We start from the raw sequence: 57,671 nt of genomic DNA on the forward strand, positions 1-57,671 counted from the left end.
TGAAATGGGGCATTGGCGCTGGTCGCATAAGTAAATAATCCCGTCATCAATGGAGGTCCGATGATTGATGTCACGCTGATCAGGCTGGTCAGAGCGCCTTGCAGCTCACCCTGCGCATTGGGCGGAACCTGGCTGGTAATGATGGACTGCAATGCTGGTCCGGCAATACCTCCCAGACAATAAGGTAATAAGAAAGCATACATCATCCAACTCTGGAAGGCAAAGCCAAAAAGCGCCAGACCCAGTGCATAAAGCAGTAGACCCACGTAGGAGCTTCTGGTATCCCCGAGGATCGGATTGATCACCCGGATCAGTCCACCTTGAACTGCGCCTACCAACAAACCGACCAGGGCCAATGAAAGACCTACCATGCCTTCCGACCAGTTGAACCGGTACATGGTGTAATAACTCCAGTTGCTTTGTACAGCATGAGCACCGATGTAGACCAGGGCAAAGGAGATGAAAAGTCCGCTGATGGACGGATATTTGCGTAAATGAGCGATCGCACCGAATGGATTGGCGCGCTTCCAGTCAAATTCTCTCCGGTTTTCCGTACCGAGTGATTCAGGCAATACAAAGTAGCCGTACATCCAGTTGACCAGGGTCAGTCCGGCGGCTGCAAAGAAGGGCACCCGCGTGCCTATTTCTCCCAACCAGCCACCCAATGCAGGACCCAGGATAAAGCCCAGGCCGAAGGCTGCGCCGATCATGCCAAAATTATTAGCACGGTTTTCTTTGGTGCTGATATCGGCAATGTAGGCGGCTGCAGTCGTGAAGCTGGCACCAGTGATGCCGGCTAAGGTGCGGCCAACAAACAGCCAATAAAAACTGGGTGCAAAACCCAGGATGAGGTAATCCAGAAAGAAGCCAAACAAAGAGATCAACAGAACAGGCCGGCGGCCATATTTATCGCTGAGATTGCCCAGAATCGGGGCGAAGATAAACTGCATGATGGCGTACATGGCGGTAAGCATACCACCGTAACGGCTGGCTTCATTGACCGGAATATCCAGCATGGAAGAAATCAGGGATGGCAGAACAGGTATGATAATGCCAAATCCGATCACATCAATCAGAAGCGTAACGAAGATAAAGCCGATAGCAGCCTTGCGGTTTTTCATAGCAAGGACAAATGTAATCCAAATGCCTTAACAAAACAGCAGAAGAAGTACAGGTAATGTTCCGTGAAACAAGCTATTTAATCCGGATAGACTACATCAGGCGGTCCGGGTTATCCTTGATAAACTGACCCCATCCGGAGCCCTTTGCCCCTCGTTTAACCGGGCTGTTTTGTTTAAAGTGATGGCAGACTGCTGTGGCTAACGCATCGGAAGCATCGAGTTTTTGTGATTCCAGGTTTACGGCCAGCAGATGTTCCAGCATCGCTGCCACCTGCTCTTTGGTGGCATTGCCATTACCGGTGACCGACTGCTTGATCATTTTCGGAGAATACTCTTCAATATGCAGCCCCATGGTGATGGCTGCTGCAATCGAGACACCCTGGGCCCGGCCTAGTTTCAGCATCGACTGTACATTTTTGCCAAAAAAAGGCGATTCAATGGCCATTATTTCCGGCCGGAAACATTCGATCACATCCTGGAGCTGCAGGTAGATCTCCTTGAGCTTGGTCTGGTGGTCTTTCCATTTGGTCAGACTGATGACACCCATCTGGATCAATTGCAGATGATCACCCCAGGTGTCCAGCACCGCATAACCCAGGATGTTGGTTCCGGGGTCTACACCAAGAATGCGCCGGCGTTCCGGTTTTTGCTTCATAGGTGCAAGATAGAACAATCGGAATAGTTATTGCATTATTTCCTTATATGTAATCAGAGCGATAAACACACAGGTAATGCAGCTGGATCGTTTATTTGAATGGTGCTGCAGGGTAAAAATATCAATCGGATGACCCGCGGTATTGTACCTTCGTTGAACTTTTTAAGCAGAAGCATACTTATAGACATAAATACTAAACCAGTGATCCCGTCGTTCCTGAAAAGGTTGAAAATGGTTGGGATTTACTAAACCGGGAACAGAATTATATGCCAAAAATATTTTCCATTGCATTGATCCTTTTTCTGTTTTCCGGCAGAGAACATCCGCAGCGGAAAGTGGAATCACCCGTGGAAGCATCGACCATTGATCTGTGCGAAGTGGGCAATTCGGCATTCCAGGATGGTGAAACCATTACCTATAAACTATATTACAACTGGAACTTCATCTGGCTTGCAGCCGGCGAAGTGGAATTTAAGGTAAAGACCTATCCGGACTTTATCAAAGTCTCCGCCCGGGGAAAGACTTATCCCTCCTACGAATGGTTTTTTAAGGTAGACGATTATTTCGAAGCTCATCTGGACAAGGAGACTTTGCTTCCTACCCTATCCATTCGGGATGTCCACGAAGGAAGCTATACACGATACGATAAAGTGATCCTGGATCAGAAGAATCATCAGGCTACCTATTACTGGGGCCCCGACAAGTCCAATACCCAGAGTGCCCAGAAAGCCGTCAACGGCTGTATGCACGACATTCTGTCTGTCATCTACACGTTGCGTAACGTCAATGTAGGATCCTGGCAGGTCAACCAGCAATTGCCGGTCTCCATCTTTCTCGATAAGGAAGCCTGGAATGTAGGAGTCACCCTGGTGGATAAATACGAAGAAAAGCGGATCAAGGGACAGGGTAAGGCACAGACCCATCACCTCGAACCCCAACTGATCACCGGTAATGTATTTAAAGAAGGGGATCAAATGCAGATCTGGGTATCCGCTGATGCAAATCACATCCCACTGATGATCGAATCTCCGGTTTCTGTGGGTTCGGTTAAGGCCGTGATCAAGAGTTGGTCCCGGTTAAAATACCCTTTCGAACTGGACAATCCCTGACCCTATGGCCTTGCGTAAATCCTCATTTCCCTGGCGATTGTTTCTACTGGTTGTTTTGGCTGGCATTTTGCTGACCACCGTTTATGTCCTGCGTTCCGGATGGATGCAGGCACTGCAGAAAAAGGAAGCGGTAACCTCAACTGTCCTTCTGGAACGCATCCAGAAAGTGGCTAAACTCATCACGGTTGAAGGCCATTTCAGTGAGATCTACGATTATAAGGACTATTACTGGGCGGACTTCAGCCCATTTCGTAAAAAAGCGCTGTTGCGTATCAAAGCAAAGGTGTCGATGGGTTACGATTTTAGTCAGTTTCATGCGGAAGCCGATCCGAAAAAGCTCACCATCACCATTGACCCGCTGGGTGAACCGGAGATCCTGTCCATTGATCACGACATCGATTATTACGACATTTCCGAAGGAACATTTAATGGATTCACCTCTACCGACTATACCAGACTTTCCGAAGAAGCGAAGAACTTCATCCGGCATCAGGCTGAAAACTCGGACCTCAGGCAACAAGCCGCCGAACAGGGCAAGGATCTGATGGACCTGGTAACCATGATGGTGGAGCAGGCAGGCTGGAAGCTGGAGATAAGGCAGGGGAAAGCGTTATTGAAATAGTCACCGGGCACGAGAGTGTCTGCAGATTCTGACAATTAAAGGCTGCGAACATTTTTCCTGAGTGCCAGACAGCGACAATCCTTCAATCTGGCTACATTTAGGCTATGCATCACGAAAGTATTTCCGTACTGGATATCTTTAAGATTGGGGTAGGACCTTCGAGTTCACATACCCTGGGCCCGTGGCGGGCAGCACTGGCTTTTCTCCATTGGCTGGAGGAGCAGGATCACTTCAATGATCTGATGCGGCTCCAGGTGCATTTGTTTGGATCGTTGGCCAAGACCGGTCATGGCCATGGCACCGATATCGCGGTGCAACTGGGGTTGCAGGGTGAGGATCCGGTGACGTTCGACACAACCAGGATTGAAGCTGCCATTCAGAACATCGCTTTTAATCAGTCACTTCTGCTTGGTGGCAGGCGATACCTTCCGTTTGATCCGGCAACCGACCTGGTTTTCTTTACAGATATCACCCTCGATTACCATCCCAATGCACTGACCTTTGTCGCAGAGCTTGAGAACGGCGAGACCTTGGCCAAGACATACTATTCGATCGGAGGAGGATTTATCCAGCAGCACGAGCAGAGTCACGTCTCCACGCTGGAACCTGTGGTCCTAAGGTATCCCATTGAGACCGCCGAGGAATTGGTGCAATACTGTTTGAAAAATGCCTGTTCCATCTCGGAAGTGGTCTGGGAAAATGAAAAGGCGTGGCGTCCTTCCCGCGATACGGGAGCAGCGTTATGGCAGATCTGGGAGACCATGCGGGATTGCATCTACCGGGGATGTCATTCGCCGGGGCAGTTGCCCGGAGGATTGCATGTACGGCGGCGGGCGCCCGATTTTAATAAGAAGATGCTGAAAAACTTCCCTTATACGGACTACGACAACTGGATCGAGGCCATCCGGCAGAGCGCCCAACAGGATTTTCAGAAGATCCTGGTCTGGGTAAGCTGTTTTGCCCTGTCCGTCAATGAGGAGAACGCATCCTTCGGACGGGTAGTCACGGCCCCGACCAATGGCGCTGCCGGGGTTATCCCGGCCGTATTGCAATACTACATCACCTTCCTGGGCGGGAATCAGCGCAGTAAAATCATTCGCTTCCTGCTCGTAGCCGGTGAGCTGGGGAGCATCTTCAAGAAGGGATCCACCATCTCGGCAGCCATGGGTGGCTGTCAGGCAGAGATCGGCGTATCTTCAGCCATGGCGGCGGGAGCACTGACCGATTGTCTGGGTGGCAGTATCCGCCAGGTCCTGATGGCTGCGGAAATCGCTATGGAGCACCACCTGGGACTTACCTGCGACCCGGTGGGTGGTCTGGTCCAGATCCCCTGCATCGAGCGCAATACCATGGGTGCCATCAAGGCCATCACCGCAAGCCAGATTGCCCTGCAATCCAATCCCGAACACGCCCGTGTCCACCTGGATGCGGTTATCAAGACCATGTGGGAGACGGCTCAGGATATGAGCCACAAATACAAGGAGACTTCGGAAGGAGGGCTGGCCGTGCAGGTAGGGTTATCGGAATGTTGAATGTTGAATGTTGAAGGTTGAGTCCACTTCGGAAAGTCAATTGCAATAAGCCTCTCCGCTCGACGCTTTAAGGCGTCTCGGTCGACCTGCCTGTCCGTTTAGGCGGGGATGACATCGGGTTTTTGGCTTTTCCGAAGTACACTCAAGATTGAATGAGGTGTCTCGTCCTGGAAACTATTGACGGATTCAGTGATTAAGACGCCGGCCTAATTAAACGATTGCCTGAATTCAAGCGGACTTTGTTTGGTCTTGATTTTAAACAGCTTGCTAAAGGATTGTGATTGCCCAAAACCCAAAGCATAGGCAATTTCACTCACGGTGAGATCCGTGGTTGATAATTTTTGTTTTGCTTCTGCTATCAGTTTTTCATGTATGTGCTGCTGGGTGGTCTGCCCGGTAAGTTCTTTCAATAATGCACTTAAATACCCCGGAGACAGATTCAGATTTTCAGCCAGGTATTGCACCGTTGGCAATCCCTGCAGAGTAAGCTCATCGCTGTGGAAATAGTCGTCAAGCAATTTCTCCATGCGATCCAGGATTCGGTGATTTGAAATTTTTCGGGTAATGAATTGTCGCTTGTAAAACCGGTCAGAATAATTCAGCAAGGTCTCTACCAGGGAGACAATGATCTGCTGGCTAAACTGGTCGGTATTGGTATTGATCTCCTTCCGGATGTTCCCGATAATTGAATTGAGCGTTCGTTCTTCCTCATCCGATAAAAAAAGTGCTTCGTTTACTTCATAGTCAAAATAGTTGTATTTCCTGATGTTTGTCGCGAGGGGAGTTCCCCATAACAGATCGGGATGGATGAGTAACATCCACCCGGATCGTTGTTCCTGCTGTTGTGGCGAAGTCTCGACGCCAAATACCTGATTGGGTCCAATAAAAAACATCACGCCTTCGTCAAAATCGTATTGCTGTTGCCCGTATTTGTATTTGGCACCGATACCTCTTTTTACGGCTATGTTGTAAAAATCAAACACCAGACTGGATGGCTCGTTTTCCTCCCTGCACCTGGTTTCTCCATAATTGACAATGCTGATCAGCGGATGCCGGGGAGCCGGTAAGCCTTTGTATTTGTGAAATTCAGCGATTGTATGGACCCGATGGATACTGTTGCCGGTCATAATTCAAATTTAGTCTTGTTGACTGTAAACAAGGGCAAAATCTTTGGCAAATTCAGCGAACTTAACCTTTCCCGGAAGCGGTTTGTTGCGATAATAATCTTCATAGAGAGAACCATTCCGCTGAGCTGCCTGCATCTCAATAAATCCGGATGCAATGGTTTTATTCATCCCGAGTGACAGCATGCCGTATAACAAAGTTTCGTCCGGAATAACCATCCATTTCAGATCAGATTTGCCAATCGCTTCACCAAGTTGTTTGGCGATTTCAGTGGCGGAGATTTCTTCGCTGGTAATGTAGCGAACCGTTCTGCCATCGAAGGGCTTATCGATTTCGTCAGCGATGGTGTGGGCGATGTCCAGGGGTGAAACCCACGGCTCGGGAGTATCGCTACCGAAGTTTTGTACGATCGCATTCTGGGACCGGATGGTTGGTATGGACCGGTAGAGGTTGGTATAAAAGCCGACGGGGCGCATGAATTTGATGGAGATCATGACCGGAAGGGTATGCAAGACCTGCTCTACAAGGTGGTGATAAGCAAGGACGCCATTACCTTTATTGGTGTGGGCGCCAATGGTGCTCAGATAAATGACTTTTTTGATGCCGGTTTCGAGAATAGCCTGTTTGTAAGTGTTGGCCAACCGGTTAAATCCTGCCTCAAAGTCCACGTTGGCATCAAACAGACTGCCAATGGCTTCCCAGATCCCCATCAGATAGACCACATCAGCACCCCGGAAGATCCTGGTCAGAAATTCAACATCGGTAACCATTCCGATGGCTGCTTTAGCTCCCAATGCTTCGATAGCTCGTCGCCTCTCGTCGTGACTGCTGATGACGGTAACTGAATGACCATCGTGAACCAATTGCCGGGTAAGCGGCTTGCCTATATTGCCAAGTGAACCGGTGAGGATAATTTTCATGCTGCTGTTTTTTTACTGAAGCAAAATTCCGGCGCAATCAAATAGCAGCTGTGTTCAAATCAACGGATGTTGTGTCAGAAAGGCCGTTAATTACGGACTGCTCTCTGGATGAATCACCATTTTACTGGACTGTATCAGAGGATACCCATGATTAGTTCTGTTTCGAGTTTGCTTTCATCCGCTGACCAGTGTCCGTAAATTTCGATGGATGGGCTGGTCGCATGATAGCCCAGCATGTTGAGTTCAAGGGCCATTCTTTCCCAGGCTTCTTTTAGGTGATGATAGGGGCCGGTATGCATAAAGGAGGCATGCTTATCAAGCGTCAGGGTCATTTTTTCCAGTCCGACATCGACACGGGGAGTATCAATGAGTTCAACTCCGGTAAATACAGTACCGGAATTACCATAAACCCAGATGTTTTTTCCTCTGTTTTCCAGACCCTTTGCTTTAACGACATTCCACATCTTATTGCTTAAAGCAAATGCGGTTGCCGAATAATTTTTATCCGGAGCTTTAGCACCAAATCCATAAATGGTAAGATGCAATTTATCAAGTATTATTTCCATGTTTTGCGAGAGTGTCAATTAGCATCACAACCCATTTTGGAGAACATGCATCAGTACCTACCAGTGCATTTCAGGGACAAAGGCAAGTTCTTGTTGCGGGCATTTAAACCAGATGATTGATTTTGGCATATTGCAGCAGGATGATCGTTTTTGCATCCTTAATCTCTCCCGTATGGATCAAATGATAGGCATCCTCAAAATCCAACTCCAGGACTTCAATATTTTCTTGTTCTTCCATTAAACCGCCTCCCTCACTAACTTTCATTTCCTGGTCGTATTCGGCGACAAAAAAATACAGAACTTCAGTCACGGAGCCTGGTGACATGTAAGACTCAAATATCTTCGTCACTTTACTTATGCGGTACCCCGTCTCTTCTTCTGTTTCTTTTCGAATGCAATCTTCCGGATTGTCTTTATCCAATAATCCGGCACAGGCTTCAATTAACAACCCATTATCGTTTCCATTTATGTAAGTAGGCAACCGGAATTGCCGGGTAAGAATTACCGTTTTTTTAAGCCGGTTGTAGAGCAGTATGGTGGCTCCATTGCCCCGGTCATATGCCTCCCTGGTTTGCGACTCCCATTCTCCATTCTTTTTCTGATAGTCGTAGGTCACTTTATTCAGGACATACCAATTATCGGAGAGGATTTCCTTTTTTTGGATCTTTACCCTATCGTTCTGCATTCACTTGTTCTTTTTTCAGATGCTTGATGGCATGAAAAATTACAACAAAATGATCTATTGCAGGTTTTGGGTTAAATCAGGAATTACCCAGCAGTTTAAATGCAAAATAATTTAACAGACCTTCCAGCGGTTCCATGTTGCCGGCGATCAGGGTGATGTCAGTAAGCGCCGGGATGTGCTGGGCAAAGTAAGTATAGTGATTGGCCATCTCCAGCAGGTTGCTGGACAGCGCCTGGGGGTAGGGGAATTTGGGGTTGACTTCTTTGATGATCTCTGCGATCTCCTGGCACAGGTGCTTATACGTCTCAAAGTGGCCTTTCTGGTTTTCTTCATCGACCGCCTTGCTGTGATAAGCCTTGGTGCCTTCGGTGATCACAATGCGGTGAAGGGCTTCCCGGTCGATGTAGTCCGGTGGCAGGGCCATCTGAATGGTATCGGTGATGGTCTTGATGACGATCTTCAGTTTTTGCCCGGCCTCCTTGATGTTCATCGTGTTGTAGCTGAGGCGGTGTCGCAGCCATTCCCAGTACCAGGAGACCAGATAGACCAGCAGGGCATGCTTATTTTCAAAATAACGGTATACGGAAGCTTCTGTACAACCGATCTGTTCCGCTAACTTCTTGAAGGTAAACGACTCCAGACCCAGTTCATCTATCATACTGATGCTATGCCGGATGATGTTGCGACCCAATTTCGTATCCTGCGGATCTCGCAAAAAAACGGGAGCATCAATCTCCACCTTGATGGAAACGCTCATGCCTCATTTATTTAGTGCGAAAATAGTAATACTATCCAAAACAGTTGTTTTTATGGCATCCCCGGAGCTCCTTTTGTTTGTCAAAGGTAGCCGCTTTGTCCCGTGATCGACAATTCGATCGAAACCTGTCCGGACAGATCCATAGCTCTCAATCTATTGCAAATATAGTAATACTATTATTAATGGGAGTATATTTATCTTTTTGATTTCTGCGATGCCCGGTCCTGAGATAGGGTGCTCGTGAATTTTTATCCGTGAGATAGAGCGAATCCTTAATTTCACGCGCTTAACATTGCTATGCACGACACATGGACATTCAGCGCTGAAAGCCCCCTATGGGATCAGCTTGGCGGTGATGGTTACAGCCTCATCGATGCCTTTCTTTCAGCAGAAGAAGTGGAGCGATCTCTTGACCTGATCCACCGGCGGGAAGAAGAAGACCGCTTTCAATCTGCCGGTATAGGTACGCTGGGAGACTACCAGAAGAACCGGGTCATCCGGAATGACTACATCTGCTGGCTGGATCCTTCCCTGCCGGACCATCCACTCCAATTTTTCTTTGACCGCATCCGGGAGCTTATTCAGGGGCTGAACCGGTACTGCTACCTTGGTCTGCAGGATTTTGAATTTCATCTGGCTTATTATCCGGCCGGATCCTATTACCGCAAGCACCTGGATTCTTTTCGGGGGCGTCATAACCGCATCATAACGGTAGTCTGTTATTTGAATCAGCACTGGACGCGGGGTGACGGTGGAGAATTGGTGATCTATCCGGAGCAGGGCGACAGCATCATGGTAGAGCCCATTGCCGGGAGGGCAGCCGTTTTTTTGAGTGAAACGATACCGCATGAGGTGCTGGAAGCCCACCAGCCACGCTTCAGCATCACCGGATGGTTAACCAAGACCCCGCTGGGAACAGGATTCCTTCACCAGCAGTCGCTCTGAAATAACTCACAGCCAAGCCTTTAAGCAAATCTTAAGCCGTGTCTGCTGCATACTACCTGAAAATGAGCGAATTTAGCGGCATGCGGATTCTGATTGTGGAAGATGAAAAGGGTATATCCCAATTCCTCCAGCAAGGATTGGAAGAAGAAGCTTACCAGGTCACGGTGGCCCAGGATGGTCATGAAGGGCTTTTACGGGGGAAGGATACGGATTTGGACCTTATCTTACTGGACTGGATGCTTCCCGGCATAAGCGGGCTGGAGGTGTGCCGGCAATTACGGGCTGAAGACATTCATACACCCATCATTTTTCTTACAGCAAAGGATACCGTCCCGGAGACCATCGCAGGACTGGAAGCAGGAGCGAATGACTACATCAAGAAGCCTTTCCACTTTGAAGAATTGCTTGCCCGCATCCGGGTGCAATTACGCCCGGCTCAGGAGGTCCACGATCACCTTACCCTGGGAGATATAGTTTTGGATGCCACCGCACACCGTGTATTCCGGGGGGATCAGGAGATTGCACTGACACAGAAAGAGTTTGCATTGCTGAAATACCTGCTCGAGCACAAAGGCATGGTTTGTGAGCGTACCCAGATCATCCGCGACGTGTGGGACATTCATTTTGATTACAATACCAGTATCATTGAAGTTTACATCAATGCGTTGAGAAAAAAACTGGAATTACACAAAGAGGAGGATGTGATCCAGACCATCCGCGGAATCGGTTACATTGCCAGAGAAACGAGCCTATGACATTAAAAAACCGCATCGCTCTAAATTATATGGTGGCAACAGCTTTTGTGGTGGCTCTTGTTTTTGCCATCATATATCTCATTGTACATACCACAGTATATTACAATCTGGACCGGTTCCTGACCTACGAAGCAGAAAAGCACCTGGGAGAAATCGTTAATGCACATGATAGTATTCTTTTCATCAACAAAGCCGAATGGGCCGAACGGGAACACCGGGAAGTACAGGTCCAGCCGGTATTTATCCAGTTAACGGATCCCCAGGGTCATGTTATGGACAGATCACCCAATCTGAAACTGGACACCCTGTTCCTGGATCAGACAAGAACCAATGAAGAGCGGTTTAACACCCAATTGAACCATCAGGCTATCCGGCAGATCCAGGTGCCTTACCGGCCGTTGGGTACCTTAAAAGGTTACATTGTGGCTGCCGCCTCACGGGAGGATGCACTCTTCCTGCTAAGAAATTTGAGAAACATCCTCCTGATCCTCTTTCCGGTGGTCCTCATCGGCTTGTTTATCATCACCCGGATCATTGCCGGTCGGTCCATCAGGCCGATCCAGGTTATCACTACCACCGCTGACCGCATCACCAGAAATAACCTGAACGAACGCATCACTCCACCAAAAAATAAAGACGAATTGTACACGCTGACCGCATCCATCAACGAACTGCTTCAGCGTATGGAGGATGCCCTTGAACGGGAGAAACAATTTACTTCCGATGCCTCCCACGAACTGCGTACACCACTGTCGGTCCTGAAAGGCACGCTGGAGGTACTCAACAGGAAATGGCGTACACCAGAGGAGTACCGGGAGAAGATCCAGTACAGCATTCAGGAGATCGATCGTATGTCGCGTATTGTAGATCAATTATTAATGCTGGCCCGGTTTGAGAAAGAACACAACACCCTGCGACTGCAACCTTTATCCCTGCCAGCGATCCTGGATGAGGTCATCAGCCGGAATGCCGCTTCCATCGAGGAAAAAAAATTACGGGTGGCCCTGGATCATCCGGGTGATGTGGAAATCATATCGGATCCGTATTACATGGATATGATCATAGAGAATCTGCTATCCAATGCCATTAAGTACTCGCCGGAAGGAGCCCAGATCCTTATTCATCTGGAGCAGAATGCCGGTCGGGTCAAATGTGTGATCAAAGACCATGGTATCGGCATAAAAGCGGAGGATATTCCTTTGTTATTTAATCCTTTTTACCGCTCTGAAGCGCTCAAACATCATCACATCAGCGGTAATGGGCTAGGATTATCCATTGTCAAAAAAGCATGCCAGATTGCAAATGTCAAGATCCACCTCAACTCCATGGCAAATCAGGGTACTGAAGTGGAGCTGGTATTCAACGGGTAGGGCATCAGGGTTTCTCCAGGCTAAACTCACCTGGCTTTTTAAGCCAATCTTAAGGGACAAATCCGGTCATGGAGGTTGTAACCGACCTAATTTTGAAGTTTAAACAGAGAATTCCCAATGCTGGAAAAAATCATTAATTACAGCATCCACCATAAGCTGATTGTTCTTCTTTTTACGCTGGGTATTATTGGATTTGGCATTTATTCATTGTCCCTGATACCCATCGGAGCGGTACCGGATGTAACCAACAATCAGGTTCAGGTGATCACCACTTCCCGTAACCTCTCAACCCAGGATGTCGAAAAATTCCTGACCTACCCGGTAGAGCTGGAAATGGCAAACCTGCCGGGGGTTAAAGAAATCCGGTCGGTGTCAAAATTCGGGCTGTCCGTGGTGACGATCGTGTTTGAAGATAACATCGGAACCTATCTGCCGCGGCAGTTGATCGCCGAGAAACTCAAGACTGCCGTTGAAAAAATTCCCAGTGGATTTGGTAGCCCGTTTATGGGTCCGGTGTCCACAGGTCTGGGAGAGATTTACCAGTATGTGCTGGATGTGGATTCTGCCTATGCCGACCAATACACCATTACAGATTTGCGTACCATCCAGGACTGGATTGTGAAAAGGGCACTCTCCGGTATTCCCGGAGTGGTTGAAGTCAACACCTGGGGTGGTTATCTGAAGCAATATGAAGTGGCTATTGACCCGGAGCGTTTACGTGCGATGGGGATTTCACTCACTGAAGTTTACGATGCCCTCGAGGCAAACAATAATGTAGCCGGTGGCGGTTACATCGAGCGGACCAACGAGAGCTACTTCATCCGCGGAGAAGGGCTGGTCAAATCGCTGGAAGACATCCGTCAGATCGTGGTTACCAACCGGGAGGGTCTGCCTGTGTTCATCAGAGACCTTGCCACGGTAGGCTTTGGACATGCCACCCGGTTTGGAGCCATCACGGCAAATGGTGAGGGGGAGAAAGTACTTGGTCAGGTTATGATGCTCAAAGATGCCAACTCCAAAGCGGTGATCGGGCGCGTCAAGGACCGTGTGGTAAAAATTCAGAAATCACTACCTCCCGGAGTGCGCATCAATGCCTTTCTGGAGCGAAGTGAACTCATCGGGAAGACGACTCATACGATAGCCGAAAACCTGATCCTGGGGTGTCTGATCGTCATCTTTGTCGTGGTCCTGCTGCTGGGAAATCTGCGCTCAGGTCTGGTGGTTGCCTCTCTGATCCCGTTGAGTCTGTTATTTGCGTTATCGTTGATGTACTTGTTTGGCGTCGATGCCAACCTGATGAGCCTTGGTGCCATTGACTTTGGGATTATCATAGACGGGGCTGTGATCATCGTTGAATACATCGCCTTCCGCATAACCCAGGATCGTAAAAAACTGCTGGCTGCCGGTGCCCATGAAAAACAGAACCTGATCGACAAAATAACTTTCCAGGGAGCTACGAAAATGATGAACTCTGCCGTATTTGGTCAGCTGATCATCATCATCGTATTTATTCCCATTCTTTCATTGGCCAATGTAGAAGGTAAAATGTTCCGTCCAATGGCGTTGGTGTTCAGTTTTGCTCTGATTGGCGCCATGGTTTTATGCTTCACCTATATTCCGGTCGTTTCATCACTATTTCTGAAACCTTCGGATCCCGATAAAAAGAACGTGTCCAATCGACTAATCGGGTTATTGCAGGGTTGGTATACACCCAGCATCATCTGGGCGCTCCGCAACAAAGCTGTGGTTCTCGGCATTGCCATCAGTTTCATGATCGGGGCATTTTTCCTGTTCTCCCGAATGGGAGGAGAATTTGTACCTACCCTTGATGAAGGTGATTTTGTCATCCAGCCGGTATTAAAAACCGGTACTTCGCTCAGTAAGACCATAGAGACCATTACCCAGATGGAAAAAGTGATCAAATCTTTTCCGGAGGTCAATCAGGTGGTGACCAGGATTGGTGCGGCAGAAGTGCCTACCGACCCGATGTCGATGGAAGAAAGCGATGTTATCATTACCCTTAAAGACAAGAGTACCTGGACGACAGCCAGTTCGAAAGATGCCCTGGCAGATTCATTAAAAGCAGCACTGAGTGTATTGCCCGGCATCGAATACGAGTTCACGCAACCGATCGAGATGCGCTTCAATGAATTGATCACCGGGGTACGGGCCGACCTGGCTATAAAAGTATTCGGAGAGGATCTGGACCAATTGTACTCAATCGGGACAAAGATCAAAACCGCCATCGAAAACGTACCGGGCGCCTCCGACATTACCCTGGAGAAGATTGCAGGATTACCCCAGATGAGCGTGGTCTACGATCGTCAGAAAATCGCGAAATACGGACTCAATGTAGCCGATCTCAATAAGGTCATCAGCATGGGGTTTGCCGGACTGCCTGCCGGGACGATCTTTGAAGGCGAAAAACAATTTGATCTGGTCCTACGCTACGATGAGGCTAATCGTAAGGACATACAAAATATCCGGGATGCCAGCCTAACCTTACCCAATGGACAGCAACACCCGCTGCGCGAATTCGCGCAAATTACCTATACCTCTGGCCCGGCTAAAATATCCCGGGATAATACCCGTCGGCGGATTGTCGTAGGCGTAAATGTTCGTAACCGGGACCTGGAATCTGTCGTGGAGGATGTCCAGCAAATCATTGACAAGGAAGTCAAATTACCGGCAGGATATTCCATCGATTACGGCGGCCAGTTTGAAAATTTGCGCAGCGCCAAATCCCGTCTGATGGTTGCTGTGCCAATTGCACTGGTGCTCATCTTTATCTTATTGTATTTCGCGTTCAGTTCGGTGCGGGATGCTTTGATGATCTACAGTGCCATTCCGCTGGCGTCAGTGGGAGGCATCCTGTTACTCTACCTGCGGGGCATGCCTTTCAGCATATCTGCAGGAGTGGGTTTCATTGCCTTATTTGGTATAGCGGTGCTGAATGGTATTGTGCTGATAGAGCACTTCAAGGAGTTAAAGGCACACGGGATGAGCAACATCAATCAGCGGATCATCGTCGGAACCAAGGAGCGCCTGCGTCCGGTCCTGCTCACGGCAGGGGCGGCAGCGCTCGGCTTTTTGCCGATGGCGATCTCCAATTCCGCCGGTGCGGAGGTCCAGCGACCACTGGCCACGGTGGTCATCGGAGGATTGATCTCGGCCACCTTGTTAACCATGATCGTTCTGCCGGTGCTTTACGCCATATTTGATCGCCGGAAGACCCAATCCATCAAGCCGAAAAATATGTTATGGGTTGGGATATTATTGATCATCGGCACTGCTGGGTTTGGACAGACGCCGGTAAGCCTGGAGCAGGCAATCTCGAAGGCAGAAGCCAATAATGCCGGACTTCAGGCCACTCAACTGGGCATATTACATGCACAAAAGCTGGTCGGTACTGCTTATAACATCGACAAGACCATGGTTTATTATGGTTACGATATGGCTAATATTGCTGAAAATGGCAAGCCACTGCATGTTCTTGGACTGAACCAGGTTATGCATTATCCTTCCGTCTACCGGGCACAGCAACAGGTCCTGGAAGCCCAGGTCGGATTACAGGAGCGCCAATACGACATTGAAACCAGGGTCATCCGTCGTGCCGTATCTCTGGCCTATAACGATGCCATCTACTGGCAGCAGGTGAGTGATCATTATGCTTACCTGGACAGCCTTTATAGCGCTTTTGCTACCGCTGCAGCACGCCGGTATGAAGTCGGTGAAACCAATTACCTGGAAAAAATCACCGCAGAAACCAAACAGCAGGACCTGGATCTGCAATGGCGACAAGCTCAATCACAAAACCTGCGTGCCCGGCAAATGCTCCTCCAATGGATCCAGTCCGGCGATTCCCTGGTCCTAACCGACACATTGCCTCTTCTTCAGCCACAACCCTTTGATGCCTCCGCCCATCCTTCGTTACGGTATTTCCAACAGGCCATGGTTGCCAGTGAGAAGCGGGTAGAACTGGCCCGGGAGCAGCTGAAACCGGATCTGCATATGGACCTGTTTCAAGGGATCAATGGCGGGCCATCGGCTAGGTCATATCTCGGATTCACGGCGGGGGTAGGGATTCCATTGTGGCGTAAAGCACAAAAAGCAACCATCGAGGCAGCCGGGATGGAAGGCGATATTTTGGCAAAATCAGCCTATAATGAAGAATACAAACTCTCATCAAGATACCTGCAGCTGGCAACCGATCTGCAGCGCTATCAGGAAGGGATGCACTTCTACAACCAGAATGGCCGTATCCTGGCTGAAGCGCTCATACAAAATGGCAATAAGGCCTTTATGAATGGAGAAATTGACTTCCTTCAGTATGTTCAATTGCTTGAACAAGCCAAACAACTTGAATTAAACTACCTGGAAAACCGGCATCTCTACAATCAGACCGTGATTGAAATGAATCATTTATTAAACGACTAATTGCGACGGCACTATGTATAAATTATTTGTAGTCCCATTTCTTGTATTCGCTGCGCTTTATGGTATTGGCTGTACCTCCACTCCGGAGAATGCACCAGCCGCTGCGGAGATGACCCAGGAAGGAAACCAGGAGGAAGATTTCAACATTCACATTAACGCTGATCAGTTCAGTGCAGCTGCCATGAAATTGGGTAAGATGGAGGATCATGCCTTTTCTTCGTCGATCCGTGCATATGGCACTGTGGATGTGCCTCCCCAGTTCATGGCCAGCGTCAGCATTTATTACGGCGGATACATCCGCAATCTTAACCTGTTGCCCGGCCAATATGTCCGGAAGGGTCAGTTACTGTTTGTCCTTGAGAATCCGGATTTTATTCAGATGCAGCAGGACTACCTGGAGGCTCAGGGTCAACTGCTATTCCTGAAGGGTGATTATGAACGGCAAAAGACCCTGGCGAACGAGAACATTGCCTCACAGAAAAATTACCTGAAAGCAGAATCGGATTATCAGGTCACGCTGGCCCGCCATGAAGCATTGAAGAAAAAGATCGGTTTGCTGGGACTGGATCCGGCTCAGGTTACAGAGAGCAATTTACAGACTTCAGTTCCTGTGATGGCACCAATTGCTGGTTACATTACCACCATCCATGCCATCCAGGGTGCTTATGTACATCCTGCCGATATTGTCGTGACCATCACCAATACCGAGCATATCCATCTGGAGCTGGATGTTTACGAAAAAGATATGTACAAGATCAAAACTGAGCAAGATATCCTGTTCCGTCTTCCGGACAGCAATGGCCCGGACTATGCGGCGGAAGTCCACTTGATCGGAAAAGAGGTCGATACGGAGAAAAGAACCATCAGCATCCACGGACATTTGAAGGACGATAAACTATCTACCTTGTTTGTGCCTGGAATGTATGTCGAAGCGGATATCATTACCGATCAGGTCCCGTGCAGGTCACTGCCGGAAACTGCAGTGGTGAAAGCAGAAGACACGTATTATGTTCTGGTCCAGCAACCTTCCGGGCAAGGCGATTATAATTTTATGCGATACCGGGTTCAGATTGGTAAAATAGAAGGTGGTTACGCGGAAATCCTTAATGCCGGTGATTTTGACCCGGATGCAGTCATTTTGATCAATGGAGCATTCAATCTGATCCAATAACCAGTCGGAAATTGATAGGTAGTAGTGGCCGATCAACGTATTCCATTTCATGTTAGAAGGCAGGCTTCCGGCCTGACTTGTGATGGGACTTGATAATCATGCGATTGACCTATTCGCGTTTAATATAATTCTGCTATCCGCCTTCATTTGAGGATAGATTCCTTAATTTGAGATTGCAATTACTTCATCATTTTGAACCATAAGCAATCCGAAGCGCATGAAACCACATACCAGAAGATCATTTATAAAAACGACGGCAACCGGTGGAGTGACTATTCTGGCCGGAGGGATCCTGCCTGGGATGCAGGCTTCCAGTTATCGCCGCATCCTCGGAGCCAATGATCGTATTAACGCGGCCATCATGGGCGTCAACTCCCGTGGTACTGCGCTGGCTACCAATTTTGCCCGGCAGGCGGATTGTACCCTCACTCATATTTGTGATGTAGATTCACGAGCTATCACTGCCTGTACGGCAGAAGTTATCAAACGTCAGGATTCGACGCCGAAAGGGGAAGGAGACTTCCGACGGGTCCTTGAAAATCCGGACGTCGATGTCATGATCATCGCGGCCCCGGATCACTGGCATGCTCCTGCTGCATTGCTTGCCATGCAGGCTGGAAAGAATGTCTACGTCGAGAAACCGTGCAGTCACAATCCGGCAGAAGGAGAAATGCTGGTAAAGGCAGCTTCGATGTACAAGAAGGTGGTCCAGATGGGTAATCAGCGGCGCTCCTGGCCCAACGTGATGGCCGGGATCAAAGCACTTCATGATGGTGAGATTGGCAGGCCTTATCTGGGGAAAGGTTGGTATACCAACAACCGGGGACCGATCGGTGTAGGTCAGGAAACCGCTGTACCGGAATGGCTTAACTGGGAGCTGTGGCAGGGACCTGCACCCCGTAAAGCATTTAAAGACAACTATGTTCACTACAACTGGCACTGGTTCTGGCACTGGGGTACCGGCGAGGCGCTGAATAACGGTACCCACATGATCGATTTGCTGCGTTGGGGATTTCAGGTCGAATTTCCGGTACGTGTCAGTTCCAACGGAGGGCGGTTCCGCTACCAGGATGACTGGCAGACACCCGATACCCAGATCATCTCACTGGATTTTCCGGAAGGCCTTACCATGACCTGGGAAGGGCGCAGTTGCAATGGCAAATTTGTGGAAGGCAGCTCAGTCGGGGTTCAATTCTATGCGGAAGGTGGCACACTGCTTATCCCAGGTGGCAACAGTTATACATTGTTTGACCTGGACAATAATATCATCCGGGAAGTAAAAGACACAGGTTCCATCAATCCTCTCGATAAAGCCAATCCGGCAGAACAACTGGATGCATTGCACATCCGTAATTTCTTCGATGCTATCCGTGACGGGAAACAGCTGGCTTCCGATATCGACTCCGGCCATAAAAGCACTTTACTGGTCCAGCTGGGAAATATCGCACAGCGGGTGGGACATTCCCTGGACATCGATCCGGCATCCGGCCGGATCCTGAACAGTCCGGAGGCGATGCAGTACTGGTCTCGGGAATACGAACCCGGATGGGAAATGAAGGTTTAGCCTCATTTCGGAAAAAAGTTTTCGGGAACCAGTGACTACACAGCACACCTGGTGTTTTTTCAATAGACCAGCTGCGAAGAAAAATGGTTTCCAATAGTCAAAAAGAAAAAGCCGAACAGTTCTTGAAATGGCACCATGATGAGCACATTTTGGTGTTGCTTAACTCCTGGGACATAGCAAGTTCTAAAGTAGTGGAAGGTTGCGGTTATAAAGCGATCGCAACAACCAGCATGGGGATTGCCGCCTCACTGGGCTATCCGGATTGCCAGATCATTTCGCTACCGGAAATGCTCGGGGTGATCCGGGGTATTGTTCATGCCGTTAAGGTTCCTGTGTCCGTTGATATCGAAGCAGGCTATGGAAATAATTTGCGTGAAATCCTTGAGTCGGTCAAAAAATTCATCGATACCGGGATCGTTGGAATCAACCTGGAAGACAGCCTGGATCTTAGCCCTGTTTTGATCGATACCCAGGAATTTTGTGAGCGTATCTCTGCCATCCGGGAGCTATCGGATTCACTGGGATTCCATCTGGTCATCAATGCCAGAACCGACTCCTTTTATACATCTTCAGGTACCATGAAAGAAAAACTGGCGGAATCGATAAAGCGCGGCAATAAATACCGGGAAGCCGGTGCCGACTGCATCTTTGTCCAACCTGTTTGGGAAAAAGATACCATTGCTACCCTAGTGCGGGAGATTAATGCCCCTGTCAATATTCTTGCCAACCCATCCATCGGGGCCGCATTACCTCCTGTTGTGCGGGAATTGCAGGATTTGGGTGTCGCTCGTTTAAGTTTAGGATCGAGTCTGATGAAAGCGGTCCTGGCACTGATTAAAAAAGTCGCAGACGAACTATCAGGGCAGGGTTCTTACCATCAATTGATGGATACGCTTACGCCATCCTCCGATGCGGTCATGGCATATAAATTGGCGATTGGCGATTAATATTCCAGCAGTTTTTTACGATCCACTTTTCCGGCATCATTCAGCGGAAGGACATCGATAAATCGAAATTCTTTGGGGATTTTGAACCTCGCAAGATTGGCTCTGCAAAACTCCAGCAGGACGCCGGCATCGGGTGTGGCCCCGGCTTGTGGTACGATGAACGCAATCCCGGATTCACCCCATTTGGGGTCGGGTACACGGATCACGGCCGCATCAGCTACGTCCTGATGATGGCGCAGTAAGCGTTCTGTTTCCGCCGGATACACATTTTCACCGCCGGAAATGTACATGTTCTTGATCCGGTCTACCACATAGAGATCGCCCTCATCATCCTGCCGAACCAGGTCTCCGGTACGCAGCCAGTCACCAGAGATGGCCTGCTGGAATGCCTCGGGCTGTTCCCAATATCCCGGGGTCACCACGGGACCCCTGATCCATAATTCTCCGGTATCACCCACTGGTACCTCCTGCCCGGACTCTCCGCTGATACGTATTTGAACGTAAAAGTTAGGCTTGCCAATGGATCCGGCTTTACGCAGTGCATCCAGGTGATGCAATGATGTGAGATTGGGCCCGGCCTCGGTCATGCCGTAGCCCTGCCGTACCAGCACCTGATGGTCGTGCCAGCGCTCGATCAGGGGGATGGGCATCGGTTCTCCGCCTACGATGAGGTATAACAGGGAAGTCAGATCAGTAGCGTCAAATGCCGGTACATCCGCCATCATACGCAGCATGGTCGGAACGCCCATAAACAGGGTGATCCTTTCTTCTTCGAGCCAGGTGAGGGTTGAGGCGGCATCAAATCTCCGGGATAAACACACCATACCCCCGTGATGGAGTACGGGAGTTACGAGGACATTCCATCCGCCAGTATGGAATAAAGGCATCACATTAAGGATCCGGCTTTCTGCATTGACAGTCAATGCCAGGGAGGTATTGATGCTGTTCCACAACAACATGCGCTGGGTGTAGAGAACGCCCTTGGGCAGCCCGGTGGTGCCGGAGGTATACAAAATAAAAAGAGGGTCGTCATCTCCGGCAGGGACAATATGCGTCAATGCGGACTCGCCGGCTACCTGCAGGATTGTCATGAGGTCTTCGGGATCTATTACCCCTTCCAGATATTTGTCCTGAAGCAACGATATCCACTGTTTCCCGGCTACAATAACCTGTGGTCTGGTCAGGTCCAGGATCTTATGGATTTCTGCCGGAGCCAGCCGGTAATTCAAAGGTACCAGGATCAAACCGGACTTTTGTGCGGCGCCAAAGAAGATGAGGTGTTCTATGGAGTTCTCGGCCAGGATAGCTACACGATCGCCCCGTTGACAGCTATACTTTGTAAATAGCAACGCTACCAGCCGGTTACAGCACACATTGAGTTCTCCATAGGTCAAGGTGACCCCCGATTCCATTTGCTTTGCAGCGATCCGTTGCGGGGTCCGGAATGCCCAGTTTCCGATCCAGTCTGAAGGTGATGATTTCATGTGCCGGTGGATAAGAACTGTAGGATGATCTCATTGACTGTGGCTGCTTGTTCCCATTGCACAAAATGACCGGCCCGGGGTATCAGGTAAAAGCGGCTGTCCGGTATGGCCTGGTTGCCAGCGGCAGCTATATGGTAAGTTGTTTGTTGAGGATGCAGCAACGGGTTGGGGATCATGCGGTCCTGTTCTCCAAAGAGGATCAGCACCGGCAGATGCAATTGGGACAATCGGTCGAAAACGGGTTCGTTGAGCATGCTCATGATGTTGGTTGATATCATGGCGGTATAGCGGCTGTAGTCCTCAGAGCGGTACAATCGCAAACGTTCTTCCCGCATTGGTAGCGTATCGGGGCCCAGGTCAAAAAAGTTTTGTTCCATATTGCGAACGAACTGATCAAGGGGAACCAAGCGCAGCAGTTCAGGTTGGTAAAACTGGGCGAACCAGGCTTTTTCCTGTGGTGAGAACGTTTCAAATCCGGCAGGAGCTATGAGAACCAGTTTGTCAGCAGCTTGCGGATAACGGAGCAGAGCCTGTATAGCTATTTGGGCTCCCATCGAATGCCCGGCCAGTACGACCTTTGATAATCCGAGTTTTTCGATAAATGCTTTAATGCATTGGGCGTAAAAAGCCAGTGAGTAGGTATAATCTGCTTTACTGGATTCCCCATATCCGGGCAGGTCCGGGGCGATGCATCGGAAATGGGATTGTAATCCGGCGATATTCTTCAGCCAGCATTGCCGGTCACTGCCCAAACCATGAATAAAAATGATCGTTTCCGGTCCGGCGCCGGTATCGGTATATGCAATGAACAAGTCTTCTGACAGCTCCGCGCGTTGTGCCTCCATCGTTGCAAAATAACCATTCACATCCATTCCTGTCCGGATAAAAAAAGAACCGGATCGCCGTGAAGTGGTCCGGTTCTTTTACAGGATCGCCTGTTTTACTCAGTCACCATCACGGGCGATCAGCCACTGGGCTATGGCCGGAGTTAATAATTTTTGCGACCTGCTTCCTACGAATACTCCGATATGGCCACCCGGAAATTCCAGGAGCTCCTTGTCCTTGGAACTGATGGCTTCATGGATCGGAATGGTCGATGCCGGGGGTACGATGTGATCGTCCTTGGCATAGACCGTCAGTACCGGCATATTGATTTTACTCAATGATACTGGATGGCCGCCCAGGTTAAATTCACCATGGATCAATTTATTGTGCTGATAGAAGTCCTTGATAAAACGACGGTACGTTTCACCTGCCTGAGCAGGGCTGTCGGCTACCCATTTTTCCATCCGCAGAAAGTTCATCAGCTTATCCTTGTTCTGGGCTACCTGAGGAAGATTGGCAAATTTCCTCGCTTTATTCATTGGTTTCAGCAAGTCAAAACCACTATTCAGGAAGTCTCCGGGCACCACACCGCCGAATCCATCCACGACCGCATCCACATCCATGTATTTTGCCCATAAGAAAAGCAAACCATTTTCTTCGCGGAAGTCCACCGGAGTTACGGTGGTGATGAGGTTTTTGACCTTGTCCGGGAAAAGGGCGGCATAGATCAGGCTAAATGTGCCGCCCTGACAAACTCCCAGCAGGTTAATTTTCTCCAGATTGTGCTCACGGCAGATGAATTCTACGCATTCGTGAATATCGCCCAGGATGTAATCCTCCATGGTCTTATAGCGATCAATACCACTGGCATATCCCCAGTCGATCAGATAGACATCCAGCCCCTCTTCCAGGAGTTTACGGATGAAACTCAGGTTAGGTTGGAGGTCCATCATTTCCCACCGATTAACCAGCGCATAGGATACCAGCACCGGTGTCTTTGCTACCGGAGGGGTTTCCCGGATAAAATGGTAAAGCTGGACCTTGCCATCTTCCCAGACGGTCTCGCGAGGCGCCGTAGCAATGTCTACTTCATCGATTTCACTGATTTGCCGGATGGCCTCCGTGGCGGTGTTCACATATTCTACAAATTCGTTTGCCATAGTTATTTCCTTTTAGTCTCATTTCACAAATTTCTTGGCTTGCTCGGCCCACTGATCCCGTTTTGCCCGGCCCTGGAAGTTTTCCATCAACTGGTCCATCAGGTCATAATTTTGCTCGGTAAGCCGGGCCAGTTGCCGGAACGATTGAATGCCCAGCGTATTCAGCATCTCCTCCATTTTTGGACCGATGCCGTTAATTTGTTTCAGGTCATCTTTATGGCCATTGGACTCGGTTCCGGTGGTAGCAAGCAATTCAGCTTTCAGATCATCCTTTTTTTTTTCGGCAACCGGATGGTCTACCTGGGATAACCGCATTTCAAGATCACGGATACGCTTGCGGAGAGCGGCCATTTCTTTGGCAACCTCATTCGAGAATGATTTCATCAGGAAGGGCGTATCGGTAAATGCCAGTTCGTAAAGGTGATCCATTTTCCCCTTCAGGATAGCTGCCAGTTTGGACAGGTCGCCTTGCAGGCTGGCATATTCTTTTCCCTTCATCAATTCCAGCAGGGTTATTTCCAGTTGGTTGACATATTCGTTAAAGAAGGTGTGGTAATCCGGCATGACTTTATCTTTTTGATAGCCATGATACAGTTTGTCCATCGCCTGGGTCAGGGCCGGTTGGCTAGCTTCATACACCTTGGTTTGAATTTCAATGCCGCGGATGATAAAGGCCAGGAAGGTAAACTGGATGTCTTTCAGTTCACGGGCCATTTCGACTTCGCGACCCTGTCCGGCCATATTGTAGAAGCGGTCAAAAGCATCCTTGATATGGAGGTTGATATCCTGTAATCCCTGGAATGGGTGGATCGGTTTTCCTTCCCGGTAAGCAGAACTCAGTTGGGTCCAGAGGTTATTCCAATCATCCGTCATGCTGGTTTCACGGAATATTTCTGTATACTTTTCAAAGATCTCGTTGGATTGCTTGATCCATTCCTCGACATCTTTCACCGGCTTAAAGCCCATGAATTTGCCGATCAGTTCCCGATAGGATTCAGGAGTAATGATTCGTCCTACGGCGTTCCACTCGGTCATTCCGAATTCAATCATTTTATGGAGATAGTCCCAGTAATGACTCATGGATTCGTAGAGATCTTTGAAATTGCGAAGATGATACTGCTGACTGAAAGGCATGTTATTCATGATGTTACGCTGAACCCAGTCGCTGTTTTGCTCCATCCAATTCTGCCAGGATTTGACGGCTTCATTTTCCGATCGGAAAAAGCGTTCGAAGTCTTCTTTTTTCAGTCCGTATTGTTTGGAATTTTCCTGATGGAATTCCATCCATTTTTTAGCAAATTCGGTTTGGGCTTCTGCCCATTTTTTCATGTCTTCCGGAGCACGTTCAAATGCATTTTTCAGGTTTCCGGCATTCAGAATGGTGTCCCAATATTTTTTCTGGTTTTCCAACCATTCATTCATGACATCGGATGCTTGTTCTTTTGGCAATCCACCGGCAAAAGTGTCAGCCATTTTACGGGTAGTTTCAGACCAGAGATCAAATGCTTTCTTTTGGCCTTCCAACAGGGTATCGAAACTTGTTTTCATTGCTTTTTATTTTAAATCTTGCTGCTTGAACAAAACTAATACCTCTGCAACCCTTCTTCAACGGCTTCATTCATTCGAACCGGGTTGACTACGCGGCTAAAATTGGAAAATAAAGATCTATTCTTTTGTAAATTAAAGTCTTAGGTGGAACAAACAGGATGTGGACCCTTTGTGGATATTGCATCATTTCAATTAGAAAAGACAAGTATTGATTCTCTGGCAGAAGCATATAAGTGACCAGGAGATCACGCATCAAGCTGATCATACGTAGAAGTCGGCCTGCTTTTGATCCGGAGGACAATTTCAAATTCAAAAGTCCAGGTAGACCACCATCGCTTTTTAGTAATTGAAATTCAATCATTTGCAGATGTGATTTCGGTCATTTCAGCGAATAGTCAATGGTTGTTATTTCGGGATTTGAGCCAGGAAGGATTTCCAGGGTCACTACCTTTAAGATTGGTAAATACAATTATTCATAGAGCTCAAACTGTTATCATGAAACGATTAGAAAATAGAGTGGCAATCATCACCGGTGGTGCACGAGGCATTGGAAAAGCCACGGCTGAAAAATTTATTCAGGAAGGTGCGGCGGTTGCCATCTGGGATATTGATGTCAAATCCGGTTCGGCCACGGCTGAAGCTCTAAACCATGCCGGAGGTAAAGCAAAATTTTATGCCGTAAATACCGTGGACTTGGCTGCTACGGAAGCTGCCGCTGCTGAAGTGGCCAAAGACTTTGGCCGGATCGATATTCTGATCAATAATGCCGGTATTACCAGAGACTCCTCCATGAAAAAAATGACTGAAGAACAATGGAATCAGGTGATTGGAGTCAATCTGACCGGAGTGTATCATTGTACCAAAGCGGTTTCCCCCTACATGCTGGAACAAGGATATGGCCGCATTCTGAATGCCTCTTCAATCGTCGGATTGTATGGTAATTTTGGACAAACCAATTATGTGGCAAGTAAGGCTGGGGTAATCGGGATGACCAAGGTTTGGGCCAGAGAGTTCGGCAGGAAAGGCGTTACTGTAAATGCGGTAGCCCCCGGGTTTATTAATACCGAGATGATGGAGACCGTACCCCAAACATACCTGGATGAGTTGAAGGCTAAAACACCGGTTGCACGGATGGGTGAAGCTATTGATATTGCCAATGCCTATGCCTTTTTGGCCTCTGACGAAGCATCCTTCATTTCAGGGACAGTCCTTAGTGTTGACGGCGGGCTTATTTTATAAAAATTGGTTAAATGCTTAGGTGAAAATTGAAAGGAGCATCCAAGACGTAATTGATGTCTGATCGGTTGTTCAGGAATTTATAACTTATTAGCCTGTGCACGCATTAACTTATTAACTACGTGTGAAGCTTCAACTGCAAAAATTTACGGAATTTGCTAATCGGCTCTTACCCCATGAGACAGCTTATTTATTAGCTGTACAGCGGTTTCAGGACGAGGACCGGCTGACGATTATTAAACGGATCGATGCCAACTGCCATCGTATCGATCAATTTGAGGCTTACGACACCTCGATAGATAAACGGAAGTACAACCATCTTCAGAACTGGATCGAACACGCACTGCTTGCCATTGATGTCGATGCCCGGTTTGCCTGGATGAATGCCATGGAGCAAAAAATCATGACAGACTCCATTCAACTGGATGAAGAAAAAGATCTGCTGAAACAACTTCGCCAGTACGAACATCCGGCCTTTTATTTTACCAAATTTTATGAACTGGTTGAGCGCTACCGGCAATTTTTACTGATCCGGATCAGGTACGATGATTTTAATGCCTGCGATGATTTTTTGAAACGGTTTGAAGGAGCCTATCATCGATCCAAAACCGTGACGAACAAGATGCTTGAGGCCACCAAAGATATTGTTGGACAATATGCTGGAAGCGCCTCGGGATCGATTCATTGGGAAGAATGGTTAACGGAAGTGTTTTACGATGAATCCAATGATGGACTGAACCGTTATCTCGCCTTGGTTCGGCTTATTTTTATCAGTTTTAATTACGGTCGTTTTGATATCCTGCGGGATAAATTTGATTACCTCGATGCGCAGTTTTACCTAGGTAAATATTATTCCAAACGTTTGCTGTTAAATTATTACAACAACCGGCTGCTTTACCATTCGCATTTTAAGGAATACGAAAAGGCAGTGTATTACGGCTATTTATCCATTCGAAATAAAAATCATGATTTTATTCACTACGTAAATAATTTGTGTGCCGTTTTGCTGCGACTGGAACGAAATGAAGAAGCGCTGGATCTAATGAAAAAAGCGTCTCCGGAACTAAAGAATACGGGTAATATGCATAGCAGGATCGGATTTGTTTCTTTTTATCTGGAGGCCTTAAATAAAAATAAAAAATATAAAAATGCCGAGAGTTATGGCGACACTTTTTTGCAGGCTTACGCGAAAGAAGTGCTTCAATACCGGTGGCATTTATTCTTTACTTTTTATCTCGAGGCGTTACTCCATCGGCAGGAATTTGGAAAAATTTTGCAGACAAACCGGTATTACAAACTGCTGGAAAAAGACCGCGCCCACCAAAACAAGGCAAATTATTTGCCCACTATCCCCTGTTACATCGATATTGCCTCCTATCAGGAGGGATTGTTAAGTCGTAAAAAACTTTTGGAGAAGTGGTCGGAGCTACTACAACCGGAAGCTCATGATCAAGGCAAGACCGGTGGCTTGCGCACACTGATAAAGCAATTGCAGGCCATGGTCCCGGAGATTATTAATTACCTGCCTAACATCCGTATATAATCCCACACAAAACGGTACCGGACGACACGTGGGAGTGCATCGTGGTTGGAGGAGCCACGAAAACATCAGCTGCCGTGACCGGGACGCCTGCGACGACTCTTTTACAGAAGAATTTAGAATAAAACCAACCAGGGATCAGCAGTAATTCATTAAGTTACTTCTGTCAAAATAATACTTGATTCCTGATTTGGGCGGAAGTTTATTCATCAGATGGGCATTGGTTGATCTTTGTATATTCAAGGGTAGAATGTACCATCATAAAATGATCATTTATCATGCTTACACGTAGATCTTTTGTAAAGACAACCGGACAGGGTTTGGCTTTATCGGCATTGCCGATGGGATTGGTAGCGGACAGGGGCTGGACTTCAAGGATAGCCGGATTGTCGGAAGAGTCGTTGACCATTGGGATTATTGGCGCGGAGAATTCACACACGGCCGGGTATGGAAAACTTTTTAACGTGGATAAAAAATTCCCCGGGGTGAAGGTCGAATACGTTTGGGGCGAAACCGCTGACTTTGCTCAGAAGGCAAGTGATGACGGACGGATACCCACCATTGTCACCGATCCCGCCGAAATGCTGGGAAAAGTGCAGGCGGTTATTGTTGACCACCGGCACCCCCAATATCATTTACCGGCAGCGTTGCCATTCATAGAGGCTGGTATACCTACGTTTGTGGATAAACCATTTTGTTACCGTGTGGCGGATGGCCGGCCCTTCCTTGCCCGGGCCAGAGCGTTAGGTACCCCGGTAACCTCCTACAGCTCAATTGCTTACAGTTCCGCAACTTTTGATATCCGGGACCAGGTTCAGGAAATGGAAGGAGAGATCCGCCAGATCATTGCTTCGGGGCCAGCTGATCTCAATTCACCCTACGGGGGCATTTTCTTTTACGGGGTCCATCTGGTACAACCTATCATGTTTATTTTCGGCGAAGACATTCACCGTGTACGGGTCACAAGGCAGGGCAAGGCGGCTACGGCATCGCTTGCCTATCCGGACGATCGCCTGGCAACACTGATCTTTAAAACCCAACATTATGGATGGGAAACCTGGGTCGAAACCAAAGAAGGCATGAAACAATTACAATCGAGAGTGCCTGAACTGGACCCACCCATTAATGACACGGCAATGGTCGCTATGTTTAAAACATGGAAAGAACCGAGAAGCCATGATTCCATATTGCGATGTGTAGCGGTTCTTGAAGCACTGGAGAAATCTGCTGTGAATGAGGCTTGGGTCGAGGTGGAGCAGATTTGAAGGATACAGTAAATAAGAGTCGGGAGTCAGTAGCCAGTACCTGGTCATAGTCGTCAGTTGGCTCAAGCTGTAAATAGCTTACTCCGGCAAAGGAGGGGGAAAGGGTTTGGGATTTTACCTATCTTAATCAGCAAATCAATGTAAGCTGGAAATCATGAAAAAAATTCCGTTGATTCTTGCCCTTATCCTATTGCTGGGCACGCTCGCTACCGCACAGAATAAGACTGTAGAGGAAGCCGTAAACACCTTGAGCAAACTACTAATTGATCCGGTAGAGAAAGGATTGAAGGACATTACGATGCCCCAGCTTTCTTATGGGCACTCCAATGGTGCGGTGCAGAACCAACATGAATTTATAGCTGCTCTTCTGGACGGTTCTTCGGATTTTGTGGATATAAAGATTTCCAACCAGACGGTCATTCCCAGCGGTAAAACGACACTGGTCCGGCATACGATGGGCGCCCAATTAAAAAGTGCCGATGGCAGCATCAATTCGATTAAGTTACTAATCCTTACCGTCTGGCAAAAGAAAGGCAGTCATTGGCGGTTACTGGCGAGGCAGGCGGTAAGGCCTGCGTGATGAGTCACCTTTGTCGCAAGCTTCACCGGATACTCCTTTCCAAGTCCCGATTGAGCACTTTATGCGAATAAGCTCTAAAATATTTCACTCTTTATACCGGATCTAAATAAAAAGGGTATATTCGGGATTCATCGCGCTGTTCTTATGCGGGTATTTTATGCATATTTCCTTTTGGCCATCACCGCCCTTCAATGGGTGGGAGGTGTTTCCTGGTACCGGGTGCTCCATACCAAGGCCATCATTCATGCCATGAATATCCAGGAAAAAGCGATTGCCGACGCAGTTGAAGAAGAAACGGGCATGCAGGTTTCGATTGAGGTACTGGCTAAGGATCAGTTGACGCCGCGCGGATTGATCTACAGCGATTTTTTTGCATTTGCCCATCCGCAAGAAGAAGACACCGTGTATTTCGCTTTTCGGCATAAGACCGTTGATTTCCAGACCCAGATTCAGGACAAACCTGTTTCACCCAAGGATCAGGAACAAGAGGTGCTTTTGGTCCAGGGATTGTTTCAAAATTATCTGGCCCCGCTACCAATGACACCGCTTTTACCGTGTGAAGATTACCAGATATCCTATCATTTTTACACAGCTATGCAATCCAATGATCATCACCGGCTTTTAACGCCACCTCCTCAACAGATGTGATGATGGTCTACCCGCCATTCAACCGATAATTGTTTCAGAAACGCTTTATCCGGACCATTTATCCGGACAAATAAGCTATACCCGGCAAGCAAATTAAAAAGCCGGGTATCAAACTTTCGATAGCCATCGCTGGCTCGTCGAGTTAATTTAAATTCAAATGAAAACACTTAGATATACACTTTTATGCGCTATTCTTTGCGTAGCGTTTTCTATTCAGCAGGTAGCTGCTCAGGGATGCGTGGCCATCCGTGGAGGTATGGGATGCACCGGTGCCGCCGTTAGTGGTACCAACCTGATATCGCTCAATACCGGCGAATGGCAGGTAGGCCTGAATTACCGCTATTTCCGTTCATTCCGGCATTTCCGGGGTGATGTAGAAGAAGCCAACCGAGTGCTTGAACACACTGAAGTCGTTAACCTCGTACACAATGCATCCCTAAATGTGGGCTACGGCCTCACCAACCGGTTTTCCCTGGGATTAAATCTACCGGTTAGTCATTTTGACCGTTCGTCCCTTTACGAACATTACGGAAATTCCGAATCCTCGAATCCTGACAGAAGTCGGTTTCATACCCAATCTTTTGGCATAGGAGATTTGCGTGTCACCGGTACCTCCTGGCTCTGGGATCCTGCCGAACATTTTCATGCGAATATGTCAGTGGGTTTAGGTATCAAAGCCCCGACAGGCGATGCTAACGTCCAGGGTGATTTTCATAAACTGGATGCAGAAGGCCAGGATTACATCCTGACTAAGCCCGTGGATCAATCCATCCAGTTAGGTGATGGAGGCTGGGGATTTAGTGTAGAAAGCCAGGGATTCACTACGATATCGTCCAGGCTGGCCCTTTACTATAGCGGGTTTTACCTTTTCAATCCGAAAAATACTAATGCAACCCTCACCCGGGGCACACTGGTGAATGCCGATCCGCTGACCGCCTACCATTCCGTTGCTGATCAATATGCGGTCCGTGGGGGTGTAAGTTTTGCTCTTTTGCCCAAGCAAGGTATACTGTTCAACCTGGGAGGGAATTGGGAAGGGGTGCCTTCCAAAGATGTTTTTGGCAAGAGTGAAGGATTTCGCCGTCCCGGTTACGTGGTTTCGGTTGATCCGGGATTATTTTATGCCGGATCTCACACCACTTTGTCGCTTCGGGTGCCATTTGCTTTGTACCGCAACCGTATCCTGAGTCAATCGGATATAGCTACGGGTCGTCATGGCGATGCTGCATTCGCTGACTTTCTGGTTGAAATTGGGGCAAGCTACCGGTTTGGCGGAAAACATATGGCTATGCCTATGCCAGGGGCCATTCATGATGTAAATCAGAATCATTAGTCACTAATCGCCAGTAAGGTTTGCCAGAAAGGAAGTTCCTAAGCGGGTTGCGTTTAGGCTTCTACCCTTTTACCCGGCTACAGCCGGTCGGCAATCCATTATTCAACACATGAAGTCACCAACGATGAAAAAAATAACCTTTATTTCACTGCTATTTCTATGCCTGTTCGGCCCGGGTCAGGCACAAACCGCCTTCGATGCCATTATGATGCAACCGGGGGAAATTTGTGTGGTTGCCGGATACGAACATGGCTCGTTTGATCATTACTGGGAAGGAACCTACCTCCGGACCAATGCAACCATCGCCACGGTTTATCGCAATTCCGGATTTGCCGGAGCGGCCATTGGCCTTACAGACCGCATCAATTTTTTATTCACGATTCCCTATGTCCAGACACATTCTTCTGAACCCAACGGGGGCAAATTTGCCGGTGCCAGGGGACTGCAGGACCTGGGCCTGGATATCAAGTTAAATCTGGTGGAGCGGACAACGGGAAAAGGTACTCTGCAGGTGTTGACCAATGTAGGATTTGCGACACCGCTAACGAATTATTTGTCGGATTACCGTCCCTACAGCATTGGTAACGGGACCGGAGAACTGAATGTCCGGGGAATCCTGCAGTACAGGACATCCATCGGTTTTTATGGCAGAGGAAGCCTTGCCTATTTGTGGCGCGGTCAGACCAAGGCCGAGCGGGACTACTATTACAACAATGGAAGTTATTATACCGCCTGGATGGATGTACCCAGCGCTCTTCAATATCAGTTGGTTGCTGGAAAATGGATGCTGGACAACCACCTGAAAGCAGAATTGGCTTATACCGGGCTGCATTCCTTATCCGGGGATGATGTCAGGGCCTATAATGCCGCACAACCTACGAACAAGGTGCATGCGGGTTTACTCCGGGTCAATGCCCAGTACTATTTTAAGCGAATCACCGGATTGGGCGTGCTCGGCTATTATGGCAACACCCTGTCCGGGCGTAATACCGGCAAGATGCAACTCTGGGGTGGAGGCATCACCTATCAATTTCCCGTGTGGAAGCATTCATAAATCAAACATTCAGAACAATCATGGACTTAAAAAATAAATTTACGCTATTCGGGGTAGTGATTTTTTTTCTGATCGCTTTGGTCAGTTGTGAGAAGGATCTTCCCCAATACCTGTCGTATGACGCCTATCATTTTGCTACCATTGATAAAAACGGAGGCAATTGGAAACCGGTACTTCTAAACTCGGGCGATGAGATCCTGATACCCGAACCCGATGCGGTTTCATCCGGGAATTATCAGGCTGAATTGGCCGAGCTGAAATCGGTTTCTTCCAATTTGTCAGCGGACCAGAAGGAAGCCGTGAAATACTGGACCAATAATCCGGTCCTGCGGTGGAATGAAATTGCCCTGGAGCTGGTTGCCAAATACAATCTGATCCCCGGACCTAATGCAGATAATACCTATACGTTGCCCAATCCACAAAATCCTGGAGCTACTCCAAATTTTCCCTTTGCACATCCTCCCTATGCTGTCAGGGCACTGGCTTATCTTTCAGTGGCGGAATTGGATGGCCTGATTACCGCCTGGCATTACAAATATGCATTTCAAAGACCTCAACCGGCTCAGGTTGATCCGTCGATCACACCGGCCTATGCAGACAATGGATTGCCCTCTTATCCCTCCGATGGTGCTGTTGTCGCACGGGTATCACGTGCAATTTTATCCAAGATGTTCCCACTGGAAGCGGACTACCTGGCTGACAAGGAAGAAGAGCATCTGGCCAGTCTTAAATGGGCGGGACTGAATGTGCAAAGTGACGTCGATGCAGGCGTTTTAATCGGTGAAAAAATTGCTGAAAAAGCCCTGACCCGAGCCGCTTCGGATGGAATGAGCAAAGCGCAATGCCCGAAGGTTGTCAGTGATTCGATCAAGGCTGCCGCTTTTGCCCGCTTTGGCTGGCAATGGGATAATCTGGAAATTCCCGCCCGCCCGGTAGGGTTAACGCCGTTATTCGGGCAGGTAAAATTATGGAATGTACCGGCAGTGGAATTAATCCGGCCGGAGGTGCCTCCCGTACCGGGTTCGTCAGCATACGAGGAAGATGTTCAATTGCTTAAATATTATGCCGATAATATGACGCCGGAATGGCGGGCAATCGCCAATTTCTGGCAGGATGGTTTAGGCACCTACACACCACCCGGACACTGGAACCGGATTGCAAAGGAATATGTCGTAAAGTATGGATTAAACCCCTTGCGGACCGCCCGCCTTATGGCCTATTTAAACATGGCCATGATGGATGCCGGAATCAGTTGCTGGGATGCCAAATATTTTTACCATTATCCCCGGCCGATCAATCAAATACAGAATTTCAAAACCATCGCCGGAACGCCTAATTTTCCCAGTTATACATCTGGTCACAGTGTATTTTCTGCCGCTGCCGCTGAGGTCCTTACCTATGTTTTTCCCCAGGAAAATGACCTGTTTCGCAATTGGGCGCTGGAGGCAGCTATTTCCAGGGTTTATGGCGGTATTCACTGGAGCTTTGATGCGAAAGTTGGCACCAAACAAGGGATCGATGCAGCCGGATATACGCTGGCTGTGGCCCGGTCCGATGGAGCGGACTAAAATGAAGATGAACGGAAAATGCAAGACCAGGATGGTTTTTGCCGACCCGGCGTGTTGCATAACATATTGATTTCTTGATGGATGCTTTACGTTGGGCTTGGGTTGATGCAATCAGGGACAGCATGCAGAACGCTATTTTTTAATTAAAAAACTCAATTTGATGCAATGGTCTAAATTCCTCACGGTGATAATGTTCTTGGGTATTTTCAGTGGCATTTTAAGGGGACAAACCGGAAAGGATACCCTAAAAAACATTGATTTGACGGAAATAAAAATTGTGTCTAAACGCAATGAGATTGAACGGTTACCAGTCTTACAGGGTACCGACATCTGGGCCGGTAAAAAAAATGAGGTGGTCAATCTGCAAACGGCCAACGTCAATCTGGCGGAAAATAATCCGCGGCAGGTATTTGCCAAAGTGCCCGGCATCATGGTCTGGGAGATGGATGGTACCGGCAATCAGGTTGGCATTTCTTCCCGGGGACTGAATCCGCACCGCTCCTGGGAATTTAATGTTCAGCAGAATGGAGATGTAACCAATTCCGATTTGTTTGGGTACCCGGAGAGCCATTACAATCCGCCCATGGAAGCGCTGCGCCGAATCGAAATTGTGCGGGGATCCGGTGCTCTGCAATATGGACCCCAGTTTGGAGGAATGCTTAATTATGTGATCAAAGAGCCGGATACTACGAAAGTGATCTCGTTTGAGACACAGCAAAGCCGGGGTTCTTTCGGACTCTTCAGTTCATACAATGCGATTGGCGGAAAGGTAGGAAAACTGACTTACCAGGGATACTATAACTTCAGGCGTTCTGATGGATGGCGTAAAAACAGCGACTACGCTTTTAATGCATGGCATATGGCCGTGGGATACCGGTTCTCAACCAGGGCTGAGCTCAAGGCCAGCTTATCCCATATGGATTATGTGAATCATTTTGCGGCAGGTCTCACGGATGCCCAGTTTGCGGAGGATCCGCGTCAATCCAACCGGGGGCGCAATTATTTTAACCCGACCATCTATCTACCGGCCATTCACTTGACGGTCCAGGCGGCGAAAAAGACGTTGATCACTGCCCGTGCTTCTGCCATCCTGGGCCAACGAAACAGCGTACAGTTTATAACCCTCCCAACCATTAATGACAGCATTAATGGAGAAACCGACGCTTACAATCCCAGACAGGTAGATCGCGACTATTACCATAGTTATCTCGCCCAAGTCAAAATGAGGCAGGATTATACCCTCTTCGGTCATGAAAGTCATCTTTCAGCAGGAGTTCGGTATGGCAACAGCAGGACGTTGAGAAAACAAAAAGGCCTGGGAACCACGGAAGCAGATTTTGATCTTTCCCTGCTCGCCCCATATCGGATCGATCTGGAGTTTAAAACGACCAATTATGCCTTGTTTGTTGAAAATGTCTTGAATCTGACGGACCGCTTGTCCGTAACACCGGGGATGCGGTTGGAACAGGTACGCACGGACATGAGTGGCACCATAACCGGCCTACCGGCTGCTTCAATTCCTATCCGGCTGCATCGGGCATTTCCTTTATTCGGGGTTGGTCTGGAGTACAATTTCTCGTCACTGGTTGATGGGTATGCGAATTTCACGCAAAATTTCCGGCCGGTTCTGCATTCTGACCTGATACCGGCAACGGATCTGGACCGTGTCAATCCGGATCTGCAGGATGCCAAAGGCTACAACACGGAATTTGGCGTGCGCGGCGCATTGGCCGGGTACTTGCGTTTTGATGTCAATTATTTCCGGCTCCAGTACAACGATCGCATCGGCACCCTGATTCAGAACGACCAGGGGAACACCTATTTTTATAAAACCAATATCGGGGACCTGACCAATCAGGGTCTGGAGCTTTTTGTAGAATTCCATCCATTGGAAATTGCTTCTGCTGCAACGAATGGATTTGATGTTTTCCTCTTTGGTTCCACCGCGTACAACCACGCAAGATATACCCACGGAACCGTTGTGTTAAACGGGGAAAATGTTGATATCGCGAGTAAGACGGGCGAAAATATCCCTGCCTGGATCAGCCGGAATGGCATCACGATGGCGTATGGGTTGCTTTCGTGCACCCTCCAGATGAGTTATGTTTCCAATTCATTTTCCGATGCGGTGAATACCCGGTCCTTGTACACCGGAGTGAATGGTATCGTGCCCTCTTACCTGATTACGGATTTTAACTTGAGTTATTATTTCCTGGATCATTATAATGTAAAAGTGTCGATCGGGAATCTCACGGACAGACATTATTATACTCGTCGTGCTACCGGATATCCCGGGCCGGGTATTTTACCTTCCGATGGCAGAAGTTTTATGATTTCAGTAGGTGCCCGGTTTTAGATCCAATATTATTGACCAACACTTTTTTTCATACCAAATAGTAGCGCAGTGGATGGGAACGAAAGTTCTCATCCATTTTTCTTAATGACAGATTCATTAAATTTTGTCATCGTATTTTATCTGTGATCGCCTTGGAAAACCTGATATAATATTCTATATTAAGAGAAGATAAATTAACGTCCGGACTAAGAGAGAATGATAACCGAATTAGGCGAAAAATTCACGCAGCTATTTAAGAAATACATGCCTGATGCATTTGTTTTTGCATTGGGTCTTACTATAATTACGACTGCCGGAGCCTTCCTTTGGACCGATTCTTCCCTGCTGGAAACCATTCAAGCCTGGTATAAAGGATTCTGGTTGCTGTTGGAATTTGGCATGCAGATGACCTTGATCCTGGTGACCGGTTATAGCATTGCAATTTCTCCTTATGCAGATCGGATGATCGATGGATTGACGCGAATCATTCGCAAGCCCAATCAGGTTTATCCATTTATTATTCTGATCGGAATGGTGTTCAGCATGATCAGTTGGGGATGGATGGTAATTACGGCCGTTTTAGCGAGGCAAATTGCCAGTCGTGTTAAGGGCATCAACTATCCCTATTTGATAGCTTGCGTTTATTTTTCCGGAGGGGTATGGGTAGGTGGCTTATCCAGTTCCATTCCATTATTGTTGAATACGGAAAATAACTACCTCATTGAAACAGGCATTTTATCGGGCACCATTTCGACGGCACAAACTTTGGGATCGGTATTGAATGTCAGCCTAATTCTTTTTTTATTTATCACCGGTCCTTTATTATTTAAATGGCTAGCGCCCCGAAAGCATCTAGATCTTCAGGATATGCAAACGGAATCCTCCCAGCAAAAACAATTTTCCATCGAGGAAGAGGCGGAGCGCATGAATAATTCCCCAAAATTGATGTCTGACGGCATGAACAACAGCCCCTGGCTCCAATATTTAATTGCTTGCATGGGCCTGGTTTATATTGTTTACCATTTTATCACCCGGGGATTTGATGTGAATCTCAATATCATGATTTTTATTTTTATCATGCTTGGCCTGCTGTTTCACCGTACACCGATGCGTTATGGCATTGCAATGAAGCGATCAAGTATGAATATTTCCGGCATTTTATTTCAATTTCCCTTTTATGCCGGCATCATGGGAATCATGTTGTATACCGGATTGGGTGAAAAACTGGCTTTGACCATGGCTTCGGCCGGTACCATCCACACGTATCCGGTTTTAGCTTTTTTGAGTGGTGCGGTGGTCAATTTTGCCATTCCTTCTGCCGGCGGAGAGTTTGCAGTAATTGGCCCAAGCATCATCAGTGCAGTCAAGGAAATCGGAATGGGGATGCAAGACCCGGAAATCAACCAGATGGTAGTCAGGGCTTCCTTATCCGTAGCTTTTGGAGAGACCCTTACTAATTTATTACAGCCGTTTTATTTACTTATCATTTTACCGGTTATGGGCCTCGGCATCCGCATTCAGGCGAGAGATGTGATGGGCTACTTACTCATTCCTTTTCTTTTTTATTTCATTTTTGATATGCTGATGGTCGTCTTTTTGCCGCTTTAGGATTCCTTTACTTTCGAAATGGCAACTGCTTTTAATCACTCAATTCTTCTCCGTGCCTGCAAATTTCCAATGCAATAGAAAGTTTCTGTTTGCTAATTTTTCGGATCTTCAACCATCATTCCTGCAAAACCGACCTTAAAATGGAGAACCAATCCTTCGACACCAATTGGAGTATCCTCCAGAAAATCGCTTTCCGATTCGTCTTTTTATTCTTTTTGCTTTTCATTGTTTTCGTAAATAACGGTACCTATCCGCTGTGGGGATACCTAATGAAGTATCCGAACGAATGGCTGCACCATTTCATACCGTGGGTAGGCAAAAAGATACTTCACCTTTCATACGATATTACCGTTTTTACCAATGGCAGCGGTGATACCACCTACGATTATGTCATCCTGTTTGTGATCCTGGTGATATCCTTGACCGGAACCTTGATCTGGTCGATTGTTGACCGCCGTAACAGGAATTATCAAACGCTCTATTATTGGCTGACTGTTGCCATCCGTTTTTATGTAGGATTAATGTTGATTAATTACGGGTTGGTCAAGGTGATCAAATTGCAATTTTCCTACCCCGGTGTTTACCGGCTGGGTCAGCTCTACGGAGACTCATCACCGATGGGATTAGCATGGACTTTTTTGGGCTTTTCCAAAGGTTATAACCTGTTTATGGGTATTGCAGAGGTTTCCGCCGTTTTATTGTTGTTCCGCAGGACGATGACCGCAGGAGCTATTATTACCCTGATGACCACAACGAATGTCATGGCAGTCAATTATTTCTACGACGTGCCGGTGAAAATCGTCTCCACGGCGTTGGTGACCATGACCTTATTCCTCCTGGCTCATGATTTGGAGCGTCTGCTCAAATTTTTATTTACCGGACAGGCTGTTGCACTACCGGTCATTCAAGCTCCGGAGATCGAAAGGAGATGGCTCCGGATTGCCAAATGGATCGTCAAGGGGTTGATTCTGGGTTATTCCCTGATCTATGGAACGATACAGGTTCTGGGAGCGCGGAAGCAGTACGGCGATCAGGCTCCCAAGCCGCCACTTTACGGTCTCTACCAGGTGGATTTATTTGTGAAAAACAACGATACCATACCTCCGTTGATGACGGATACCATACGATGGAATCAATTGGCCATTCAGTGGCCCGGATCCGCAAATATCCGGTATATGGACGCGCACACCGCCCGTTATGCGACCGATGTGGATACCGTAGCTCACGAGCTTGAGATGACATCCCGGTCCGATACGACACAGCGCTATGCATTTCAGTATACGCTTGATGATTCCGGGACCTTCATTTTGAACGGCATTCAGCAAACGGATACGCTGTTGATCCGGATGACCCGCAAAAACCTGCAAGAATTTGAATTGGTAAAACGTTCTTTCCACTGGATCAATGAATACCCCTACAACCGATGATCCGGTAAGGACCGTTAATAATTGGACACACGGACTAAAATATCCCAATGGATGAGATAAAAAGTAAAATTGTTGAGGCCTATGAGACCCTCGCCGTGAGCTATGACCGGCTGATCGATACCAAGCCCCACAATGCGTACTACGACCGGCCTAATACGCTGGCATTATTACCTGATGTACATGGCAAATACGTTCTGGACGTAGCTTGCGGTCCCGGAAAATATGCGGAGGAACTCCTGGCAAAAGGCGCCAATGTCGTGGGTTTTGATATCAGCCCTAAGATGGTTGAGCTGGCCAGGCAAAGAAACGGGAATAGGGCTAATTTTTTTGTACACGATTTTTCACAACCGTTTCATATGCTTAAAGACCAGTCGTATGATGTTGTGATATGTGCTCTGGCCATGCATTACATAGAAGACTGGAGTGTTACGATCAATGAATTTTATCGCGTACTTAGACCCAGGGGGGTAGTCGTCCTTTCGATTGAACATCCTTTTTTTGAATACAATTATTTTCAATCGGAAGCTTATTTTTCAGTCGAACAGGTACGATGTACCTGGAGAGGATTTGGGATGCCGGTAGAGGTAAACAGTTATCGTCGTTCCTTACAAGACTGTATTAATCCGCTCACCGATCATGGATTTTACATTGATAAAATTGTGGAGCCCAGGCCTACACCGGAATTTGCCCAACACGACCTTAAACATTTTAAAGAATTAAATCAATTTCCTGCATTTATGGGTATTCGTGCGGTGAAAAAGGATTGAATCTGAGCCCAACGAGACCAGATATTTATTTCGCTTCTTCAAGGCAATACAACTTGCCGTTGGTACTCGAGAATAACAACAAGTCATTTACCAGGGCCGGTGTCGAAAATACACCACCTAATTCGCATTCGACTTCCAGGAATTCTTCATTCGATTTAATGATTGAATAGATATCTTCGCGATAAGTATCGTCATCTTTAAAATATGCCGATCTTTTTTCAAGATACTCTTCGGTCTCAAACTGCCATACGCGCTCGCCGGAAATCCGGTCAAAACCATGCAACTTGCCATTGGTTGTGCCTACGTAAAACATTTTCTGAGAAAATACGAGGTTGCCGAAGATCAGGAACTCCATGGGTTTGTTCCAAAATTCGGATCCGGATTTTTCATTAACGCAAATTATTTTACGTTCATCTGCTCCCGCAATGAATAAAGTGTCCTTAAATACGGTATTGCTTAGTCCCCAGCCATTTTGGAACGATTTATTCCAATGGCAATAACCATTTTCCCGGTCGATGGCATAAACATTATAGTCACGAGCTCCGATAACAATTAATTGGTCTGTGATCACCGGTGAACCCTGAACTTCGCCTTTGGGGAAATACCGGTGGCCAACAGTTTTGAATTTCCACCTGAGCGTACCGTTTTGAGCATCTAAGGCATAAACATATCCGTCGAAAGAACCGAAATAGATACCCCCGTTGGCGATTGCGGGTGTGGTGTGTACCATTCCATCTGTTGGATAATGCCAGATTTCGCTTCCATTCGTGGCATCGAGGGCATACAGGTTAAAATCACTGGAACCGACGTACAGCAGGTTGTCGACCACAACGGGTGCCGAATCGAAATAATCCGCAAAATCGTATCGTTCTTTACCTCCGGTTTGGAATATCCATTGTAAAGCACCATCATAGCGAACCAGGCAATAAATGTTGCCATCACCGCCATTGAGGTAAACATATTCATCATCTGCAAAAACAGTAGACCGGATAGCTCCACCGGATTTAAATTGCCAGACCTCTTTGCCTGTCTGTAAATCAATTGCATGCAAGATACTGTCCAGGCCGCCAATGTAGACCAGGTCTCCCATCACCACCGGTGAACTGAAAAATTCGGATGAAGTGTGAAAAGTCCACTTAACCTGTGGCTTTGAGGTGAAATCATGGGTATAGGAGACCGGTTGCGCCTCCATAGATGCAAAAGCAAGCATCCAGAATGTCAGAACCAAGGAATTCATTGCGTCAGGTTTATGGTGCAGGTATGGATTATCTGTGATTGAAATTAGAACAAATTCTCAACTTGTTTTGCGAATAATAAAATGGATTCCGGAAAATCAAGTCTAGCGATCCTAATAATTAATGAATGGATTATTAGCTTCTGATTTTTAAATTCACTGATCAGTAATGGATAGCTTTTACCATGAAATCGATGATTTACATGTTATGACGAACAACCCTTCCAACGCGAGTCCATATTATATTCATCCTTTCCCAGAGCCAAATCCAGATGGCTCACTGGTGGAGGTTCAATACGACGAAACGCTTGATTATGGCCGCACTACCGGTTATTATGCCTGGGTAGATGGGATCCGCCTACGCCATACCGTAACCGAGTTTGGGCAGACCGGCTATTTTGAGAAATCCAATGAAGAAGAGCTGGTCAGCCTGTCCTTCAATCTTGAGGGGGATTATACCATTTTTCAGCAGGACAAGACCTATCCGGTCCAGCGTGGGCAGCACAATCTGATTTATACCAGAGGTTTCAACAATACATTTTTCAATCATCATTTACGGGGAGAATCGTTTGACATTGCTTTTGCACCGGAACAGTTTATTCAGATGACGCAGGATGGTAATCCCACCTTACAGCGATTTATTACCCGTATGCAGCAAGATCAGCCGGTGGTCTTATCTCAACGCTCCATTCCCATCTCGTTTGAATTGATTCAGGCCATTCGCTCCATCATTAACTGCAGGTATCAGGGGCATCTGCGCAAGCTTTTCCTGCTATCGAAAACAATGGAAATTCTGGTACTCTCGGCGGAGACCGTGGACCGTTTTGTACGAAGTGCACCAGAGATCTCACTCACCCGGGACGACCGTGAACGGATTCAACAGGCAAGACAATATCTGGAGCGCCACTTTCAGAATCCACCCAGTCTTTCGGAGTTGGCGCGTGAGGTCGGATTAAATGAATACAAACTCAAACGCGGGTTTAAGAAGGAATACCAGACAACGGCTTTCGGATATCTGGCGGATTACCGTTTGCAACGATCGCAGGAAGCGCTCCTTGCCAATCACCGCTCCATAGCGGAGGTGGCCTATGACCTGGGTTATTCTTCCCCCCAACATTTCAGCGCGGCATTTAAAAAGAAATTCGGCGTGCCGCCATCGCATTGCCGGTAGTTAGGTGACCACAAAGCGGACCAAACAAGAGCTTTGGAGGAATACGTGAGTCGATGCTGATTACTACTTTTGAATGAGCGCGGAGTTAATTAAAAGCACATCCGGAAACCTCAATCCTCTTCCCGCACCACCATCAGAATGGCTCCATGGGGAGCGATCACATAGTCTTCTCCATTAAAGCGGATATTGAACACATTCTTCTGGATATAGACGGCAAGGTCTCCTTGTTTGGGCTGAAGCGGGACATATCTGACTTCGTCGTTATGCTCTTTCCAAGGTTCGTCATCGGGAGGAACCGGAATGGGGTATCCAGGCCCGACTTTGATCACATATCCGGTACGTAGCTCTTCGGTTTTGTGCATGCCCTGTGGCAGGTATAAACCACCTTCCGTTTTTTCGGCAGGGGTGGTCGGTTTGATTAAAACCCGGTCGCCAATAACGATGATGTTCCCGGTGTCGGTATCTTTAAGATGGACCATAGGCTTGGTAAAATAATTGGATAAAGATAATCCTTAAGGTATAACCATGGCTCCGTTTCGTGTAATCTCAATAGCTCTTAGCTCCATTACCTTTGGCGAAACATACAATCATCAGATAGCATGGAATATATACAAGTAGAATTGGTTATCAAGGCTTCTCTGGAAAAGGTTTGGCAAGCATTGATCGACCCGGAAATGGTGAGGGCATACTTTTTTGGTACCAACCTGGAAGGAGACTGGCGGGAGGGAGGCATGATCTATTTCCGTGGTGAATGGGACGGTCAGGCTTATGAGGACAAAGGAGTCATTCAGGTTTTCGATCCGCCGCGGCAATTGGATTATGTGTACTGGAGCTCCTGGTCAGGTACCGAAGACAAACCCGAAAATTACCTGCCGGTTTCCTACCGGTTGGAAGTGCATCCGGAAGGCACCAGATTGAAGGTTGAGCAAGGGGGATTTACCGACCCGGATCGCAAGCAGCATTCCATCGATAACTGGACCATGGTGATGCATGCAATGAAGGAATTGCTGGAGGAAGGATGAATTAGATTTTAGACATTAGACAGGTTTAGAATGAGTTAACTGCCGAAGGATCATTATTGAATACCTCTTTTGTACGAACCGAAAAGGGTAAGCTCAAGTACACTTCTTACAGGTGACACGGTCTATTCGCGCGAATGACGTGGGTTGCCCGTTGTTATTGAAATTCAGGAGTGGTCTCAGTTTTTCGCGATTTATTCGTGCCGGATCGCATCGACCGGAGTAAGCCTGGCCGCCCGTAAGGCAGGATAGGTGCCGAAAATGATGCCGATAAGTAATGCCAGAATAAATATGATCAACAAAGTGGAAGGGTTATAGACGATTCCGAAGGGCGCTTTAATGACCTTTTTGATCAGAGGTAACGCGATCTGAACCATCAACATGCCCAGGATCATTCCCAGTAGACTGCCGATCAGGCTTAATCCAACCGCTTCCGCCAGAAACTGATTGGAGATATCCCGTTTTCTGGCACCCAGAGCCTTGCGAATCCCGATTTCCCGCGTGCGCTCGGTGATTGACATCAACAAAACATTCATGATGCCGATTCCGCCTACCAGCACTGAAATGCCGGTAATAAATGCCATGATCAGTTTAAACAACAAAATCCCCTGGGTGGCCTGGTCAACGCGGAAAGTGTTGTTCAGTACCACAAAATCACCGGAGTTATCCGGATAATGTTCACGGATCAACGCCTCAACTTGCTTCTGGATGACAGCAACATTTTCGATCGTGTTTACGTGAATCAAGATTTGGGGAGGAAAATCGTGGCGGTCCATCGATGGCAGAAGCTTACGGAATACAAGCAATCCTCCCCGGGCACGCGCGTAGCGGACAATACCTCCAATGACGCAGGTATCTGATCCGAGAAAAATTTTTTTGCCGATGAGGTCGTCCCGCCTGGTTTCAGGAAAATACGCAAGTAGTTTATTGTTAACCACAACCTGCTTTTCGTCCGGAAGCGCCAGCTTTCCTGCAATCAAACCGGTATCGAGAGCAGGTATTGTTCCGGCTAGCTGATAAACCAGGGCGGCGTGCCGGGTAGTATCCTGAGGCCAGCTAATCCAATTCGATTTCTCCTGGTACATGGTCACCGTTGCCCGGTCACCTAAATGGTGGATCAGAAGTTCAAGAAATGCCTCATCCAACAGGGGGTATTCGTCCCGCTTGATAACCACTCCATTTTCTCGGTCATCGGTTTTACTCATCACCTGAATGCCCTGGAGGTCCGTTGTCCTTTCCAGCTGTTGCCGGCCAAATTGCTCCAGCCCATCAATCAATGAAAGGATAGCAACCAGGGCGGCCACCCCGATGACAATACCCAAAGTAGAAAGCAGGGTGTGCAGGGGATTGGACCGAAAGGTCTGAAAGGCTACGGCAATATGAGCAATCCATTTTGAAAACATACCAGCATAAGATAAGTGATATTATGCACTGGCAAGTTCTGGAATCTACCAGCTACGCTAAATCGCGGATACAAAAAGGCTGGTAACCGATTGAACGGACAAGATCTTTCCCAAGAGGGGTCGGTTTGGGTTTGCCTGAACCGTTTCTGCTGGAAAACTGTAATTTCGTCCTACAATTTGCCCAGGAGGGTGCATCGAAAACCGTGGAACAGCCGTTAATAGAAATAGAATTTTCAGCCGGAAAACACATGAGGGTTTATAGCCTGATCATCGCATCCTGGTTTGCCATTAGCTTGACCGCACAGTCATCCTTTGACTTGCGGATCGGACAGTGGAAAGCGCATCTCCCGTTTAAACGCAGCGCCTACGTTACGGCCAGCCCGGATAACATCTATTTTGCGACCGAATTCGGATTATTGAGACTCTCAAGGGAAGACCAGCAGCCGGCATTCATAACCCGGGTTGAGGGATTGAGTGACGCCGGTCTGACACGGGTCAAATATCACGCACCATCCGAGTCATTAATGATTGCCTACAGCGACGGCAATCTGGATCTCTACAGCGCTGACGGCATTGTGAATTTTAATAACATCCGGGACAATGACCGCATCCTTGGCCGTAAATCGATTAATGACATTGTCTTTTACGGGGATAAAGCCTATTTATCCTGCTCGTTCGGCCTGGTAGAGTTTGATATGATTCGGCAAGAATTTGGGTTCACCACGTTTATTGACTTTGAGACATTCAGTCTGAGGGAGTTTGAGGGCTATTTTTACCTTGGAACCGAGAATGGGCTTTATCGCGCTCCTGTAAACGGCGTTAATCTGGCAGATTTTCAGGAGTGGCAATTACTGGGACCGGAAGAAGGGATTGCTGACGGATACTTTTATGCCAACCAGGTGGCTGTACTGGACGGTCAGCTTTATGTGGTCATTGAAGATCGCATCCTGAAGTGGAATGGATCCAAGTTTGACCAGATCTTGTACGATCGGGGATACCGGGTCCGCTACCTGTCGGATGAGGGAACGCGTTTGATCGCCGGACTGCGCTGCATCACCAATTGCGACAGCAAAGTCTTTTTCCTGAATGCGGACGGTTCGCGGGAGGATGTACCTGCCCAGTGTTTTTTTCGCCCCAATTACGCCATTCAGACCGGCGATGCCCTGTGGTTTGCTGATGAAGGCGATGAATACCGGTATACTACTTCTCTGACGGAGCCCTGCCATGCATTAACCTTTAATACACCTTATTCGTCCAATGTTTCGGAAATCACCACCTATAACCATGAAGTGTTAGTGGCTTCAGGCGGAGTAGACGCAACCTATTCTTACCGTTTCAGGAGGGATGGATTGTTCCTGTATAAGGATGGACTTTGGAATTATCTCAATGTCTACAACAATCAGACGTTGGGGGTGCATGATTTCTGGGATGTTTTCACAGTAAAGGTTCGTCCTTCCGACGGCGTGATTTATGCCGGGTCCTATCTGTCCGGATTGGCCCAAATACCGCCTGACGGAACCATCACCATTTACGACCAGGACAATTCGACCATCGGTGGGACAGTAGGTGACCCGGGGCGCGAACGGATCAGCGGTCTCGCCTTCGATAAAGATGAAAATTTATGGATTTCGAATTACCTGGCCAGTAAGCCGATTTCAGTGATGACTACGGACGGTAAATGGCAAAATTTTAATGTGCCTACTGCAACGACACTGACTCAGGTTGCCATCGACCGCAATGGCTATAAATGGTTTGCTATCAATGGCGATGTCGCGGGCCTGGTGGTTATGGATTCCGGTGAAGATCCGCTGGACACGGGTGATGACCGGTATAAAGTTATTAACACCACCAACAGCGAACTGCCTAATAACCTGGTTAATTGCGTTGAAGCCGACCGCGATGGTCAGATCTGGGTAGGAACGACCCAGGGACTGGTGACTTTTGACTGCGGTGACAATTTATTTAACGGAAATGGCTGCCCTGGGCGGCACAAAATCGTTACGTTCGATGGGGTAAACGGAAAATTGCTCTCCACGCAGGATATTCGTTGTGTTGCCGTGGATGGTGCCAACCAGAAGTGGGTAGGTACCCGCAATGGCATCTTTGTCTTGTCCCCGGATGGATTAAAGTTGGTCGCGAAATACGACGACCGCAACAGTCCCTTACTCAATAACAACATCATCGATATTGCGATCGATGACGACGGGATCGCCTGGATCGGCACCGACGATGGCATCATTACATTGCGGACCGAAGCCTCCGCTGCCGAGAATTATTATGCCCCGACCGTCTATGCATTTCCTAATCCGGTACGTCCGGAATACCAGGGCATCATCGCGATCAAAGGGCTGGTCGAGGATGCTGATGTAAAGATCACTGATGTAGGCGGACAGCTAGTGTACGAAACCCAGGCGAATGGCGGGCAAGCCATCTGGGATGGTAATGATTTTACCGGTAACCGGGTCGCCAGCGGAGTTTATTTGGTGTTCAGCAATGCGACACAGGTTACATTTGGAAAGCCGGCAGCTGCGGTGACGAAGATATTGATCCTGCAGTCCGGACAATGACCTCTTAGGAACCTGCAAAAGGTAAATTTCCCAAAACTGGAATTGTTAACATTGAATTCCAGGGTGTTTCTTACTGACGCTTTATCTTTGTTTTCATCCAGCAGGAATATTAATTTTTATACTTTTTAACCTAGTGCCATGTTTTCTGTGAACCAACTCCAGACCCCACAGGTCCTGGTCGATCAACTTATCCTCGAATGGAACATCAAACACCTTCAGGAGATTGCCGATCAGAACCAGGTCAAATTGCGACCCCACATTAAAACCCACAAGAGTGTGGAAATCTTCCAGATGCAGGCAGCGGCGGGTGCAGTTGGCATTACCGCATCCAAGCCGGCTGAAGCATTGCCGTTTCTGGAGGCAGGCGTTAAATCAATCACCCTGGCCTATCCTGTTATTGATGAGCGCAAGCTGACTCCGTTTCTGAAACGGGCCCAGGAACTGAATGCCGAAATCAATCTATGCATCGACAATGCCGAAGGACTTGCAATTGCCTACAAAGTAGCTACCCGGGTTCGGTTCCAGGTAGGTCTATACATCATCATCAACATTGGCTACAATCGATGTGGTCTGGAACCCAATGATGAACGCATCCTCGAACTGGCGCAGCAAATAGGACGCTATAAATACCTGGGGTTTAAAGGACTGCTCACCCACAACGGATTAACCTATGATGTAGCCAGTTGGAAGAAACTGACTAAAGTAAACCGGAAAGAAGTCAACCAATTATTAAAACTTAAACACAGACTCGAGGCAGCCGGAATAGCAGTTGATGAAATCTCTGTCGGATCTACACCGGGCACCCTGATGGGTGAAGGTTTGGAAGGGGTGACAGAAATCAGACCGGGGAATTACGTTTTTATGGATCGGACACCGGTTGCCATGAAATTGATCAAAAAGCGGGCTGTGGCACAGACCATCCTGGCTTCAGTCATCAGTGAAAACGAGCATTACTACATCATCGATGCTGGCAAAAAGGTCTTGTCCAGTGACAAACGGGGAGACCAGGATGATTATGGATTGGCCTATCCTCTGGATCATTATCCCAAAAAGGCGTTTGAGTTCAAAGTGGTCAAGCTTTCCGAAGAGCATGGATTTATAGGTAAACGCAAAGGCCTGGAACTCAAAGTTGGGGATCTGGTACGGATCCTACCGAACCATTCTTGTGTGGTCAGTAACCTGACACGATATTTTTGTCTGGTAGACGGTGATCAATATCTAAGACCGATCGCTGTGGATGCCGGATTGACCTCTCATGGTGCCTTGCCATAAATCACATACGGGTATAAATCATGTAATAATTTTATATATATGTGACGTGCTTACAGCACTCACTAGTTGATGGCCATGTGCTCAGTGGGTTAAAACCCGCCGCTATGGAATGGACCAAGCCTACGGCTTTGTGATTTGAAAACGTGCCGTGCCTCCGGCACTCGGATTTTGTTTGACGTTTATGCAACGGGTTAAAACCCGCCGCTACAGAATGGACCAAGCCTACGGCTTTGTGCTTACAGCATCCAATTTGGGGAATTCGATCAGGTATGGATAGGGTTACCAGAGCATCAGGTTAAACCCACCGCTACAGAATGGATCAATCCGACGGCTTTGTACTTACAGCATCCAATTTGGGAAATTCGATCAGGTATGGATAGGGTTACCAGAGCCATCAGCTCGGTACATGGTGTTGCGGTGGATTTTAATCCACTTGATGATGCCCATAAAAACATAGCGTGCCGTAGGTACGCCCCATAAAAGATAAGATTTCAAAATGTGCCGTACCTCCGGCACTCGGATTTTGTTTGACGTTTATGCAACAGGTTAAAACCCACCGCTACAGGATGGACCAATCCGACGGCTTTGTGCTTACAGCATCCAATTTGGGCAATTCGATCAGGTATGGATAGGGTTACCAGAGCATCAGGTTAAAACCCGCTGCTGCAGAGGGACCAAGCCTACGGCTTTGTGATTTCAAAATGTTCCGTACCTCCGGCACTCGGATTTTGTTTGACGTTTATGCAATGGGTTAAAACCCACCGCTACAGAATGGATCAAGCCTACGGTTTTGTGCTTATAGCATCCAATTTGGGAAATTCGATCAGGTATGGAATGGGCTACCAGAGCCATCGGCTCGGGACATGGCGTTGCGATGGATTTTAATCCAACTGATGATGCCCATAGAAGCATAGCGTGCCGTAGGTACGCCCCATAAAATGGCCTACAAACACCACGACCCTCCGTGTCTCTCCGGTGACGTTCCGTGTACCCCTAGTTATTTCCCCGTGGCCGGACCACCCAAAGACCAATCATGGCCAGTAGCAAGCCCAGAAATTCCCGTACCAGCTCGATGTGGGGTTTGGTGGTATGCATTTCATCCACGATGGAAGGCATGCCCATCTGGATCCAGTGAATAAAATCCTTGAATAAAGTACCCATCCAGATCAGACAGACGATCATCCCGGCGTAAATCGCCCAGCGTGGTACCCGGTTGAAATAGGCGCCTAGTGCTGCCAGGCTGACGTACCCGTAAATGGCGATCCACCGTAGCGCATCCGGGTCGTTGTACTGTACGGCGGTAAATAAGATAAAAACAATGAAGACAATAATGGCAATGGTCTTTTTCATAGCATGGAAGATACAAAGCCGGGAGCATTCTTTACCAAAGAATAACCCACATGCCCAACCATTTACCACACCAGCTGTTATAGCTTGCAAAATCAAATTTAAATGGCTGGCTCAATTCTTATTCTAATGGCTAGTATGTTTACGGTACATCCAAACGATGATTTTTTCCATAGTCTGAAAATGCAAAGCATAGACGGCCGGATCATCGATTTTTCACAGTACAAAGGGAAGAAAGTCCTGATCGTCAATACGGCCTCCGAATGCGGATTCACACCACAATACGCTCAGTTGGAAGAGCTTCATAAGCAATACGGCGATCAGGTCGTTGTCCTTGGCTTTCCCTGCAACGATTTTGGTGGTCAGGAACCGGGTAGCGAAGCTGAAATTGCTACCTTCTGTACGAAAAATTATGGGGTTACCTTTCAGATGTTTGCCAAAATTACCGTGAAGGGACCCAATAAACCTCCATTGTACGACTGGCTGGAATCGAAAGACAAAAATGGATGGAATGACCAGATCCCTTCCTGGAACTTCTGTAAATACCTGATTGATGAAGACGGTAACCTGGTAAAATTCTGGCCGTCCATGGTCGATCCGATGAGTGATGAGTTAATCTCGGCCATTAAGTCATAGGTATTCCGTAGATAGTAGAAGGTACTCAGAAATCTAAAATCAGAAATCAAGTAATCTTAAATAAAAAACCCCTTTCCTGTGGCTCGCACCGAATCCAATATGCTCCCGCTTGGTACTCCGGCACCCGACTTTCATTTACCGGATACCGTTACCGGAAAGGTTATCTCTCTAAATGATGTGGCAACCGGGTATGCTACCGTAGTAATGTTTATTTGTAATCACTGCCCGTACGTCCTGCATGTCAATGCGGAGATCGTTCGATTGGCCAATGAATACCGGCAAAAAGAAGTTGGTTTTGTGGCGATCAGTTCGAATGATGTGGATAATTACCCGGATGATGCACCGGATAAGATGAAGGCCCATGCCGAAGAACTCCACTATCCGTTTCCGTATTTGTATGATGAAACACAGGAAGTAGCTAAAGCCTATGATGCTGCCTGCACGCCGGACTTTTATGTCTTTAACCGCGATCGGCAATTGGTCTACCGTGGCCGGCTGGATGCAAGCCGACCCAAAACCGATGTTCCGGTAACCGGTGAAGACCTACGGGCTGCCCTGGATGCCGTCTTGGCCGGCAAGCCGGTAGCCGATATTCAGTATCCGAGCATGGGGTGCAACATCAAGTGGAAGTCCTGATTTCTGTTCCGGTATTACTCAACTTGCCGTGCGTACTTTTTTCAAATGGAATGATATTTTGGTTCCCTCCCGGATTTGTTCTGACATAGATCCTTCCAGTTGATGGGTTAGCAGATTAATCAACTGTGTCCCGAAACCAGTGCCTTCCGGTTGACCCTCATGTTGTTTTCCCACCCCGTCATCTTCTATTGATAAGTTGAGATTACGGTCACCTTCAGCCTGAAGGCTCAATCTGATCTTTCCGCCGTTACGGTCCCGGAATGCGTATTTCAGGGCATTGGTTAGCACTTCATTGACGATCAGTCCGATCGGGATTGCGGTGTCGATATCGAGCTCTAAAGGATCCATTTTGCAATCCACTTTTACCTTTTCTCCGGCATCGTAAGTGTCGAGCAGATGATTACTCAGGTTGGTAAAATAATCCTTCATCTCGATGGCGACCTGATTTTGTCCCTGGAATAACTTTTGATGCAAAATACCCATCGAACGCACGCGACTTTGGCTTTCCTTCATCGCAAATTGAGCGACCTGATCGTCGGTTTGACGGGCCTGGAGTTCCAAAAGACTGGAAATGATCTCCAGGTTGTTTTTTACCCGGTGATGGATCTCTTTGAGCAGGAGCTCGTTCTGAGCATTGCGCTGATCCAGCTTTTGGTTGGTATGGGTGAGATCCAGGTTGAGGGTCAACAGTTGCCGATTCTTTTTCCGGTTGTTTCGGTAGGCGATAAAGCCCACCAGAAGTAATCCTAATAAAGAGACCACTACACCGTAACTGAGGTATTGCACTTTGGACTGTTGTTCGATCCTGGCCTGCTGGGTATGGATGGTTTCCTCTTTCTGCTCGGTGTCGTACTTGATGCGAAGCTCTTTTTTTACGGCCGCCAGCTCTTCGGTGAGCCGGTCTTTTTGGGTGGCCTGGCCCTGCTGTAGGTAATGGAATGCCGAATCTGGTTGGTTTGTTTTTTCATAGCATTCGGCGAGCCAAAACTGGTTGTCTTCGATGAGTTTCCATTCTTCGATGTTCTTGCTCTGATGGTGATGCAAACAATCTTTGATGTAAGGAATGGCATCGGCATATTTCCCTTGGAGACGGAGTACATTGCCGATGTATCCCTTCCACCCGTCTGCATCGGATTCGTCAGGCAGGAGGTTTTTCATAACCCGGTAGGAATAAGTGAAATCTTCCAACGCTTTGTCGTATTCCTTCAGTGCCACGTAAACTTCGCCGCGCCATACCCGCACATTGGCCATGTGGATATTTTCTCCTTCACCATATTTCCGGGAGATGATATCCACTACCTGTTGGGCTTTCTCCAGCGCCAATTCCGGTTTGCCTACTTCAGGGTAGGTTTTGATCAGGCCTAACAGCGGTTCGATCAGTTCATCTTCATCCTTATAATTGGCTTCAAACAATTCCATGGACTTTTCACCGTACACCAGGGCCTGGTTGTAATCCTGGGTCTCACGAAATAAAAAATTTAAACTGGCATAGGCGCTTCCCAGATTAAGTGGTTGATTAAGGGATTCATAAATCCGGACGACATTAAAGAGGTACTGTTCTGCTTCCGGATATCTTCCCATGCTTACCAGATCTTTTCCGACCCGGTCCTCCGCTTTGGCTATGGAAGATTGGTCATCGGTCATTCTTAGATATTCCAATGTTTTCAGGTCGTGGTAATAGACGGAATCGGGATTGTTGGAGGTCACACTGTAATAGTGCCAATCGGCAATGATGTTATGCGCCTGGGCGATTTTCTCCGGATTTCCGTCATACAGGGCTCGAGCCAGGGCAAAGTAAGCCTTTTGATAGGTTTGTTCGTAGGTGTGCGTGCTGCTGAGGTTTGAAACTTCCTTCTTCAAGATCGCAAACAGGCTATCCAGGGCGTTTACCGGGGTAGGATCCGGTTGGGCAGCCAGATTAATATTGATCAACATGAAAAGGAATACCTGCCATTGCTTCATTCAGACGGATTTGATGCGCTGTAAAAACGGTTTGAGAAAAGCCTGGCTGATGGTCAGGGAATGACTTCCGAGACGAACCACCTGATTGTCTATTTCATCCACGTGTTTTAGATTCACGATGTAGGAGCGGTGAATGCGCTGGAACAAATCCGGCGGAAGTTCTCCTTCCAGACTTTTCATGGGCATGGATAACAGGTATTCTTTGGATTCGGTGATAATACGGCAGTAATTGCGTTCAGCTTTGATGTACAGCACATGATCAAACAGAATACGTACTCTCTTTTCACCATCGTAAACGAAAAACCGATCGGAAAGAGGTTGATTGGAGGAAGGAATATCATCAAAATGGGATGATTCGGATTGGGATTCACCGGAAAGCAAATTTAAGGTCAGCTCCAATGCACGTTTCAAATCCTGCTTGCCGAAGGGTTTGGCCAAAAAAGCGTAGGGCCTGGCCTTTTTAGCTTCTTCAAACGTTGCATCATCGGTATTAGCTGTTAAAAAAACGACAGGAATCTGGTGTTGCTCATTCAGGATTACACCTAATGCAATGCCATCCATCGCTCCTTTGAGCCTGATGTCCAGCAGGGCAATGTCCGGTACATTATCCTTGACGTGCAGCAACGCTTCCTCTGCCCGTGGGATAACACCGGTCACCTCATAACCGAGCTCTGTCAGGTAGATGGAGATCTTTGCTCCAATGATCATTTCATCCTCAACAACCAGTATCTTCATAGGACCTCTTCCGCTGCTATTCAATTCCTGCCTTCGTACAAACTAGTTCTCGCCAAAATAAGTTTTTGGAATTAAATCCTTCGGTCAATTGATAACATTCTTCGGTCAAAAGAAGTTGCTGCCCGGACATTCGATCCATACCTCCTTATTCAGGCTTCTTATTTTGAAATACATTTTTTTATCAATGAAGCCAATAATAGCCGGTTTGTGCGCACTCATGCTGATCGCATTTTCCTGTCAGAATGCAGATCATGAAGCACTCAAGGCATTTGAGGACGCGCAGCATCAGCTGGATGCCAATCTGCAGATGTATGAGCGTGTGTGGGACGATATCGTCAATAAAAGACAAATCGATCAGATTAATGAGGAGCATTTTGACAAACAGGTCATCCTGGTCACCAGTCCGGAGAATATAGAAGGTGTGGATGGGTTTAAAGCGTATTATAACAACTATCTAACCGGATTTTCAGATGTCACCTTCACCATTCTGGACGCTTTCGGGCAGGGTGATAAAATCGTCAAACATTGGAGATTTCAGGGAAAGCATACCGGAGAATTCTTTGGTATCCCACCAACCGGGAAGAAGGTCGATATTGAGGGTGTTACGCTTGTGAAAATGAAAAATGGTAAGATCGCTCAGGAGCAGGACTTCCTGGACAATCTGGTCTTTTACCAACAACTCGGTCTGTCCGAGTAATGGTTGGATTTGGAAAATATCATTTGGCAGGCGAGTGATGCAAACTGAAAGAGAGGCATTCTACTAGGCAGCAATATTGTAAGGTTGCCGCATAACCCCAAAAAAACCAAATAGCCTGGATAACAGTAATTACGTGTTGCTCGCCTTTTTTCTATTGACAGCACCGATCATTAGGTTCATGCCTCCCGGAAAACTGTGGAACTACTGCCATCCAGTGCAGCCTTCGGACCAGTTTTTTGAACTCAATTCACGCCGTTTCTTTCCCGGATTATATCTGGTAACCCTGCAAAATGACCAGGGTCGGACACCGAATAGCGAATAGCATTATTTGGTGTGGCACAGCTCATTCGATCAACCAATTAATTCGTTCGGTCAACAAAAATCTTAACCGGATCAACCGCCTAATTTTCATCGGTGCCCCGGAGTATTTTTGAAATTGATTATAAAATCAATTGAGGTCTATGGTAACGACGAGAATTAAGGATAACCATCCGGCAACAACCGTCAAGGTGGTCTTTTTAATGCTGGGATGGATTTTATTTATCCTAACCCCGGGATGGTGTCAGACCCAAATCGAAGTTTGGCCGGGGGGCCAAATCGTAACCATATCCGGCTTGCCCGCTGCGCCATGTGGAGAAACTATTTTTAAAGCATCTCTGGTAAATGTGGAGGATGAGCATACCAATGATAAACCAACCGAAGTCTCCAAGTTGAATGCCATGGTTGCTGCTACGCTGGCAGAAGTCCCGCAGGGAAACCGCATTCGGCTGCAGAATAATAAGCATTATGAAATGCAATTTAAATCACAGGGGTTATCTCCTTTGCCATGGAATACGGGAAACGACACGGTGCCCTATTATTTTCCGGTATATCATGGAATGGAAAGTGAAGGCCTATCCTCGGATAGCATTGGGAGCCTCTTGCCAGTCAGGAATGAGCCGGGTGAAACGGAGAGCATTTGGAAAGCGGATGTATTTTTTCCAAATGGAACCACAGATGGATATGTGGTCATCTCATTCAGGTTGGCGTTTTTATATGGTCCTATTGCATACAATGTTGTGATTCCTTTTGTAGTAGAAGGGCCGACGGAAGTAGATGTGCCTGTGCCCATATTGGACACGATCGTGGAACCTCAGATGCCTTATCTGGTCCTGCATGCACCACCCGGTGATGGCAGTAGCAGCGAATTTCAAACGAGTAAAACCATTTGCCGGAATTTGCAAACCGATATTACCAGTTCAGAGGCACATGCTGCAAATCTTGCGGTTAAATTGGGTATTGCCGGACAAGCGGGCTTGTTTGTAACCACCTCCTTTGAATTTTCGGTTACCTTTTCCGCCGGACTGGAAGCCGGAGACCTGATGTATACCACCTCATCCAATCAAACGTGCATTACCGTCAGTGAAGGGTTTGCCACCTCGGAACTGGTCGATGATCAGGGTGGTGGAGATGTATTCATCGGTTATGGACAAGATTTGGCCTTAGGTGTTTATCCACTGATCCAGTTTGATGAGGCCACCTGTACAGCCATTAAAACCAAGGGTTTAGTTTATGCTCCGGTGGGTAAGCCGAGGCATTTCATCCTCACTAAAAGAGGGATAGAGGACAACATTGTTGAGCTGGAGGGGATGTTAAAAGACTCGGCTCAGCTGGAACCCAGACAGAGCAATACGATCCTGAACCAGATGAACGTATGGAAGCAGGTCCTCGCTTTGAATCTGGAGAACATCAACGACCCGGACAATGAAGTTCTGGAATCGAATCTGACCCTTACTTCCGGTGCCAAATTAGAGCGTCAGCAGAGTGTTCAGACGACCCAGACCAGGTCCATTAAATATGAACAATACATTGACGCCAAAGTCGGAATACAAGCAGTGGTCGAAGTAGCTGGTTCCGGAGTGTCGGGAGGATATGAATTCAAGGCTTCAAAAAGATATGGCGCCTCACAAAATCAAACCCAGGATGAATCAAAACTGGTCAAGTACACGCTAAGTGATGACGATCCGGGTGATAGATATAATCTTAACATTGTCCGGGATCCTATGTTTGGTACACCGATTTTCCGGATAGTGAATGGTACCCGGAGCAGTTGCCCCTATCAGGCTGGCTACCAGCGGGATCAACCCGATCTGGTCTTTGCAGATGGAAAAGATACTATGACCATTTCCAATATTGCTACAGGCACTAAACCAACCTTTAAGATTAAGATCTGTAACAACAGCGATGAACCACGGACGTATTACCTGAAAGGAAATCCGGCAACCAACCTGAACGGTGCAATTGTGGAAGGATTTGGAAATAATTTATTTAACACCAATGACAATGGAGTTGAT

At 47.6% G+C, this 57,671-nt stretch carries 47 protein-coding genes (2 of these 47 cut by a window edge); 30 read left to right on the forward strand and 17 right to left on the reverse strand.

The window, feature by feature from the left end:
• A protein-coding gene (locus tag H6570_15355) for a TCR/Tet family MFS transporter (GenBank protein ID MCB9320659.1) crosses the window boundary here: on the reverse strand, positions 1–1,121 show its 5' portion. It extends 91 nt beyond the left edge of the window; 1,121 of the gene's 1,212 nt are visible here — the first part of the coding sequence; the start codon lies at positions 1,119–1,121; its stop codon lies beyond the left edge, outside the window.
• A gap of 91 nt (positions 1,122–1,212) precedes the next feature.
• Positions 1,213–1,776, reverse strand: a complete 564-nt coding sequence (ruvC, locus tag H6570_15360) for a crossover junction endodeoxyribonuclease RuvC (GenBank protein ID MCB9320660.1) — start codon at positions 1,774–1,776, stop codon at positions 1,213–1,215.
• Positions 1,777–2,042: 266 nt separating this feature from the next.
• Between ruvC and H6570_15365 the strand changes: the two genes are divergently transcribed.
• The 3 genes from H6570_15365 (at position 2,043) to H6570_15375 (ending at position 5,039) form a co-directional block, all read left to right on the forward strand.
• Positions 2,043–2,885, forward strand: coding sequence for a DUF3108 domain-containing protein (locus H6570_15365; GenBank protein ID MCB9320661.1), 843 nt, complete (start codon positions 2,043–2,045; stop codon positions 2,883–2,885).
• 4 nt (positions 2,886–2,889) lie between these two features.
• The gene (locus H6570_15370; protein MCB9320662.1) at positions 2,890–3,507 is read left to right on the forward strand and encodes a DUF4230 domain-containing protein; all 618 of its coding nucleotides are present in this window, start codon (positions 2,890–2,892) and stop codon (positions 3,505–3,507) included.
• Positions 3,508–3,611: 104 nt separating this feature from the next.
• Positions 3,612–5,039: an L-serine ammonia-lyase gene (locus H6570_15375; protein MCB9320663.1), complete on the forward strand. Its 1,428-nt coding sequence runs from the start codon at positions 3,612–3,614 to the stop codon at positions 5,037–5,039.
• Positions 5,040–5,245: 206 nt separating this feature from the next.
• On the opposite strand, the gene H6570_15380 is transcribed toward H6570_15375, so the two are convergent.
• From H6570_15380 to H6570_15400, 5 genes are all read right to left on the reverse strand, one after another.
• The gene (locus H6570_15380) at positions 5,246–6,166 is read right to left on the reverse strand and encodes a helix-turn-helix transcriptional regulator (protein ID MCB9320664.1); all 921 of its coding nucleotides are present in this window, start codon (positions 6,164–6,166) and stop codon (positions 5,246–5,248) included.
• Between the two features lie 9 nt (positions 6,167–6,175).
• Positions 6,176–7,084, reverse strand: coding sequence for an NAD(P)H-binding protein (locus H6570_15385; protein MCB9320665.1), 909 nt, complete (start codon positions 7,082–7,084; stop codon positions 6,176–6,178).
• 134 nt (positions 7,085–7,218) lie between these two features.
• Complete coding sequence (locus H6570_15390) at positions 7,219–7,650, reverse strand: GyrI-like domain-containing protein (GenBank protein ID MCB9320666.1); 432 nt, start codon at positions 7,648–7,650, stop codon at positions 7,219–7,221.
• A gap of 103 nt (positions 7,651–7,753) precedes the next feature.
• Positions 7,754–8,335, reverse strand: coding sequence for a GDP-mannose pyrophosphatase NudK (gene nudK / locus H6570_15395; protein MCB9320667.1), 582 nt, complete (start codon positions 8,333–8,335; stop codon positions 7,754–7,756).
• Between the two features lie 76 nt (positions 8,336–8,411).
• A complete protein-coding gene (locus tag H6570_15400) occupies positions 8,412–9,092 on the reverse strand; it encodes a TetR/AcrR family transcriptional regulator (GenBank protein ID MCB9320668.1) in 681 nt (226 codons plus the stop codon).
• A gap of 297 nt (positions 9,093–9,389) precedes the next feature.
• On the opposite strand from H6570_15400, the gene H6570_15405 reads away from it, so the two are divergent.
• From H6570_15405 to H6570_15435, 7 genes are all read left to right on the forward strand, one after another.
• A complete protein-coding gene (locus H6570_15405) occupies positions 9,390–10,037 on the forward strand; it encodes a 2OG-Fe(II) oxygenase (GenBank protein MCB9320669.1) in 648 nt (215 codons plus the stop codon).
• Between the two features lie 80 nt (positions 10,038–10,117).
• Positions 10,118–10,792, forward strand: coding sequence for a response regulator transcription factor (locus tag H6570_15410; GenBank protein ID MCB9320670.1), 675 nt, complete (start codon positions 10,118–10,120; stop codon positions 10,790–10,792).
• A complete protein-coding gene (locus H6570_15415) occupies positions 10,789–12,162 on the forward strand; it encodes a HAMP domain-containing protein (GenBank protein ID MCB9320671.1) in 1,374 nt (457 codons plus the stop codon). The genes H6570_15410 and H6570_15415 overlap by 4 nt, the downstream gene beginning before the upstream one ends.
• A gap of 117 nt (positions 12,163–12,279) precedes the next feature.
• The gene (locus tag H6570_15420) at positions 12,280–16,599 is read left to right on the forward strand and encodes a CusA/CzcA family heavy metal efflux RND transporter (GenBank protein ID MCB9320672.1); all 4,320 of its coding nucleotides are present in this window, start codon (positions 12,280–12,282) and stop codon (positions 16,597–16,599) included.
• 13 nt (positions 16,600–16,612) lie between these two features.
• Positions 16,613–17,770 (forward strand): efflux RND transporter periplasmic adaptor subunit, encoded by a 1,158-nt coding sequence (locus H6570_15425; protein MCB9320673.1) that lies wholly within the window; start codon positions 16,613–16,615, stop codon positions 17,768–17,770.
• 217 nt (positions 17,771–17,987) lie between these two features.
• Positions 17,988–19,334, forward strand: a complete 1,347-nt coding sequence (locus tag H6570_15430; GenBank protein ID MCB9320674.1) for a Gfo/Idh/MocA family oxidoreductase — start codon at positions 17,988–17,990, stop codon at positions 19,332–19,334.
• A 122-nt stretch (positions 19,335–19,456) separates the two neighbouring features.
• The gene (locus H6570_15435; protein MCB9320675.1) at positions 19,457–20,281 is read left to right on the forward strand and encodes an isocitrate lyase/phosphoenolpyruvate mutase family protein; all 825 of its coding nucleotides are present in this window, start codon (positions 19,457–19,459) and stop codon (positions 20,279–20,281) included.
• On the opposite strand, the gene H6570_15440 is transcribed toward H6570_15435, so the two are convergent.
• The 4 genes from H6570_15440 to H6570_15455 form a co-directional block, all read right to left on the reverse strand.
• On the reverse strand, positions 20,278–21,765 hold the full coding sequence (locus H6570_15440; protein ID MCB9320676.1) for an AMP-binding protein: 1,488 nt from the start codon (positions 21,763–21,765) through the stop codon (positions 20,278–20,280). The two genes, H6570_15435 and H6570_15440, sit on opposite strands and share 4 nt — an antisense overlap.
• Positions 21,762–22,610, reverse strand: a complete 849-nt coding sequence (locus tag H6570_15445) for an alpha/beta fold hydrolase (GenBank protein ID MCB9320677.1) — start codon at positions 22,608–22,610, stop codon at positions 21,762–21,764. Before H6570_15445 ends, H6570_15440 begins: the two co-directional genes overlap by 4 nt.
• Positions 22,611–22,709: 99 nt before the next feature.
• Entirely contained in the window at positions 22,710–23,750 is a 1,041-nt protein-coding gene (gene phaC, locus H6570_15450; GenBank protein ID MCB9320678.1) for a class III poly(R)-hydroxyalkanoic acid synthase subunit PhaC, read from the reverse strand.
• 18 nt (positions 23,751–23,768) lie between these two features.
• Positions 23,769–25,298: a hypothetical protein gene (locus tag H6570_15455; GenBank protein ID MCB9320679.1), complete on the reverse strand. Its 1,530-nt coding sequence runs from the start codon at positions 25,296–25,298 to the stop codon at positions 23,769–23,771.
• 495 nt (positions 25,299–25,793) lie between these two features.
• Between H6570_15455 and H6570_15460 the strand changes: the two genes are divergently transcribed.
• The 12 genes from H6570_15460 (at position 25,794) to H6570_15515 (ending at position 40,659) form a co-directional block, all read left to right on the forward strand.
• Entirely contained in the window at positions 25,794–26,537 is a 744-nt protein-coding gene (locus H6570_15460; GenBank protein ID MCB9320680.1) for a beta-ketoacyl-ACP reductase, read from the forward strand.
• 121 nt (positions 26,538–26,658) lie between these two features.
• Positions 26,659–28,077, forward strand: a complete 1,419-nt coding sequence (locus H6570_15465; protein ID MCB9320681.1) for a hypothetical protein — start codon at positions 26,659–26,661, stop codon at positions 28,075–28,077.
• Positions 28,078–28,352: 275 nt separating this feature from the next.
• Positions 28,353–29,339 (forward strand): Gfo/Idh/MocA family oxidoreductase, encoded by a 987-nt coding sequence (locus tag H6570_15470; protein ID MCB9320682.1) that lies wholly within the window; start codon positions 28,353–28,355, stop codon positions 29,337–29,339.
• 154 nt (positions 29,340–29,493) lie between these two features.
• Positions 29,494–29,919: a nuclear transport factor 2 family protein gene (locus H6570_15475; protein ID MCB9320683.1), complete on the forward strand. Its 426-nt coding sequence runs from the start codon at positions 29,494–29,496 to the stop codon at positions 29,917–29,919.
• Positions 29,920–30,063: 144 nt separating this feature from the next.
• Complete coding sequence (locus H6570_15480; protein ID MCB9320684.1) at positions 30,064–30,567, forward strand: hypothetical protein; 504 nt, start codon at positions 30,064–30,066, stop codon at positions 30,565–30,567.
• Between the two features lie 157 nt (positions 30,568–30,724).
• A complete protein-coding gene (locus H6570_15485; protein ID MCB9320685.1) occupies positions 30,725–31,900 on the forward strand; it encodes a hypothetical protein in 1,176 nt (391 codons plus the stop codon).
• A 124-nt stretch (positions 31,901–32,024) separates the two neighbouring features.
• Entirely contained in the window at positions 32,025–32,954 is a 930-nt protein-coding gene (locus H6570_15490; protein MCB9320686.1) for a transporter, read from the forward strand.
• A 20-nt stretch (positions 32,955–32,974) separates the two neighbouring features.
• On the forward strand, positions 32,975–34,522 hold the full coding sequence (locus tag H6570_15495) for a phosphatase PAP2 family protein (GenBank protein ID MCB9320687.1): 1,548 nt from the start codon (positions 32,975–32,977) through the stop codon (positions 34,520–34,522).
• 160 nt (positions 34,523–34,682) lie between these two features.
• Positions 34,683–36,878: a TonB-dependent receptor gene (locus H6570_15500; protein ID MCB9320688.1), complete on the forward strand. Its 2,196-nt coding sequence runs from the start codon at positions 34,683–34,685 to the stop codon at positions 36,876–36,878.
• Positions 36,879–37,073: 195 nt separating this feature from the next.
• On the forward strand, positions 37,074–38,465 hold the full coding sequence (locus H6570_15505) for a short-chain fatty acid transporter (GenBank protein ID MCB9320689.1): 1,392 nt from the start codon (positions 37,074–37,076) through the stop codon (positions 38,463–38,465).
• A gap of 140 nt (positions 38,466–38,605) precedes the next feature.
• Complete coding sequence (locus H6570_15510; GenBank protein ID MCB9320690.1) at positions 38,606–39,892, forward strand: hypothetical protein; 1,287 nt, start codon at positions 38,606–38,608, stop codon at positions 39,890–39,892.
• Positions 39,893–39,939: 47 nt separating this feature from the next.
• Complete coding sequence (locus H6570_15515; protein MCB9320691.1) at positions 39,940–40,659, forward strand: class I SAM-dependent methyltransferase; 720 nt, start codon at positions 39,940–39,942, stop codon at positions 40,657–40,659.
• 25 nt (positions 40,660–40,684) lie between these two features.
• Here the strand turns inward: H6570_15515 and H6570_15520 are convergent, their stop codons facing one another.
• On the reverse strand, positions 40,685–41,896 hold the full coding sequence (locus tag H6570_15520; GenBank protein ID MCB9320692.1) for a PQQ-binding-like beta-propeller repeat protein: 1,212 nt from the start codon (positions 41,894–41,896) through the stop codon (positions 40,685–40,687).
• Between the two features lie 166 nt (positions 41,897–42,062).
• Between H6570_15520 and H6570_15525 the strand changes: the two genes are divergently transcribed.
• Positions 42,063–43,064 carry a helix-turn-helix transcriptional regulator gene (locus H6570_15525; protein MCB9320693.1) on the forward strand — a complete coding sequence of 334 codons (1,002 nt, stop codon included), beginning with the start codon at positions 42,063–42,065 and terminating at the stop codon, positions 43,062–43,064.
• A 110-nt stretch (positions 43,065–43,174) separates the two neighbouring features.
• On the opposite strand, the gene H6570_15530 is transcribed toward H6570_15525, so the two are convergent.
• Complete coding sequence (locus H6570_15530; protein ID MCB9320694.1) at positions 43,175–43,543, reverse strand: co-chaperone GroES; 369 nt, start codon at positions 43,541–43,543, stop codon at positions 43,175–43,177.
• 120 nt (positions 43,544–43,663) lie between these two features.
• Between H6570_15530 and H6570_15535 the strand changes: the two genes are divergently transcribed.
• Positions 43,664–44,086, forward strand: a complete 423-nt coding sequence (locus H6570_15535) for an SRPBCC domain-containing protein (GenBank protein ID MCB9320695.1) — start codon at positions 43,664–43,666, stop codon at positions 44,084–44,086.
• A 191-nt stretch (positions 44,087–44,277) separates the two neighbouring features.
• Here the strand turns inward: H6570_15535 and H6570_15540 are convergent, their stop codons facing one another.
• Complete coding sequence (locus tag H6570_15540; protein MCB9320696.1) at positions 44,278–45,486, reverse strand: FtsX-like permease family protein; 1,209 nt, start codon at positions 45,484–45,486, stop codon at positions 44,278–44,280.
• Between the two features lie 248 nt (positions 45,487–45,734).
• Between H6570_15540 and H6570_15545 the strand changes: the two genes are divergently transcribed.
• Together H6570_15545 and H6570_15550 are read left to right on the forward strand one after the other, a co-directional pair.
• A complete protein-coding gene (locus tag H6570_15545; protein MCB9320697.1) occupies positions 45,735–48,053 on the forward strand; it encodes a hypothetical protein in 2,319 nt (772 codons plus the stop codon).
• A 138-nt stretch (positions 48,054–48,191) separates the two neighbouring features.
• Positions 48,192–49,325, forward strand: a complete 1,134-nt coding sequence (locus H6570_15550; GenBank protein MCB9320698.1) for an alanine racemase — start codon at positions 48,192–48,194, stop codon at positions 49,323–49,325.
• Between the two features lie 993 nt (positions 49,326–50,318).
• Here H6570_15550 and H6570_15555 read toward each other — a convergent pair.
• On the reverse strand, positions 50,319–50,675 hold the full coding sequence (locus H6570_15555) for a transmembrane 220 family protein (protein ID MCB9320699.1): 357 nt from the start codon (positions 50,673–50,675) through the stop codon (positions 50,319–50,321).
• A 102-nt stretch (positions 50,676–50,777) separates the two neighbouring features.
• Here H6570_15555 and H6570_15560 point away from each other — a divergent pair, with 102 nt between their 5' ends.
• Positions 50,778–51,308 (forward strand): glutathione peroxidase, encoded by a 531-nt coding sequence (locus H6570_15560; GenBank protein MCB9320700.1) that lies wholly within the window; start codon positions 50,778–50,780, stop codon positions 51,306–51,308.
• Between the two features lie 78 nt (positions 51,309–51,386).
• Positions 51,387–51,944 carry a thioredoxin family protein gene (locus tag H6570_15565; protein ID MCB9320701.1) on the forward strand — a complete coding sequence of 186 codons (558 nt, stop codon included), beginning with the start codon at positions 51,387–51,389 and terminating at the stop codon, positions 51,942–51,944.
• Positions 51,945–51,962: 18 nt separating this feature from the next.
• Here H6570_15565 and H6570_15570 read toward each other — a convergent pair whose 3' ends face one another.
• Positions 51,963–53,906 (reverse strand): hypothetical protein, encoded by a 1,944-nt coding sequence (locus H6570_15570; protein MCB9320702.1) that lies wholly within the window; start codon positions 53,904–53,906, stop codon positions 51,963–51,965.
• A complete protein-coding gene (locus tag H6570_15575; protein MCB9320703.1) occupies positions 53,907–54,641 on the reverse strand; it encodes a LytTR family transcriptional regulator DNA-binding domain-containing protein in 735 nt (244 codons plus the stop codon).
• A 184-nt stretch (positions 54,642–54,825) separates the two neighbouring features.
• Here H6570_15575 and H6570_15580 point away from each other — a divergent pair, with 184 nt between their 5' ends.
• Both H6570_15580 and H6570_15585 read left to right on the forward strand, forming a co-directional pair.
• On the forward strand, positions 54,826–55,338 hold the full coding sequence (locus tag H6570_15580; GenBank protein MCB9320704.1) for an ester cyclase: 513 nt from the start codon (positions 54,826–54,828) through the stop codon (positions 55,336–55,338).
• A gap of 461 nt (positions 55,339–55,799) precedes the next feature.
• Positions 55,800–57,671, forward strand: the 5' portion of a protein-coding gene (locus H6570_15585; protein ID MCB9320705.1) for a T9SS type A sorting domain-containing protein. Its footprint extends 441 nt past the window's final position; 1,872 of the gene's 2,313 nt are visible here — the first part of the coding sequence; its start codon is at positions 55,800–55,802; the stop codon falls past the right edge of the window.

Source organism: Lewinellaceae bacterium (assembly GCA_020636135.1).
Taxonomy (GTDB): Bacteria; Bacteroidota; Bacteroidia; order Chitinophagales; family Saprospiraceae; genus JAGQXC01.

Excerpts from the sequence above, each read along its gene's own strand:
- H6570_15370 (MCB9320662.1), top strand. The coding sequence starts at position 2,890 with ATGGCCTTGCGTAAATCCTCATTTCCCTGGCGATTGTTTCTACTGGTT.
- H6570_15575 (MCB9320703.1), bottom strand. The coding sequence starts at position 54,641 with ATGAAGATACTGGTTGTTGAGGATGAAATGATCATTGGAGCAAAGATC.
- H6570_15555 (MCB9320699.1), bottom strand. The coding sequence starts at position 50,675 with ATGAAAAAGACCATTGCCATTATTGTCTTCATTGTTTTTATCTTATTT.
- H6570_15570 (MCB9320702.1), bottom strand. The coding sequence starts at position 53,906 with ATGAAGCAATGGCAGGTATTCCTTTTCATGTTGATCAATATTAATCTG.
- H6570_15515 (MCB9320691.1), top strand. The coding sequence starts at position 39,940 with ATGGATGAGATAAAAAGTAAAATTGTTGAGGCCTATGAGACCCTCGCC.
- nudK (MCB9320667.1), bottom strand. The coding sequence starts at position 8,335 with ATGCAGAACGATAGGGTAAAGATCCAAAAAAAGGAAATCCTCTCCGAT.
- H6570_15425 (MCB9320673.1), top strand. The coding sequence starts at position 16,613 with ATGTATAAATTATTTGTAGTCCCATTTCTTGTATTCGCTGCGCTTTAT.
- H6570_15405 (MCB9320669.1), top strand. The coding sequence starts at position 9,390 with ATGCACGACACATGGACATTCAGCGCTGAAAGCCCCCTATGGGATCAG.
- H6570_15400 (MCB9320668.1), bottom strand. The coding sequence starts at position 9,092 with ATGAGCGTTTCCATCAAGGTGGAGATTGATGCTCCCGTTTTTTTGCGA.
- H6570_15390 (MCB9320666.1), bottom strand. The coding sequence starts at position 7,650 with ATGGAAATAATACTTGATAAATTGCATCTTACCATTTATGGATTTGGT.
- H6570_15505 (MCB9320689.1), top strand. The coding sequence starts at position 37,074 with ATGATAACCGAATTAGGCGAAAAATTCACGCAGCTATTTAAGAAATAC.
- H6570_15475 (MCB9320683.1), top strand. The coding sequence starts at position 29,494 with ATGAAAAAAATTCCGTTGATTCTTGCCCTTATCCTATTGCTGGGCACG.
- H6570_15365 (MCB9320661.1), top strand. The coding sequence starts at position 2,043 with ATGCCAAAAATATTTTCCATTGCATTGATCCTTTTTCTGTTTTCCGGC.
- H6570_15460 (MCB9320680.1), top strand. The coding sequence starts at position 25,794 with ATGAAACGATTAGAAAATAGAGTGGCAATCATCACCGGTGGTGCACGA.
- H6570_15445 (MCB9320677.1), bottom strand. The coding sequence starts at position 22,610 with ATGGAGGCACAACGCGCGGAGCTGTCAGAAGACTTGTTCATTGCATAT.
- H6570_15520 (MCB9320692.1), bottom strand. The coding sequence starts at position 41,896 with ATGAATTCCTTGGTTCTGACATTCTGGATGCTTGCTTTTGCATCTATG.
- H6570_15385 (MCB9320665.1), bottom strand. The coding sequence starts at position 7,084 with ATGAAAATTATCCTCACCGGTTCACTTGGCAATATAGGCAAGCCGCTT.
- H6570_15535 (MCB9320695.1), top strand. The coding sequence starts at position 43,664 with ATGGAATATATACAAGTAGAATTGGTTATCAAGGCTTCTCTGGAAAAG.
- H6570_15500 (MCB9320688.1), top strand. The coding sequence starts at position 34,683 with ATGCAATGGTCTAAATTCCTCACGGTGATAATGTTCTTGGGTATTTTC.
- H6570_15560 (MCB9320700.1), top strand. The coding sequence starts at position 50,778 with ATGGCTGGCTCAATTCTTATTCTAATGGCTAGTATGTTTACGGTACAT.
- H6570_15480 (MCB9320684.1), top strand. The coding sequence starts at position 30,064 with ATGCGGGTATTTTATGCATATTTCCTTTTGGCCATCACCGCCCTTCAA.
- phaC (MCB9320678.1), bottom strand. The coding sequence starts at position 23,750 with ATGGCAAACGAATTTGTAGAATATGTGAACACCGCCACGGAGGCCATC.
- H6570_15530 (MCB9320694.1), bottom strand. The coding sequence starts at position 43,543 with ATGGTCCATCTTAAAGATACCGACACCGGGAACATCATCGTTATTGGC.
- H6570_15490 (MCB9320686.1), top strand. The coding sequence starts at position 32,025 with ATGAAAAAAATAACCTTTATTTCACTGCTATTTCTATGCCTGTTCGGC.
- H6570_15375 (MCB9320663.1), top strand. The coding sequence starts at position 3,612 with ATGCATCACGAAAGTATTTCCGTACTGGATATCTTTAAGATTGGGGTA.
- H6570_15380 (MCB9320664.1), bottom strand. The coding sequence starts at position 6,166 with ATGACCGGCAACAGTATCCATCGGGTCCATACAATCGCTGAATTTCAC.
- H6570_15495 (MCB9320687.1), top strand. The coding sequence starts at position 32,975 with ATGGACTTAAAAAATAAATTTACGCTATTCGGGGTAGTGATTTTTTTT.
- ruvC (MCB9320660.1), bottom strand. The coding sequence starts at position 1,776 with ATGAAGCAAAAACCGGAACGCCGGCGCATTCTTGGTGTAGACCCCGGA.
- H6570_15485 (MCB9320685.1), top strand. The coding sequence starts at position 30,725 with ATGAAAACACTTAGATATACACTTTTATGCGCTATTCTTTGCGTAGCG.
- H6570_15430 (MCB9320674.1), top strand. The coding sequence starts at position 17,988 with ATGAAACCACATACCAGAAGATCATTTATAAAAACGACGGCAACCGGT.
- H6570_15470 (MCB9320682.1), top strand. The coding sequence starts at position 28,353 with ATGCTTACACGTAGATCTTTTGTAAAGACAACCGGACAGGGTTTGGCT.
- H6570_15540 (MCB9320696.1), bottom strand. The coding sequence starts at position 45,486 with ATGTTTTCAAAATGGATTGCTCATATTGCCGTAGCCTTTCAGACCTTT.
- H6570_15410 (MCB9320670.1), top strand. The coding sequence starts at position 10,118 with ATGCGGATTCTGATTGTGGAAGATGAAAAGGGTATATCCCAATTCCTC.
- H6570_15580 (MCB9320704.1), top strand. The coding sequence starts at position 54,826 with ATGAAGCCAATAATAGCCGGTTTGTGCGCACTCATGCTGATCGCATTT.
- H6570_15550 (MCB9320698.1), top strand. The coding sequence starts at position 48,192 with ATGTTTTCTGTGAACCAACTCCAGACCCCACAGGTCCTGGTCGATCAA.
- H6570_15455 (MCB9320679.1), bottom strand. The coding sequence starts at position 25,298 with ATGAAAACAAGTTTCGATACCCTGTTGGAAGGCCAAAAGAAAGCATTT.
- H6570_15420 (MCB9320672.1), top strand. The coding sequence starts at position 12,280 with ATGCTGGAAAAAATCATTAATTACAGCATCCACCATAAGCTGATTGTT.
- H6570_15525 (MCB9320693.1), top strand. The coding sequence starts at position 42,063 with ATGGATAGCTTTTACCATGAAATCGATGATTTACATGTTATGACGAAC.
- H6570_15440 (MCB9320676.1), bottom strand. The coding sequence starts at position 21,765 with ATGAAATCATCACCTTCAGACTGGATCGGAAACTGGGCATTCCGGACC.
- H6570_15415 (MCB9320671.1), top strand. The coding sequence starts at position 10,789 with ATGACATTAAAAAACCGCATCGCTCTAAATTATATGGTGGCAACAGCT.
- H6570_15545 (MCB9320697.1), top strand. The coding sequence starts at position 45,735 with ATGAGGGTTTATAGCCTGATCATCGCATCCTGGTTTGCCATTAGCTTG.
- H6570_15510 (MCB9320690.1), top strand. The coding sequence starts at position 38,606 with ATGGAGAACCAATCCTTCGACACCAATTGGAGTATCCTCCAGAAAATC.